Source organism: Haemophilus haemolyticus, assembly GCF_001679045.1.
Lineage (GTDB): Bacteria > Pseudomonadota > Gammaproteobacteria > Enterobacterales > Pasteurellaceae > Haemophilus > Haemophilus haemolyticus.
Genome location: NZ_LYCK01000013.1, coordinates 115344 through 173014 on the forward strand (window position 1 = coordinate 115344; position 57671 = coordinate 173014).

Here is a 57671-nt window from a genome sequence, read left to right on the forward strand (position 1 = left end):
CCCATTCCCCACGAACCGCACGATTTTGGAAAAGATAACGGTAAAGCTTGTCATTGTCTTGAGTATAGTCTTGCTGATTGGTCATTGATCATTCCTAATTGAAATAAAAGTGCGGTAGTTTTTCTCGCACTTTTTGTTTTTATCATCTTATTTAAGTGTCGCTACTCATAATTGGGACTATTCACTGGATTGCAAGGGAGTCTTGTGAAATCCAATTGTGATATGCGTGTTAAAATATGATTAAGCAAATCTTGTTTTGGCTTCAGCAATCGCTTCGGCAACACGCAATGGCGATACGCCACCTTTTGCACAACGTTTGTCTAAACAAGAGTGGAGGGAAAGAATCTCGTAAACATCATCTCCTACTACTTCACTAAATTGGCGGAATTCAGGGATAGTAAGATCTTCTAATCCCTTGCCTTTCTTGATTGCATAAACAACCGTTTCACCCACGATATGATGAGAATCTCGGAAAGGTACGCCCTTAGAGACTAAATAATCCGCTAATTCAGTTGCGTTTGAATAGCCTTTTAAAGCAGCTTCACGAGTACGTTCAACATTTACTTTCAATTCATCTAATACGAACGTTGCCATATCTACACAGTTTTGCCAAGTATCTAATGCATCAAAAATACCTTCTTTGTCTTCTTGCATATCTTTATTATACGCAAGTGGCAAGCCTTTTAAGGTGATTAACATGCCTGTTAATGAGCCTATCACCCTGCCTGCTTTGCCTCGGATTAACTCACATGCATCAGGATTTTTCTTTTGCGGCATTAATGATGAGCCCGAAGTCACGCGATCGGATAGTTCTACGAAATTTGCCTCTCCGCTGTTAAAGATAATCATATCTTCAGCAAAGCGGGAAAGATGCGCCATACTGAGGGAGGCGATAGAAAGCAACTCTACGATATGATCGCGATCAGAGACGCTATCTAAGCTATTTCTAGTTGCGAAAGCAAAACCAAGATCGTGCGCAAGTGAATCACGATCTACTGCATAGGCCGTACCAGCCAGCGCACCACTACCAAGTGGACAGGTATTCATTCGATTATACGCGTCTGTTAAACGTGAATAGTCGCGGTCGAACATTTCCACATATGCCATACACCAATGCGCAAACGTTATTGGTTGAGCTCGTTGTAAATGGGTATAGCCAGGCATTACTGCTTGTTGTGTGTTTTCTGCGGTTTGAACTAAGTGGCGTTGCAAATTACGTACTGATTCTTGTAATTCAACCACACGTTGTTTGCACCATAGTTTTATATCTACTGCCACTTGATCGTTACGACTACGGCCAGTATGTAATTTTTTACCAAGGTTGCCTACTTTATCAATTAGCTTACTTTCAACCCAACTATGAATATCTTCAGCATCATCTTGTAAAATTGCTTGCGGATTTGACCGCACTTCAACAAGTAATTCATTTAGTGCTTGTTCAAGTTGATGCTGTTCTTCGATCGTTAATACATTCACTTTCACTAAGGCTTTGGACCAACCAATTGAGCCTTGAATATCCTGTTCTGCCAAACGATAATCAAAACGTAACGAGTCATTAAAATCTTTAAAACGTTTATCCGCTGCCTGCGTAAAACGCCCACCCCAAAGTGCCATAATCTTTCCTTTTTATTTTAATTAATTATTCTATTATTGTGCATGTTTATGCATAAAGCAATGTTCTATATTAATAATAAAACAAAAATGGACAAAATCTTTCATTTTGTCCATTTTATCTGTATTAGAGCTATTTATAGCGTTTTTGCTAAATTCTTGATAAAGGTTTTGAATTCTTTACCTAATTTTTCGTGACGAATACCGTATTCTACAAAAGCTTCCATATAGCCAATTTTATCACCACAGTCGAATGTTTCACCTGTCATATGGAATGCTTCAACAGTTTCTTTTTCAATGAGCATATCAATAGCATCGGTTAATTGGATTTCATCTCCTACACCTACTGGAGTTTTTTCCAATAAATCCCAGATTCCAGCAGAGAATACATAACGACCAACTACAGCAAGGTTCGATGGCGCCTCTTCAACGGCTGGTTTTTCAACAATGTTATTAATTTTTGCACTTTCACCACCATTAAGAACTACGCCGCCACAGTCTGCAACACCATAGCTACTCACATTTTCTTGTGGTACAGGTGCAACCATAATTTGACTTGCTCCAGTTTCATTAAAACGTTTAATCATTGCAGAAAGATTTTCTTTTTTCTGATCTGCACTGAAATCTGCTAACAATACGTCAGGTAATACAACAGCAAATGATTCATTGCCTACAAGTGGGCGACCGCACAGCACCGCGTGTCCAAGTCCTTTTGCATTACCTTGGCGAACATGCATGATAGTTACATCTTTTGGACAGATAGAACGCACTTCTTCTAGAAGTTGACGCTTAACACGTTTTTCTAGCATCGTTTCTAGTTCAAAAGAGGTATCAAAATGGTTTTCGATAGCATTTTTTGATGAATGCGTGACAAGCACAATTTCTTTTATGCCAGCTGCAACACATTCATTTACCACGTATTGAATCAATGGTTTATCAACCAAAGTAAGCATTTCCTTCGGAATTGCCTTCGTGGCAGGCAACATACGCGTCCCTAGCCCTGCTACAGGAATAATTGCTTTCATAATATAAAATCCATTATTTACGATTATGATGAACTGTCTAATTGTTCATCTTTCATCTGTTTAATTCGTTGGTAAATTTCTTCTCGGTGAACGGATACTTCTTTAGGCGCTTCTACACCGAGTTTAACTTGGTTTCCACGTACACTCAAAATCGTGATAGAAATATCATTTCCAATAAGTACACTTTCGCCAACTTTACGAGTCAAGATTAACATCTTTTATCTCCTTAGTTTGCATTTATTAGATATCCCTATCAATCAAGGAAGGGTTGGCATCCCACCAACCGGCTTGTACTACAGATTTTTGTTTAACCAGTCCTGTGCCACTTTAACTGCTTGTGCCACATTTTCTGGTTGGGAGCCTCCTGCCATTGCCATATCCGGACGACCACCGCCTTTACCCCCGACCTGTTGAGCCATTAAATTAACAAGCTCACCAGCTTTTACTTTGGTAGTTAAATCGTTTGTTACACCAACGACAAGGTTGACTTTTTCATCTAAGATCGATGCGAATGCGATTACGCCTGAGCCGAGTTGATTTTTTAAATCATCGACCATCACACGTAATGATTTTGTTTCTATACCGTCTAATTGTTGTGCGATAACAGAAACACCATTGATTTTTACCGCACTTTTTACAAAATCAGAACCCGCCTGCATTGCGGCTTTTTCTTTTAGACCTTGCAATTCTTTTTCCACTTTCTTCGCTTTGTCTTGAAGTTGCTGGATTTTTTCCGCTAAGGTATTTACGTCTGATTTTAATAAGTCTGCGCTTTGGGTCAGAATGCGTTGTTGATTATGTAACCACTCAATCGCATTTTCACCTGTTACAGCTTCAATACGACGAACGCCTGCCGCCACTGCGCTTTCAGTAATAATTTTAAATAGACCGATATCCCCAGTGCGTTTTGCGTGAATACCACCACAAAGCTCAATTGAGAAGTCACCCATGGTCAATACGCGAACATTATCACCATATTTCTCGCCAAAGAGTGCCATTGCCCCTTTAGCTTTTGCTGAATCAATATCCATAATATCCGTTTGCACAGGGAAGTTAGCACGGATTTTTTGGTTTACTAATGTTTCAATTTGAGTTAACTGTTCTTTTGTAATTGCTTCTGGTTGAGCAAAGTCAAAACGCAAGGCTTTATCTGAAACAAGTGAGCCTTTTTGTACAACATGTTGACCTAAAACTTGACGTAAGGCCGCATGCAATAAGTGTGTTGCTGAGTGATTGAGTGATGTGTTGTGGCGACGTTCTGCATCCACAACAGCATTCACTGATTGCCCAACTTTTAAACTTCCTTGCGTTAATTCTCCAATGTGTCCAAATACTTGCCCATATTTTTGGGTATCTTTAACATTAAAGGTCACGCCTTGTGCACTTAGATATCCGCTGTCACCAATTTGACCGCCTGATTCTGCATAAAACGGTGTATTTTCTAAAATAACGACCGCACTTTGACCTGCTTCGATACTTTCAACTGATTTACCATCATAGAAAAGTGCGGTGATTTTTGCTTGAGATTCGACTTCAGTATAGCCTTCAAATTTCGTTTCACCATCTACGCGAATAATGCTGTTGTAGTCCACACCAAACTGACTCGCTGCTTGAGCACGAGTACGTTGTGCTTCCATTTCACGGTCAAACGCTTGTTCATCAATAGTGATATTGCGTTCACGACATACATCAGCCGTTAAATCTAATGGGAAACCATAGGTATCATAAAGTTTGAATGCAACTTCACCTGAAAGAACGCCATCTTTCACTTGAGCTAGGGCTTCATCTAATAAGCTCAACCCACGTTCTAGAGTGCGAGCAAATTGTTCTTCTTCTAAACGTAATAGTTTTTCAACATTTACTTGTTTTGCTTTTACGTCTTTGCCCGCTTCTGCCATTACTTCAATTAGAGTTGGCACGAGTTTATAGAAAAAGGCTTCTTTGGCACCTAATAAATGGCCGTGACGAACTGCGCGACGAATAATGCGACGTAATACATAACCACGCCCTTCGTTTGATGGAATAACGCCATCAGCGATTAAATATGCACAAGAACGAATATGGTCAGCAATAACACGTAATGATTTATTACTTAAATCTGTTGTACCAACAACTTCAGCCGTTTTAGCGATTAATGTTTTGAAAATATCAATCTCGTAGTTTGAGTTCACATGTTGCAATACGGCAGAAATTCGCTCTAATCCCATACCTGTGTCAACTGATGGACGTGGTAATTTTTCCATTGTGCCATCGGCTAAACGATTGAATTGCATGAATACAACGTTCCAGATTTCGATATAACGGTCGCCATCTTCTTCTGGTGAGCCTGGAGGTCCGCCCCAAATATGATCACCGTGATCGTAGAAAATTTCAGTACAAGGACCGCAAGGACCGGTATCGCCCATTGCCCAGAAGTTGTCTGATGCGTAAGGTGCGCCTTTATTGTCACCAATGCGAATAATGCGTTCTGCAGGAACACCGACTTCTTTATTCCAGATATTGTAGGCTTCGTCATCGGTTTCATACACGGTTACCCATAGTTTTTCTTTAGGTAAACCAAGCCATTGTGGGGAAGTTAAATATTCCCAAGCAAAATTAATGGCATCGTGTTTAAAGTAATCACCAAAACTGAAGTTACCGAGCATTTCAAAGAAAGTATGATGACGCGCGGTATAACCAACGTTTTCTAAGTCGTTATGTTTACCACCAGCACGTACGCAACGTTGCGCGGTGGTGGCTCTAGAATAAGGGCGTTTATCCATTCCAAGGAATACATCCTTAAATTGGTTCATCCCAGCGTTCGTGAAAAGCAAAGTCGGATCATTTTCCGGCACAAGTGAGCTACTCTCAACTACTTGGTGGCCTTTGCTATGGAAAAAATCAAGGAATGATTGTCTTATTTCTGCTGTTGTTTTCATTAAAAAGAATCCTTGTTACCCATAATAAAAATAAAAACTAAATCGCTCTATTTTTGCATATTTTTGAAATTTATAAAAAGGCTTTTTGCCAAAACCCCAAAATAAAACCGCACTCCACGACGCTATTTGAGAAGTGCGGTTAAAATTTAAGTTATTTCAGATTATTCAAAAAACAATTTCTTGTTAATTATTCATCTCTAAGCGGAACAACCAACATATCAATTTTAATCGTATTCATCACTTGACGTGTTGAAGACATTAACTTACTCCAAAAATCTTGGTGATGTCCCGTCACTAATAAATCTACATCATATTGTTCGATGGCATCACTTAGAACTTGTCCTAAATCACCACTGCCACTCAATTTTTCTGAAATTGGATAATCCGCACTTTCAGCTAAATCTAACAAGGCTTTTTGTGTTTCCGTGGAAATTCTGTCTTGCATCGAAGACATATTCACATCAATCAATCCAGTGTAAAGATCCGAGAAATTCACATCAACGTGGATAATAGAAAGTTTTGCTTCGTGGCGTTTTGCAACCCCAACCGCTTTTTTAAGTAAAACTGGACTCTCTTCGGAAAGATCTACTGCCACTAATACGTGTTTGTACATAATCGACTCCTTAACTGATTGGTTCGGCTTTTTAACTGGTTCTAATGCTAACATTTTGAGCAATAAAAAAATGTGTACTAGATCACAATTTAAACATTTTTATTAAAAATTCATTAAATTTTCAATGTCTGCAATTTCTTTAGGGGCCGCTGCGGTTAGGATTTTACTACCATATTCAGTCATGAGTAAATTATCCTCAATTCGCACGCCGATGCCTTTGTATTGCTCTGGCACATCTGCATCTTCCGAAATGTATATACCAGGCTCAACGGTAATCACCATACCGATTTCGAGTATCCGTTGTTTATCTTGGCCATAGCTACCTACATCATGCACATCTAACCCTAGCCAGTGCCCTAATCCATGCATATAAAATTGGCGATAAGCTTGTTGTTCAATGAGTGTATCGACATCACCTTTTAAGATGCCTAAATCCACTAATCCTTGGGTTTTAATACGAATGACTTCATCATTGGCTTGCTTAATGGAATTGCCTGGTACAAGCAACTCAATCGCACGTTTTTGTGCTTTTAAAACTAACTCGTAAATTTCACGTTGTGGCTGGCTAAATTTTCCATTTACAGGAAAAGTGCGGGTAATATCGCCTGCATACATAGCAAATTCACAGCCAGCGTCAATGAGTACTAAATCCCCATCATTTAATGGGCGATCATTTTCTGTATAGTGCAAAATACAGGCGTTACTTCCCCCTGCAACAATGGAATTGTAAGAAGGAAATCTTGCGCAATGGCGATTAAATTCATGCAAAATATCGCTTTCAATTTCATATTCAAAGCGATTTGGACGTGTCGTTTGCATCGCTTTAATATGCCCGAGTGCCGTAATTTGTCCCGCTTGTTGCATTAATCGGATTTCATTAGGCGATTTTATAAGGCGCATTTCGCTGAGCATTGGTCGCCAATCTAAAATCTCGCTAAAACTCACCGCACTTTCTGTCACTAATTTATCACCCCAAGTATGAATTTCTGGCACATGGTAAAGTGCGGTCAAATTTTTCAGTATTTTGGGCAGTACGGTAGCGAACTCTTCAATAGAATAGGCTTCATTTACATTAAGTTGTTGTGGTGCACGCTCAACACCTAATCGGCGACCATTCCACGTTTCAAGTAAGGGATCGCATGGACGAAGAAAAATAATGGCTTTTTCTGCTTGTTCTGTTTTTAGTAATAACAGTGCTGCATTCGGCTCATTAAAGCCCGTTAAATACCAAAAATAGCTATCTTGACGGAAAGGATAGGTACAATCATTATTACGGCGTTTTTCGATTTCAGAAAAAAGCAATAATGCTGAATTAGGTTGCATCTGAGTGAATACTCGTGTGCGACGTTCCTCAAATTCTTCTTTAGGCAATTCAGCCATATAAGCCAATTTCATTCAAGATCTCCTTAATGTAATACAGGTTTGCTTTCTATTTCTCCTTCGTTGAAATGAGAATAGAACAACATAGCAATGGTGCGAACATACTCAACGATTTCTTCTAGTGCTTCCGCAAGCTCTTCTTCGTTATCGTCTTCATCATAACCAAGTTGGCAAATATCTTGTAAATCATCTACGGCTTCACCAATTTCGCCTTTTTCTTTTGCTAATTCAGGTTGTGCTAAGCCAAGACCGAGTAAGAATTGGTTTGCCCAATCGGATAAGCTATCTGCTTGTGCAAAGACATTTTCATCTTCAGTTAAACCAAGTTCAAAGGTAAATCCTTCAACATCTGATAAGGTTTGACTAATTTGTTCATAAAGTTCTGTAACGGGTTGAATTAATGCTGTTGGGTAAGCGTAATTATCATTGCTGAATTGATATAAGAGCGGTAGCCAACTTTGATCTTTTAATCCACCACAAAGTAAACCGCTTAAAAAACCGTGTAGTTCTGTTGTATTAAAGCCGATTCTAGCAGATTTAAGTTGTTGGTTAAGGTCAGAATGAGAAATGAGCATAATAGATTTCCTGAGTAAATTTGAAATTAGTGTAAACCTTTGTAAATAAAAAAGCGATCGCTTTTCCTTGTGGAAAAACGACCGCACTTTTTATCTGATGATGAGCGAATTACATCATTCCGCCCATTCCACCCATACCGCCCATGCCTGCGCCTAGGTCAGCTTTTTCATCTTTTGGAAGCTCGGTTACCATACATTCAGTGGTAATCATTAAGCCTGCTACAGACGCTGCGAATTGTAACGCAGAACGAGTTACTTTAGTTGGATCTAAGATACCCATTTCGATCATATCGCCATATTGTTCTGTACCTGCGTTATAACCAAAGTTTCCTTCGCCATTTTTAACCGCACTTGCCACAACGGAAGCTTCTTCACCTGCGTTAGTGACGATTTGACGTAAAGGTGCTTCCATTGCACGTAATGCAAGTTTGATACCCACATTTTGTTCTTCGTTGTCACCTTTTAGGCTTGCTGCTACTTTCGCGGCTGCGCGAACTAATGCAACACCACCACCAGCAACGATACCTTCTTCAACCGCGGCACGAGTTGCATGTAATGCGTCATCTACACGATCTTTTTTCTCTTTCATTTCAACTTCAGTTGCTGCGCCTACTTTGATTACTGCCACGCCGCCTGCTAATTTAGCCACGCGTTCTTGAAATTTTTCTTTATCGTAGTCAGAAGTTGATTCTTCAATTTGTTGGCGAATTTGAGCTACACGACCTTTGATTTGAGATTCATCTCCGATACCATCAATAATGGTTGTGTTATCTTTATTGATAACAACACGTTTTGCTTGACCAAGATCTTCAAGTGTCGCTTTTTCAAGCTCCATACCGATTTCTTCAGAAATCACAGTACCCGCAGTTAAGATCGCAATATCTTGTAACATCGCTTTACGACGATCACCAAAACCAGGCGCTTTCACTGCTGCAACTTTCACGATACCGCGCATAGTGTTCACCACTAAGGTTGCAAGCGCTTCACCTTCCACATCTTCAGCGATGATTAATAACGGTTTACCTGCTTTCGCAACACCTTCTAACACTGGAAGTAATTCACGAATGTTAGAGATTTTTTTATCTACAAGAAGAAGATATGGATTATCTAATTCAACCGTTGCAGTTTCTGGTTTGTTGATGAAATATGGAGAAAGGTAACCACGATCGAATTGCATCCCTTCAACCACATCTAATTCATCTTCAAGACCAGTACCATCTTCAACAGTAATCACCCCTTCTTTGCCCACTTTTTCCATCGCTTGTGAGATTAATTGACCCACAATGCTGTCAGAGTTTGCAGAAATGGTACCTACTTGTTCAATTTCTTTTGCTGTTTCACAAGGTTTAGATAAATTTTTAAGTTCAGAAACAACCGCACTTACTGCTTTATCGATACCACGTTTTAAATCCATTGGGTTCATGCCTGCCGCGACTGCTTTCAAGCCTTCATTTACAATAGCTTGCGCAAGTACAGTTGCAGTGGTTGTGCCATCACCTGCCGCATCATTTGCTTTAGATGCCACTTCTTTCACCATTTGAGCACCCATGTTTTCGAATTTATCTTCTAATTCGATTTCACGAGCAACAGACACACCGTCTTTCGTGATAGTTGGTGCGCCAAATGATTTATCTAAAATTACATTGCGACCTTTCGGGCCAAGGGTTACTTTTACTGCATCGGCTAATACATTCACGCCTTTAAGCATTTTTACGCGTGCGTCATTACCAAATTTTACGTCTTTTGCTGCCATTTTCTTTTCCCTTATCTAATTATTCTACAATTGCTAAGATGTCATTTTCAGAAATGATTAATACTTCTTCACCATCGATTTTTTCGCTTTTCACGCCGTAACCGTCGTTGAAAATTACGGTATCGCCAACTTTCACATCTAAAGGTTGAACGGTACCATTTTCTAAAATACGACCTTTACCCACTGCTAATACTTTCGCACGGGTTGATTTGGTCGCTGCTGAACCAGTTAATACGATACCGCCAGCTGAACGGGTTTCGACTTCTTCACGTTTAATAATTACACGATCGTGTAAAGGACGAATATTCATGATTAATTTCCTTCTTAAGAATTTGTAAGTGCGCTTTTTATATAAGGAGGATTTTTTCGCTTTCAAGGGCTATGAATAAAAAATTCTGACAAAATGTTTTTCCTATTTGGATTTTTTACGTAAAATTCGCCGCTCTTTGTGCGATAAATAAATGAAGGAATGAAGATATGCACTTAACATCAAGAGAACAAGAGAAACTCATGCTCTTTTTGGCCGGTGAACTGGCATCAAAACGTAAAGCGAGAGGCGTTAAATTAAATTATCCAGAAACCATTGCTTATATTGCTAGCCATTTACAAGAGGCAGCAAGAGACGGAATGAGTGTGGCTGAAGTGATGCAATATGGCTCAACACTTTTAACCGTTGATGATGTCATGGAAGGTGTGGCAGAAATGGTTCATGAAGTTCAGATTGAAGCCACTTTCCCAGATGGTACAAAACTTGTTACCGTGCATAATCCGATTAGATAAAAAGTAGAAGGATTTAAATAAAATGATCCCAGGTGAATACCAATTAGCTGAAGGCGATATTATTGCCAATGTCGGCAGAAAAACCGTAAAAATCGAAGTAACCAATTCAGGCGACCGTCCAATTCAAGTTGGCTCTCACTACCATTTTTTTGAAACTAATAATTCCCTTAAATTTGACCGCACTTTGGCGCGAGGGATGCGTTTAAACGTGCCATCAGGCAATGCGGTGCGTTTTGAACCAGGTGAAGTGAAATCAGTGGAATTAGTTGCTTTTGGTGGTAACCAAATCATTTATGGTTTCCATAATCAAATTGATGGCAAATTATAAGGTAGGGCAAGATGGCATTAACAATTTCAAGAGCTCAATACGTAGCAACTTATGGTCCAACCGTTGGCGATAAAGTCCGTTTAGGCGATACCAATTTATGGGCAACCATTGAACAAGACTTATTAACCAAAGGTGATGAGTGTAAATTTGGTGGCGGTAAAAGTGTGCGTGATGGCATGGCACAAAGCGGCACTGCAACTCGCGACAATCCAAATGTATTGGATTTTGTGATTACCAACGTGATGATCATTGATGCCAAATTAGGCATTATCAAAGCAGATATTGGTATTCGCGATGGGCGTATTGTGGGTATCGGTCAGGCTGGTAACCCTGACACTATGGATAACGTCACGCCCAATATGATTATCGGTGCTAGCACAGAAGTGCATAATGGTGCACATTTAATTGCGACCGCTGGCGGTATTGATACCCACATTCACTTTATTTGTCCTCAACAGGCACAACATGCGATTGAAAGTGGCGTTACCACATTAATTGGTGGCGGAACAGGCCCTGCTGATGGTACACACGCAACCACTTGTACGCCCGGTGCGTGGTATATGGAACGTATGTTCCAAGCCGCTGAAGTTTTACCAGTCAACGTGGGCTTTTTCGGTAAAGGAAATTGTTCAACTTTAGATCCGCTACGTGAACAAATTGAAGCAGGCGCATTAGGTTTAAAAATCCACGAAGACTGGGGGGCAACGCCTGCAGTAATTGGTTCTGCATTAAAAGTGGCAGATGAAATGGATATTCAAGTAGCAATTCACACCGACACGCTAAATGAAAGTGGCTTCTTAGAAGATACCATGGAAGCGATTGATGGACGTGTGATTCACACCTTCCACACGGAAGGTGCTGGTGGCGGACATGCGCCAGATATCATTAAAGCAGCGATGTATCCAAACGTATTGCCCGCTTCAACTAACCCGACTCGTCCGTTTACAAAAAACACCATTGATGAACATTTGGATATGTTGATGGTTTGCCATCACTTAGATAAACGCGTACCGGAAGATGTAGCTTTTGCCGATAGCCGTATCCGTCCTGAAACTATTGCAGCAGAAGATATTTTGCACGATATGGGCGTCTTCTCCATTATGAGTTCAGACTCTCAAGCAATGGGACGTATTGGCGAAGTGGTAATTCGTACATGGCAAACCGCAGATAAAATGAAAATGCAACGTGGTGAGCTAGGTAATGAAGGAAACGATAACTTCCGCATTAAACGCTATATCGCGAAATACACCATCAACCCAGCGATTGCACACGGTATTGCAGATCATATTGGTTCATTAGAAGTGGGTAAAATTGCGGATATCGTGTTATGGAAACCGATGTTCTTTGGCGTAAAACCTGAAGTCGTAATTAAAAAAGGCTTTATTAGTTACGCGAAAATGGGCGACCCAAATGCCTCTATTCCAACACCGCAACCAGTGTTCTACCGTCCAATGTACGGTGCACAAGGCTTAGCAACCGCACAAACAGCAGTATTCTTTGTTTCACAAGCCGCTGAAAAAGCCGATATTCGTGCGAAATTCGGTTTACACAAAGAAACCATTGCCGTGAAAGGCTGCCGCAACGTAGGTAAAAAAGATCTCGTTCACAACAATGCAACACCTGAAATTACGGTGGATCCAGAGCGCTATGAAGTACGTGTAGATGGAGAACTCATTACCTGCGAACCCGTGGATACGGTGCCATTAGGACAACGGTATTTTATGTTCTAAGCAGAAAAGAGCGGTCAAATTTTAAGGAGAATTTACAATGAAACTTTGGTACTCCACTACCAGCCCGTATGCCCGTAAAGTGCTGGTAACGTTGACATATCAACAACTCTTAGACAAAACAGAACTGATTAAAATTGGTTCATCATTTGATGCAAGCTCTCCGCATAATCAAGCCAACCCATTGGGTCGTGTGCCAGCGTTAGAACGTAATTGTGGCAACTGGCTTTATGGCAGTTTGCTCATTTGCGAATATCTCGACCAAAAAGGCAAGGTTGAACCTAAACTTATTCCAGAAAGTGGCAAGCCACGTTGGGCAGCGTTAGCGTTGCATAATTTAGCCGATGGCATTATGGAAAACACCGTGCCGATGATGGCTGAAAAAATGCTTCGCCCTGAAAGTGAATGGTGGGCAGCTCGCCATCAACAACTAACCGAACGTAATCGTCAAAGTTTTGCAAGACTTGAGCAAGATTTAAAACCGTTTGGCACGGAATTAAACATTGGTACGTTAACAGCGGTTGCAGTCATTGATTGGTTCTTGTTTAGAGCAGAAAAAATTGGATTAGATCTTGCAAAAGAATTTCCAAATTTAACCGCTTGGGCAGCAGAGATGAATGAAAAATATGAGGTTTTAAGAGAAACAGAGCCAACTTTGTAACCATTTTGGGGCGTTACGAAATTGGTCTAAATAACCTAATTTCTCTGTTTTTTCTTCTGCCAAATCTCCCCTACCCCTCTTTGCTAAAGAGGGGGAAAACTAGCGAGATTTTATATCATTGTTCTACTTTGATATGGCAAATATAAATTAGTCAGATGACAGCAAATTTATAAGGAAAATCCCCTCTTTAGCAAAGAGGGGGAGGGGAGATTTGGCAGTCTTAATTAGTGAAGAAAATAAGTAATATAAAAATGAAAATCCTCAACCCCATTCTGCCTATTATGGATACCATTTTAGGCGACTTAACTAGCCTTCAAGCTGAAGGCAAAATTACACATCAAACTATTGAACGCGTGGCATTGCAGTGGTATGAAAGTGAGCGCAATATTTTACGCAAAACCACAAATACGGGGCGCGAAGTTGCCTTTCGTTTGCTAAAAGAAGGACAACGTTTAAAACACGATGATGTGGTGTTTATCAGCGATGAATTAGTGATTGCGATTGAAATTTTACCGAGTGAAGTAATTGTGCTTTCGCCGAAAACCTTGCCAGAAATGGCTCGCGCTTGTTATGAAATTGGCAATAAACATTCGCCACTCTTTTTAGATGGCGATGAAGTAACATTACCTTACGATAAGCCGATGTTCGAATGGTTACAAGCAGCGGGATTTCATCCGCAAAAAGCTGAACGACGTTTAAGCCAAGCGTTAAGAGCAAATTCCGCGCAGGGGCACGGGCATTCGCATAGTCATTCGCACGATCATCATGGCTATCACCACCATGGAGACGGCAATTGGCACCAACATTAAACCGAAGTCTGGCAGATTTAGGCGCATTGTTGCACTTGGTTGACCCGACTTTGCCAATCGGGGGGTTTAACCATTCAAACGGTTTAGAGACTTTTGTTCAACAAGGTGCTGTTTCAACGAAACCAAGCCTAGAAGAATATGTGCAAACCCAGCTTTTGCACAACTGGGTGTATAACGATGGCGCTTATCTTTCGCTTGCATTTGACTCCATAGCTGCCAATGATTTTGACCGTTTATGTGAATTAGACCATTCGCTATCTGCGACCAAAATTGCGCGAGAAAGTCGCGAAGGCAGTTTTAAACTCGGTGTGCGGTTATTAAAAATTTTTATCCGCTATGAACAACACCCAATGTTGAGCCAATTTCAGCAAGCGATTCAAAATAAAACCGTACAAGGCTATTTTCCGATTGTGTTTGCGATGGTGGCGCAAGCAATGGGGCTCAGCAAAGCGGATACCCTTTATGCGTTTTACTACAATGCGGCAGTTGGTACCATTACCAACGGCGTGAAACTCATTCCGCTTAGCCAAATGGATGGGCAAGATATTCTGTTTGATTTGCGTGGTGCGCTCTTGCAAGCTGTCGAATTAAGCCTTGAGCCCAATCTTGATTGGCTGGGGGCAGCAACTCTCGCAAATGACATCCGCTCCATGCAGCACGAAGTGCTTTATACTCGACTTTACATGTCGTAAGAGCGGTCATTTTTTATTAAATTTTTACATATCGCAGAGGTGATGAGAATGAGCCTCTACGGTAATCAACAAAAGGAACATTATGCGTAACTACATTAAAATTGGCGTGGCAGGCCCCGTTGGCGCGGGCAAAACGGCGTTAATTGAAAAACTGACTCGTGAAATAGCAAGCCGTTATAGCGTGGCGGTAATCACTAACGATATTTATACCCAAGAAGATGCGGAGTTTTTAACGAAGAATAGCCTACTTCCGCCTGAGCGAATTATGGGGGTTGAAACAGGCGGTTGCCCGCATACGGCAATTCGTGAAGATGCCTCAATGAATTTAGAAGCTGTCGATGAAATGGTAGCTCGCTTCCCCGATGTAGAAATCGTCTTTATTGAATCGGGCGGCGATAACCTTTCGGCAACTTTTAGCCCCGATTTAGCCGATGTGACTATTTTCGTGATTGACGTCGCACAAGGCGAAAAAATCCCGCGTAAAGGTGGGCCGGGTATCACTCGTTCAGATTTGCTAGTGATTAACAAAACAGACCTAGCACCATTTGTTGGCGCGGATTTGAGCATTATGGAACACGATGCGCGTCGTATGCGTAATGGTCAGCCCTTTGTTTTTACCAATTTAATGAAAAAAGAAAATCTCGATGGCGTGATTGGTTGGATTGAAAAATATGCGTTATTGAAGAACGTAGAAGAACCTAAGGCATTAGTGAGATAAAGAATCCTCCCCTCTCCTTTAAAGAGGGGAGTTTTTTACAAATTGAAAAGATTATGAATAGTACCCTCAAACTTTCCACCAAACTTTCCTCAAACGGCAAAACTCAACTTGATGAATACTTTGTGACGCCACCTTTTAAAGTAATGACGTTATCTGCTTATGCCGATTCTTGGGAAAATGGACTTAGCGCAATGCAAATGTCTTCTTCACCAGGGTTATTAGCGGGGGATCGTGTTGATATTCAAATAATGCTCGAAAAATCTACCGCACTTTCTTTAAATACGCAGGCATTTACTCGAGTTCAGGCAATGAATGAGGGAGATTTTGCCGAGCAAAATACATTGATTCAACTTGCTGAGAAAAGTCGTTTATTTTACTTACCTCATCCGTTGGTTTTGCATAAGAATTCTGCTCTTAAGCAAAACACGTTAATCAGCATGCAACCTGAGAGTACGCTAATTTATGGTGAAATTGTGGCTATTGGCCGCGTAGCAAATAATGAACGTTTTGAATTTCGTCAATTTTCTTCTCACCTGAAAGTTCAGCTTTTACAAAATAATGGGCAAAATAAACCGCTTGTTTTGGATTGTATTCGATGGCAACCAGCACAAATGAAATTGACCGCATTAAGCCAAATGGAAGGGTTCTCACATCAAGGATCGTTGGTTTATCTCAATTTGCAGAAAACACCAACTGAAGTTAAACAAATCGTCCAAACACTTCAACAACAGGAAAGTGAAAAATCTCTACTTATTGGCGTTTCCCAATTAAATGAAGGTGGACTTATTGTACGAGTGCTTGGTCATCGTGCCGAACTCATTCAGAAACTGTTTGAGAAAATAGGTGAACAGCTAAAATCAGCATAAAATTAATATAGCAGAATTAATTTCCCCTAAAAAAACTTATGCGAGAAATGAAAATATCTCTTATACGTCTTATTTGAAATGTGATCCATGTCAAATTTATTTTCTATGTAAATTCCTATAATTACCTCAAATTAATTAACAACCAAAAAAGGTGATTAAAATGACTCAATACAGAAAAGAAGTGGATTTATTAGGTGAACGTGATGTGCCAGCAGATGCATACTGGGGTATCCATACCTTAAGAGCGGTAGAAAATTTCAATATTTCTAACGTAACCATTTCTGACGTACCAGAGTTTGTACGTGGCATGGTAATGGTGAAAAAAGCAACGGCTTTAGCCAATGGTGAATTAGGTGCAATTCCAAGTGATATTGCAAAAGCGATTGTGGCTGCTTGTGATGAAATCCTTACTACTGGAAAATGCTTAGATCAATTCCCATCAGACGTATATCAAGGTGGCGCAGGTACGTCTGTCAATATGAATACCAATGAAGTAGTTGCTAACCTTGCCCTTGAAAAAATTGGCCATAAAAAAGGCGAATATAACGTGATTAACCCAATGGATCACGTTAACGCAAGCCAATCAACCAACGATGCGTATCCTACCGGTTTCCGTATTGCAGTGTATAACAGCATCTTAAAATTAATCGATAAAATTCAATATTTACACGACGGTTTTGATAATAAAGCAAAAGAGTTTGCGAACATCTTAAAAATGGGTCGAACCCAATTACAAGATGCGGTGCCAATGACTGTTGGTCAAGAATTCAAAGCTTTCGCGGTATTGCTTGAAGAAGAAGTACGTAACTTAAAACGTACAGCAGATTTACTCCTTGAAGTAAACCTTGGTGCAACAGCTATCGGTACAGGTTTAAATACCCCGCAAGGCTATACTAAATTAGTTGTAAAACACCTTGCAGAAGTAACTGGATTAGCTTGCGTACCAGCAGAAAACTTAATTGAAGCAACATCTGACTGTGGCGCTTATGTCATGGTTCATGGTGCATTAAAACGTACTGCAGTAAAACTTTCTAAAGTATGTAATGACTTACGTTTACTTTCTTCTGGTCCACGTGCTGGTATTAAAGAAATTAACTTACCTGAATTACAAGCGGGCTCTTCTATCATGCCTGCAAAAGTAAACCCAGTTGTTCCTGAAGTGGTGAACCAAGTATGCTTTAAAGTAATTGGTAACGATACCACTGTGACTTTTGCATCTGAAGCAGGTCAATTACAATTAAACGTAATGGAACCCGTGATTGGTCAAGCAATGTTCGAATCTATTGATATCTTAACGAACGCTTGTGTGAACTTACGCGATAAATGTGTGGATGGCATCACTGTAAACAAAGAAATTTGTGAAAACTACGTGTTTAATTCAATCGGTATTGTGACTTACTTAAATCCATTTATTGGCCATCACAACGGCGACTTAGTGGGTAAAATCTGTGCTCAAACCGGTAAAGGTGTACGTGAAGTTGTGTTAGAAAAAGGTTTATTAACAGAAGAACAATTAGATGACATTCTTTCTGTAGAAAACTTAATGAACCCAACTTACAAAGCGAAATTAAACAAATAGGTCTGAATTATTCAGTCCTTGAATAGAAATAACCGCACTTTGATTACTCAAAAGTGCGGTTATTTTTTATATTGAATTATGGATTAAAGTTTTGCTGAAAGCATGGTTTCCAATTTTTCTTGGTCAACAGCAAACTTACGAATACCATCTGCTAATTTTTCAACAGCCATAGCATCGCTGTTATGTTGCCAGTAGAACTCAGCTTCTGTTAATGGTTGTGGTTTTGCTTTTACTTCGCCTTTGTATTCTAGTTTGCGTACAAGTGCGGTTGAATTTTCTTGCAATTCTTTCAGTAATGCCGGTGCAATGGTTAAACGATCGCAACCTGCAAGTTCAGTAATTTCACCTACATTACGGAAGCTCGCGCCCATCACAACGGTGTTGTAGCCATATTCTTTGTAGTAATTATAGATTTTGGTAACAGAAATAACGCCTGGGTCTTCTGCTGGCGCATATTCTTTTTTGTCGGAGTTTGCTTTGTACCAGTCTAAAATACGACCTACAAATGGCGAAATTAAGTAAACGCCTGCTTCTGCACAAGCACGAGCTTGCGCTTCAGAGAATAATAAGGTTAAGTTACAGTTAATGCCTTCTTTTTCAAGGATTTCTGCAGCTCGGATACCTTGCCATGTTGAAGCAATTTTAATCAAAATACGGTCGTTTGAAATGCCTGCTGCATTATAAAGTGCGATTAATTTACGCGCTTTTTCAACCGTTGCTTGTGTGTTGTAAGAAAGACGAGCATCCACTTCAGTAGAAATACGTCCCGGAACGATTTTTAAAATTTCTAAACCAATGTTTACCGCTAATTTATCTTCTGCATCAATAAGTTGTTGTGCTTTATCATTGCTTTGAGCTTTTGCATAAGCTACCGCTTCATCAATTAATGGCGCATATTGTGGAAGTGCAGATGCGCTTAGAATTAATGATGGGTTAGTAGTCGCATCTTGTGGTTGATATTTTTTAATCGCGTCGATATCGCCGGTGTCTGCGACCACAACGGTCATTTGACGAAGTGAATCTAATTGAGTTGTCATTTGTATCTCCTATTCGAGTGAAATGGAATGAATAATGTCGGCTACGATAGCATAAATTTAATCTTAAAAGGAAAAATTTTTCGATAGAAAAAATAGGCGCAGGCGTTGAACTGCGCCATTGTTTTAAAGATTGAGAGCGTCTTTTATAGCGAGGGTTATTTCATCTAACATGGCATAGCGTTTACGATACATGGAACGTTTTTTACTTGGAATATCATCCAAATTTTTATCCATTTCTAAAGGCAATTCCCAGTAATCTTTTAATTCTCCACCCGATTCGCCAAAAATTGCATCATAGTCCACCGTATATTGTTTGCTTTGGATGAAGCGAGATTTATTTTGGTATTTTTGCGGAATGCCAAGCAATTTATCGTAGCCTAGAATTTTTGTGAGCGATTTCATGGTTTCAACCATTAAATAGGCGGGGCGCAAGCCGTGGCATGATTTGGTTAGTTGTTTCACCATTTCCTTTGAGCCTTCAAAATTTGGCCCTTGTACAACAGCAATGAGTAGAGCATCGCCTAATTTGGCAAAAGTAAGTAAATAGACTAATTCATTTCTTGGTTTATGCCATAGCTCCAATACCCAATATCCCTCCATTGGTTGATGGGTTGTCATGCTTAATGTCATTTTAAAATCAGGAATGACCTCGCCAAAACTTAATGGTTTTTCCCATAACGGCGTAGAAAGTGCGGTAAGTTTTTTGGGTAAAAATAAAAGGTTATCACAAACAGCATCAAAACGTTGTGAAGCGTTTATCCAGAAAACGACAAGCAACGGGATAACTATAATCCAAGTGCGTATTAAAAATATCGACGAGAAAAGGATGTTGATTGATAAATTTCTCAAAGCGACGAATTGAACCACGATTTAAAAAGCTACGTAAGTTATAACGCCAATGTTTTGGTGCATCAAAACGCCCTGGTCGATATGGATAAATATCCTTAGATTGAGGCCATTGGTAAGTTGTTTTTGTTGTCATCTGAATTGCCATGAATTGGTTATAATTTTGGCGCAAATTTTGACATAATTTCAGGAAATTTTCCATTTATGCTATTCTAAGCGCAATTTTAAAAGGAATCCTTATGTCTGAAATTAAACTTAATTACCATAAAACTCACTTTTTAACGAGTGCGCCGAATATTCGTTCCATTCCTGAAGATACCGGCATTGAAATTGCATTTGCGGGGCGTTCAAATGCAGGAAAATCAACCGCACTTAATGCATTAACTAATCAAAAAAGCTTAGCTCGCACCTCAAAAACGCCGGGTCGCACACAATTAATCAACTTATTTGAAGTGGAACCAAATTGTAAATTGGTAGATTTACCGGGCTATGGTTATGCTGCCGTGCCAGAGCAAATGAAAATCCAATGGCAAAAATCCTTAGGTGAATATTTGCAGAAACGCGAATGTTTGGCGGGATTGGTTGTATTGATGGATATTCGCCATCCACTTAAAGATCTTGACCAACAAATGATTGAATGGGCGGTTTCTGCAGATTTACCAGTACTTTTGTTGCTTACTAAAGCCGATAAATTGAGTCAAAGCGCACGTAGTAAACAAGTAAAAATGGTGCGCGAAGCGATTCTTCCATTCCAAGGCGATATTCAAGTAGAAGCCTTTTCTGCACAAAATAAAATTGGTATTGATAAACTTGCAGCGAAATTAGATTTTTGGTTTTCGCCACTTTTTTCGGAATAAAATGTAAATTTTGCGATCTAGATCGCAAGAAAAGCACATGATGAATGATTTCATTATGTGCTTTTTTTATAGTGCAAAAACTGTCTTCATTTTTACCGCACTTTAAGGATTATCATGTCCCTTGCTATTGTTTACAGCCGTGCTTCTATGGGTGTGCAAGCACCGCTTGTCACTATTGAGGTTCATTTAAGCAACGGAAAACCAGGATTTACACTTGTTGGTTTGCCCGAAAAAACAGTGAAAGAGGCGCAAGATCGGGTGCGTAGTGCATTGATGAATGCACAATTTAAATACCCAGCCAAGCGTATCACAGTGAATCTCGCACCTGCAGATTTACCGAAAGAAGGCGGAAGATTTGATTTGCCTATTGCCATCGGAATTTTAGCCGCATCGGAGCAGCTTGATGCGAGCCGTTTAAAGCAATTTGAATTTGTGGCTGAGCTTGCGCTTACAGGCCAATTGCGTGGCGTACATGGTGTAATCCCCGCTATTCTTGCAGCGCAAAAGTCAAAGCGAGAGTTAATTATCGCGAAGCAAAATGCGAATGAAGCTTCTCTCGTTTCTGATCAAAATACTTATTTTGCGCAAACGCTTTTAGATGTGGTGCAATTTCTCAATGGTCAGGAAAAATTACCCCTTGCCACTGAAATTGTGAAAGAAAGTGCGGTAAATTTTTCGGGTAAAAATACATTAGATTTAACGGATATTATCGGACAACAACACGCCAAACGAGCATTGACCATTGCCGCAGCTGGGCAGCATAATTTGCTCTTTCTTGGTCCACCGGGTACCGGGAAAACCATGTTAGCTAGCCGATTGACAGGACTTTTACCTGAAATGACCGATCTAGAAGCGATTGAAACTGCATCTGTAACGAGTTTAGTTCAAAACGAGTTAAATTTTCATAATTGGAAACAACGTCCTTTTCGCGCACCACATCATAGTGCATCAATGCCGGCTTTAGTGGGAGGCGGAACGATCCCTAAACCTGGTGAAATATCCTTAGCAACAAATGGCGTACTTTTTCTTGATGAACTTCCAGAGTTTGAACGAAAAGTATTGGATGCGCTACGTCAGCCTCTGGAAAGTGGTGAGATTATTATTTCTCGTGCCAATGCCAAAATCCAATTTCCAGCTCGTTTTCAATTAGTGGCAGCGATGAATCCAAGCCCGACAGGCCATTATACTGGAACACATAACCGTACTTCGCCACAGCAAATTATGCGTTATTTGAATCGACTTTCAGGGCCATTTTTAGATCGTTTTGACTTGTCTATTGAAGTGCCTTTATTGCCACAAGGTAGCTTGCAAAATACGGGCGATCGTGGCGAAACCAGCGCGCAAGTTCGTGAAAAAGTGTTAAAAGTGCGTGAGATTCAAATGGAAAGAGCGGGAAAAATTAACGCTTATTTGAATAGTAAAGAGATTGAGCGTGATTGCAAGTTAAGTGATAAAGATGCCTTTTTCCTTGAAAATGCGCTGAATAAACTGGGGCTTTCTGTACGGGCTTACCATCGTATTTTGAAAGTTTCTCGAACCATTGCCGATCTACAAGGAGAACAACAAATTTCTCAACCGCACTTAGCGGAAGCTTTGGGTTATCGAGCAATGGATCGTTTGTTGCAGAAATTGTCGAATATGTAAAAACGCGTGGTGAGAATACCACGCATGAAAGGATTAGTAAGTGCTTTGGGTATCTTGCGTACCGCTAATAATTGCAATGCCAGCGCTTGCACCAATGCGAGTCGCACCCGCCTTAATCATCGCAAGTGCGGTTTCAGTATCGCGTACACCGCCTGATGCTTTAACACCAATATTGCCGACCGTTTGTTTCATCAATGCAACATCTTCTACAGTTGCGCCGCCTTTATTGAAGCCTGATGATGTTTTAACAAAAGCCACACCGATTTCTTTACAAATTTCACAGGCTTTCACTATTTCATCTTTAGTGAGTAAACAAGTTTCTAAAATCACTTTTAATGGTGTGCCATTACAAGCATTAAACACCGCTTGAATATCTTGTTTTACTGTATCCCATTTTTGCGATTTTATCCAACCTACATTAATCACCATATCAATCTCATTTGCCCCCGCTTTAATAGATTCTTGTGTTTCAAATGCTTTGGCTGAGGTTAAATTGGCACCCAAAGGGAAGCCAACTACGGTACAAATTTTTACATTTGAGCCAGCAAGTTTTTCTTTAGCAAGTGGAATATAACCAGAATTGATACATACAGAATAAAATCCGTGTTCAATCGCTTCATTACAGAGTGTCAAAATATCTTGTTCATTTTTTTCTGCGGTAAGTGTGGTGTGATCGATATATTGAGCAAGTTGATTCGGTGTCATTATTTTCCTCCTTTATTTATGTTTTACCTATTGTAGCAAAAATCCCTTGTTTTTGACTGTGCTTTTATGCTTGATTACAATCATCTCAATGAGATAAGGAATAAAGAAAATGAAGATTAAAAAACTACTTAAGAATGGATTATCCCTCTTTTTAACTTTTATTGTGATGAGTAGCATACTGGATTTTGTTCGTCGTCCTGTGGTACCAGAGGAAATAAATAAAATCACGTTACAAGATCTTCAAGGGAATACGTTCTCTCTTGAAAGTCTTGACCAAAATAAAGCGACGCTGCTTTATTTTTGGGGAACTTGGTGTGGTTATTGTCGCTATACTTCTCCAGCAATTAATTCTTTAGCGAAAGAAGGCTATCAAGTTGTATCGGTGGCATTACGTTCAGGCAATGAGGCGGACGTAAATGATTATTTAAGTAAGCATGACTACCACTTCACTACGGTTAATGATCCTAAAGGAGAATTTGCAGAACGGTGGAAAATTAATGTGACGCCCACAATTGTGCTATTGAGTAAAGGCAAAATGGATCTTGTTACGACAGGCCTCACGAGTTATTGGGGATTAAAAGTGCGGTTGTTTTTCGCAGAGTTTTTTGGCTAAGCGATAGAAAATCTATTACAATACGCAGACTTATTTTAAAGAGGACAGAATTATGATTATCGTAACAGGTGGTGCAGGTTTTATTGGCAGCAATATTGTCAAAGCGTTAAATGATTTAGGGCGCAAAGATATTTTAGTGGTAGATAACTTAAAAGATGGCACAAAATTCGCAAATTTAGTTGATTTAGACATTGCAGATTATTGCGATAAAGAAGATTTCATTGCTTCTATTATCGCGGGCGACGAATTTGGTGATATTGATGCGGTATTCCACGAGGGGGCATGTTCTGCGACTACGGAATGGGATGGCAAATACATTATGCACAACAACTACGAATATTCTAAAGAGTTGTTACATTATTGCCTTGACCGCGAAATTCCTTTTTTCTATGCCTCAAGCGCAGCAACTTATGGTGATACCAAAGTATTCCGTGAAGAACGTGAATTTGAAGGCCCGTTAAATGTTTATGGCTATTCTAAATTTTTGTTCGACCAATATGTGCGCAACATTTTGCCTGAAGCAAAATCGCCAGTATGTGGTTTCCGTTATTTCAATGTTTACGGGCCGCGTGAAAATCATAAAGGTTCTATGGCGAGTGTAGCATTCCACTTGAATAACCAAATCTTAAAAGGCGAAAATCCAAAATTATTTGCAGGCAGCGAACACTTCCGCCGTGATTTCGTTTATGTGGGTGATGTGGCACAAGTGAACATTTGGTGCTGGCAAAATGGCATTTCAGGTATCTTCAACTGTGGTACTGGTAATGCTGAATCTTTCGCTGAAGTGGCGAAAGCGGTGATTAAATTCCACGGTAAAGGCGCAGTGGAAACCATTCCATTCCCAGAGCATTTGAAATCTCGCTATCAAGAATATACGCAAGCAGATTTAACGAAACTTCGCGCAACTGGCTACGACAAACCATTTAAAACTGTCTCGGAAGGTGTGGCTGAATACATGGCGTGGTTAAATAAATAAAAATATTGAACAAATAATGTCGTTCAATACTAGAAAATGAATAAAGTGCGGTTAAAATTAGTCTTATTTTTAGCCGCACTTTTGTTATAAGGTCAAGCATGAATATTTTAATTATCGGCCCATCTTGGGTCGGCGATATGATGATGTCGCACAGTTTGTATCAACAACTCAAACAGCAATATCCAAATTGCCAAATTGATGTGATGGCACCCAATTGGTGCAAACCGCTTTTAGCCCGTATGCCAGAAGTGCGTCATGCTATTGAAATGCCGCTTGGACACGGCAAGTTTGCCTTGTGTGAACGTTATCGTTTAGGTAAGGCATTGCGCAATCAATATGATATGGCGATTGTGTTACCAAACTCCTTGAAGTCTGCGTTCATTCCCGCTTTTGCAAAAATTGCTGTGCGTCGTGGCTGGAAAGGGGAGAGCCGTTATTTCTTGCTTAACGATTTACGCAATAACAAACGTGATTATCCTATGATGGTGCAACGTTATGTCGCGTTAGCTTTTGAGCAAAATGCGGTACCGAAAGCGGCTGATATTCCTGTTCTAAAACCTTATTTAACCGTTGCTCCCACTCAGCAAGCGGAAACCTTAAAAAACTTTGAAAAACAAACCGCACTTTTAGGCGAGCGTCCAATTATTGGTTTTTGTCCTGGAGCTGAATTTGGTCCGGCTAAACGTTGGCCGCATTATCATTATGCTAAGTTAGCAGAAATGCTGATTGAAAAAGGCTACGCAGTAGAATTATTTGGTTCACCAAAAGATGTGGAAGCAGGAGAGCAAATCCGCAATGTATTACCAGCCGAGCTACAATCATTTTGTTTAAATTTAGCGGGGCAAACTAACCTGAATCAAGCTGTGGATTTAATTGCTAACTGCACAGGAGTGGTGAGTAATGACAGCGGCTTAATGCATATTGCCGCTGCGACAGACCGTCCATTGGTTGCACTTTATGGCCCAACTAGCCCAACTTATACGCCACCATTATCAGATAACGCCGTGATTATTCGCTTAATTGAAGGCGATTTAATTAAGGTGCGTAAAAGTACAGATAGCTCGGAAGGGTATCATCAAAGTTTGATTGATATTACGCCGGAAATGGCATTAGAAAAATTAGAGGCATTATTAGCAAAATGAACCCTCTACGCATACATTTACAATTAATTGGAATGGTGATTTTATGGGGAGCCTCTTGGCCTTGGGGACGAGTGGTTGCCCAAGCTATGCCGACATTTATTGCTTCAAGCGTGCGCTTTTTTTTCGCCATTATTCCACTCATTATTTGGCTATATGCGGCGAATCGTTTCAAATATGCTAAACAACTGCGACCTAATCAATGGGTGGGGTTGTTGTTAACGGCTTTGCTTGGGATCTTTGGTTATTCGACTTTCTTTATTTGGGGTTTGAAATATGTTCCAGCAGGGCAAGGAACGATGGTCGTTGCCTCTAATCCTGTCTTTACGATGTTTTTTGCTATTTTATTATTTAAAGAAAAATGGAATCGCTGGGTTGTATTAGGGATGATTATTGCCATTAGCGGTTCTTTGTTAGCCATGACAAAAGGGAATCCAACTAATCTCTTACAAAATTTTGGATTCGGTCAAATGTTATTGCTTTGTGCTTTAGTTTGCTGGGTTGCTTATACTTTATTGGCTCGTAAAGTATTAATCGGAATTGATTCTCTCACCGCTACCACGATTTCTTCTACTTTTGGTTTTTTCATGCTGACGTTGGCAGCATTATGGACGGAAAGTGCGGAAGATTGGGCAACCGTATTTCAATTAAATGGATCGCAATGGTTTAGTTTACTTGGTCTTGCATTTGGTGCAACGGTATTGGCTTATGCATGGTATTTTGATGGTGTGAAACACTTAGGGGCAGGCAATGCCTCGGGTTACATTATTCTTGTGCCAATTTTAGGCATTTTATTTTCAGCCGTTTGGTTGAATGAACAGGTGGATTCCTCCTTAATTATTGGGGGCATTTTAGCCGTATCTGGGCTTGGGATTATGCACTGGGGAAGAAGTTTAATTAAATGAAAGTATGCGTGATTAAGACTTCCTCTATGGGGGATGTTATCCACACTTTGCCCGCCTTGACTGATGCACAAAAGGCGATCCCTAGTTTAAGCATTGATTGGGTGGTGGAAGAAAACTTTGCAGAAATTCCACGTTGGCACTCCGCCGTAAATCGCGTGATTCCTATTGCTTTGCGCCGTTGGCGTAAATCGCCTTTTTCCATTCAAACAAGAAATGAGTGGAAAAATTACCGCACTTTGTTGCAGGCCGAAAACTATGATGCGGTAATTGATGCACAAGGGCTCATTAAAAGTGCTTTATTTGCAACTCATTTCGCTCAAGGTATGAAACATGGCTATGATCGTCAAAGTATTCGAGAGCCGTTAGCGTCTTTTTTCTACGATAAAAAATATGCCATTTCTTATCAACAGCATGCGGTGGAACGAATTCGTCAGCTTTTTGCCCAGAGTTTAGGTTATGAATTACCTCAGGTTCAGGGCGATTATGGTATTGCTCGCCATTTTCTTCATCAAACTTCAGAACAAAACTATGTGGTATTCATTCATTCTACAACTCGGGCAGATAAGCATTGGGAAGAATTAGAGTGGCAAAAATTGATTGAAAAAATTACCGCACTTTCTGATTACGAAATTCGCTTACCTTGGGGAAATGAACAAGAAAAAGCGCGAGCAGAGCGTTTGGCCCAAGCTCATTCTAATGTACTCGTGTTGCCGAAGTTAACTTTAACGGAACTTGCAAAACAGCTTGCGAATGCAAAAGCTGTCGTATCAGTGGATACAGGTTTGGCGCATTTAACTGCCGCTTTGGATAAGCCCAATATTACGCTTTATGGCGCAACGGATCCTAAATTGATTGGCTGTTATGGTAAAAATCAGCATTATTTATCGGCAAGTTCAATGAAAGAGATTTCAGCTGAACAAGTATCCTCAAAATTACTTCCTTTTATTTCATAAAAAATGCTCGCACTTGGCGAGCATTTTTATCTTTTATATTTTCTTAGTCTAAGGCTTTACCTTTTAATTCAGGGATTAAGAAAATTGTCGCTAACATATCAATTACGTAGATAATCGCAAGTAGGGCGATGGCCGTTTGGAAAGAGTAGGCGAGTACGACGGCTCCCACAACTACAGGTCCAAATCCCCCTACGGCACGACCAATATTGAAAAGTACGTTTTGTGCTGTTGCTCGAGCTTCTGTTGGGTAGGCTTCCGCCATCAATGCACCGTAACCGCCCATCATTCCGTTCACAAACATACCTAAAAATGCCCCAGCAAGAAGCATGATGTCAGGATCGGTAAGTTGTGAGTAAACCACGATACTTATCACTGCGCCTAATTGGAAAAGTAAGAAACTTGGTTTGCGTCCGATGCGGTCAGCGAGTTGTCCGAAAATCCAAATGCCAGCCATCATGCCGCAGACGGTAACGGCTGTCCAAAGCCCAGATTTAGTTAAACTGAATCCAAGTTGTTTTGATAAGAAATTAGGTAACCAAATCATAATGCCGTAATAACCGAAGTTTTGTACAGAGGTGAGTACGACGATACCAAGGCTAATTTTGCTCGTGGCTTTATCTTTAATAAGAAGCTGGAATGAACGTAATTTATCAGTAAAACTGGATTGCGTTGAAAGTGCGGTTTGTTTTTGAGTGAAAATTTCGGGTTCGTGCAGATGAGAACGTAAGAACCAAGCGACAAATGCAGGGAAGATGCCTACCAAGAACATTCCTCGCCAGCCAATATGCGGGAGCAATAATGGTGTAAGTAATGCGGCACCTAATACACCAGCTTGCCAACCTAATGCAACATAAGACGCTGCTTTAGCTCGGTGACGTGCGGGCCATGCTTCTGCTGCAAGAGCCATTCCAATTCCAAATTCACCACCTAAGCCAATGCCAGCAATTGTGCGATAAATCAGTAAGTCCCAATAACCTTGTGCAATCGCACATAAACCAGTAAACACCGCAAAGAGAAGAATGGTCCAAGTCAGTACGCGTACACGACCGTATTTATCGCTTAATGCACCAAATAAAATGCCGCCAAATACGGCACCAATCAGAGTCCAAGTTACGAGAGATCCACCTTGTGCGGGTGTTAGATTTAAGTCAGAAGAAATTGCACTAAGCATGAAACCTAAAATGAGAAGATCGAAACCGTCCATTGCATAGCCGACGGCAGAGCCAATTAAGGCTTTCCAGCCATAACTGTTTACTTTGTTTGTCATGATGTGTCCTTTTGTTACTCGCGGGTAACATTTAAAGTGAAAAGAAAGGTGATTAAAAATCGGTGGCTAGTTTACTGCATTGATGAAAAAATTCAATGAGCGTAATAACAAAAATAATTAGAATAAAAAACTGAATTTGAAGAAGAAAGAAAAGGGGAATGATTAGGGAATAAAATTAGGATGGCGGTGAGAAAGGGATTCGAACCCTTGATGCAGTTTCCCACATACACGCTTTCCAGGCGTGCTCCTTCAACCACTCGGACATCTCACCGTAAAAGGTGCGCAAACTATAAAGATTTGCTCCAGTTTAGTCAAGTTTTTTGCGCTAGAACATAAAAAACTTTTAAAAGTTTCGCTAGAATAACCGCACTTTATTTATCGTTTGTAGTTTTTTTATGCATATTAAAGCGTTATTTTCTAAAAATGTTTTTTTAGCTGTAAAACCTTTTAGCGCGCTGAAAGATTCTTTTCGTTTAGGTTATTCGAAAAAATCGCTGCTTCGCGACATTATTTCAGGGTTGACCGTTGGGGTGATTGCGATTCCGCTTTCCATGGCTTTGGCGATTGCGAGTGGTGTACCGCCACAACATGGTCTTTATACGGCAATTATTGCGGGTATCGTTATCGCGCTGACGGGTGGTTCTCGCTTTAATATATCTGGGCCTACTGCCGCTTTTGTTGTGATTCTTTACCCTGTTACCCAGCAATTTGGGCTAAGCGGTCTTTTGATGGCAACGTTGCTTTCGGGGCTCATTTTAGTGTTGATGGCGTTATTTCGTCTAGGGCGTTTAATTGAATATATTCCTTTGCCCGTCACCTTAGGTTTTACTTGTGGGATTGGGATTACTATTGGTACTTTGCAGATTAAGGATTTTTTGGGGCTTTCCATAGAAAAAATGCCTGCGCATTATCTTGAAAAAATTCAAACAATTTTTACCGCACTTCCTACGATAAATTGGGCGAATGCAGCGGTTGGAGTGGTAACACTATTAGTCCTGACTCAATGGCATAAATTGCGTTTGGCAGTGCCAGGGCATTTACCTGCAGTGATTATTGGCACGATTTTAGCTCTAGCATTACAGCATGTTGGTTTTGAGGTGGCGACGATTGGCTCTGCATTTCAATATACTTTGCCTGATGGTTCCATTGGTCATGGGATTCCTAATGTATTGCCAGATTTTTCTCTGCCGTGGAATATTCCTGATGCGCAAGGTCAATTAATTCATTGGGATTTTAATAGCTTACAAGCTTTGTTACCTGCTGCTTTTTCAATGGCGGTATTGGGCGCAATCGAATCACTTCTTTGTGCAGTGATTTTAGATAATATGACAGATACTAAACATCACTCTAATAACGAGTTATTAGCGCAAGGCTTAGGGAATATCATTTCTCCGTTTTTTGGCGGGATTACGGCAACAGCTGCGATTGCTCGTTCTGCAGCTAATGTGAAATCAGGGGCGGTATCGCCAATATCAAGTGTTGTGCACGCAATACTTGTTTTGTTCGCTTTACTTTTGTTTTCGCAAGCCCTTTCTTATTTGCCTTTGTCATCGATGGCTGCTTTGTTGTTGGTGGTGGCGTGGAATATGGCGAGTGTGCACGATATTATTCACCTTGCTCGCCGTTCAGGCAAAAATGAAATGGCGATGTTGCTGACTTGTCTTATTTTGACCGTATTGTTTGATATGGTGATTGCGATTAGTGTCGGAGTGTTGCTTGCAAGCCTCTTGTTTATTCGGACGATTGCTGAGATGACAAAAGCCATTGAACACAATGCGCCTGAAGATTTAGATGACGTTTTGGTTTACCGAATTAGCGGTCCGCTTTTCTTTGCTGCTGCGGATAAATTATTTGCGGATTTGCATGATAGAACGGTTCATACCGATCACGAAATCCGACATGTTGTGCTGCAATGTGATGCAGTGACCGTGCTTGATGCTGGTGGAATTCATGCGCTTACTCGATTTGTTCAACATATGTTGCCCCATCAGCAACTTTACTTGTGCAATATGCAATTCCAACCGTTGAGAATGTTAGTTAAATATAATTCTTCGCCAGATATTCAAAAAATTAATTTTGCGGCAGATTTAAACGAAACTTTTCATAAAATTCGTGACTTTGAAAAAACTACCCAATAATGAAAACTAAAGCGTGCTAGAATAGTGCGCTTTTTTATTACATCGTTCTAAACCATATCAAGGAATAATTATGCGTCCAAATAATCGAGAAAATAATCAACCCCGCCAAATTAAAATTACCCGTAACTACACCAAGCATGCTGAAGGTTCTGTGCTTGTTGAATTTGGTGATACCAAAGTGCTTTGTACTGCAACAGTGGAAGATGCTGTACCACGTTTCTTAAAAGGACAAGGGCAAGGTTGGGTCACGGCTGAATATGGAATGTTGCCACGTTCAACACATAGTCGTATGCAACGTGAAGCGGCTAAAGGTAAACAAGGTGGACGTACAATGGAAATTCAACGCTTAATTGCCCGCTCTTTGCGCGCAATGGTGGATCTTAAAGCACTTGGCGAACGTGCGATTACTTTAGATTGCGATGTTATTCAAGCAGATGGCGGCACACGAACTGCATCCATTACTGGTGCTGCAGTCGCATTATGTGATGCGATCAATGGTTTAATTGAGAATGGCACGTTAAAAACTAACCCAATTAAAGGGCTAGTTTCGGCAATTTCTGTAGGGATTGTTGATGGTCAAGCTGTTTGTGATTTGGAATACGTGGAAGATTCTGCCGCGGAAACCGATATGAATGTTGTGGTGATGGAAGATGGTCGCATGATTGAGGTGCAAGGCACCGCAGAAGGTGAGCCATTTAGCCATGAAGAATTATTAACATTATTAGATTTAGCGAAACAAGGTTGTCATCAAATTTTCACCGCTCAACGCGAAGCGCTAGGCTTATAAACACAGTTTATAGGGGTTAAAAAATGGAACAATATAAACGCGATTTTATCGAATTTGCTTTAAGCCGAAATGTATTGAAATTCGGAGAGTTTACTTTGAAATCGGGGCGTAAAAGTCCGTATTTCTTCAATGCGGGTTTGTTCAATACGGGGGCAGATTTAGCGCGTTTAGGCGAGTTCTATGCTGCGGCAATTCAGGCAAGTGCGGTAGATTTTGATGTTGTTTTTGGCCCTGCTTACAAAGGTATTCCAATTGGCACTTCAGTTTCGGTGGCGTTATTTAATCGTTATGGTATTGATAAACCCGTGTGTTTTAATCGCAAAGAAGTGAAAGATCACGGAGAGGGCGGCAATTTAATTGGTAGCCCATTGCAAGGAAAAATTTTGCTTGTGGATGACGTGATTACGGCTGGTACTGCGATCCGTGAATCTATGGAATTAATCAGTGCAAATAAGGCAGAGCTTGCGGCAGTATTGATCGCTCTAAACCGTAAAGAACGAGGAAAAGGCGAGCTTTCAGCAATTCAAGAAGTTGAACGTGATTATCAATGCCAAGTGTTATCTATCATTGATTTAGATGATTTGATGCAATTTATCGAACAAGATCCTCGATACAGTAGCCATTTGCCAGAAATGCGTGCTTATCGTGCCGAATTTGGCGTATAAAACTTGAGAAATAAATTTTTGTCATCATTATAAAAATAACCGCACTTTGACTTAACAGGGGAAAGAATGGGATTTATTGGAAAAATTATAGGCGTATTTTTAGGTTGGAAAGTTGGTGGATTTTTTGGTGCGATAGCTGGACTTATTTTAGGTTCCATCGCAGATAAAAAATTGTATGAACTTGGTTCAGTAAGTTCTAGTTTCTTTAAAAAGAAAACAACGCGTCAAGACTTGTTTATGCAAACCACCTTTGCGGTGTTAGGGCATTTAAGCAAATCGAAAGGGCGTGTAACAGAAGAAGATATCCAATTAGCTAATCAATTAATGATTCAGCTTAAACTGGATGATGCGGGGCGTAAATTAGCGCAAGATGCGTTTCGTCGTGGTAAAGAGCCTGATTTCCCAATTCGTCAAGTTATACGTGAATTTCGCATTGGCTGTGGGCAACGTGCTGATTTATTGCGAATGTTCTTACAAGTGCAAGTTCAAGCGGCTTTTGCCGATTCAGAACTTCACGAAAATGAGAAAGAAGTGCTTTATGTGATCGCTGAAGAACTTGGTCTTTCTCGTATGCAATTTGAACAAATGATTGCGATGGAAATGGCTGCTAGAGCTTTTACTCAAGGCGGTTTTTATCAGCAATATCAACAAGGTGCCTATCAAGGTGGCTACCAATATCACCAACAAAATAGTGGTGGTTACCAACATGCTTCTGGCCCAACGTTAAATGATGCCTATAAAGTATTGGGTGTGACTGAGTCCGACGAGCAAAACACGGTTAAGCGTGCTTATCGTCGTTTAATGAATGAACACCATCCAGATAAACTCGTGGCGAAAGGTTTACCGCCAGAAATGATGGAAATGGCAAAAGAAAAAACTCAACAGATTCAAGCTGCTTACGATTTAATTTGTAAAGCAAAAGGCTGGAAATAGTGCGTGTTATTCTTGCGCCTATGCAAGGGGTTTTAGATCCCTTTGTACGCCAACTTCTCACCGAAGTGAATGACTACGATTTATGTATAACAGAATTTGTTCGCGTAGTTGATCAACTTCTTCCTGAAAAAGTATTTTATCGTTTATGCCCTGAATTAAAAAATCAGGGCTTTACTTCTTCTGGCACGCCTGTGCGAGTACAGTTGCTAGGGCAGCATCCAGAATGCCTTGCTGAAAATGCTATTCGTGCGATCGATCTTGGTTCTCATGGCGTTGATTTAAATTGTGGTTGCCCCTCTAAAACTGTGAATGGCAGCAATGGCGGTGCGGCATTATTGAAACAGCCTGAATTGATTTATCGTGCAACTCAAGCCTTACACCAAGCCGTGCCAAGTGAATTCCCCGTTAGTGTAAAAGTGCGGTTAGGTTGGGATGATATTTCTCAAGCTTTTGAAATCGCTGATGCGGTAGAGCAGGGCGGTGCAACAGAAATTACAGTTCATGGCCGCACAAAAGCCGATGGTTATCGTGCTGATCGAATTAATTGGAAAAAAATTGGCGAAGTCCGAGAGCGTTTATCCATTCCTGTTATTGCTAACGGAGAAATTTGGCATTGGCAAGATGGGCAAGATTGCTTATCCCAAACAGGTTCTCAGGATTTAATGGTAGGACGAGGCGCGTTAAATATTCCGAATTTAAGCCATGTTCTGAAATCCAATGCAGAAAAAATGCCTTGGTACGATATTCAAAAAATCTTGCAAAAATATGCTAATGTCGAAAATGAATATGACAGCGGTTTTTACCATGTGGCACGAATTAAACAGTGGTTACGTTATTTGAATAAGGAATATGATGAAGCGAACCAAGTGTTTGATAAGATTAAAACTTGCCAAACTGCTGAAGATTTGAAATTACGTTTAAATGATAAATAAAAACCTGCTAATTAGCAGGTTTTCTTTTTCCAAATTATTTAAAAACTCACCGCACTTTTTAATTTTTTCAGTGCATTGGTTTCTAATTGACGGATACGTTCCGCAGAGACATTATATTTTGCCGCTAAGTCGTGTAATGTTGCTTTGTTATCATCTAGCCAACGAGCTTTGATAATATCCTGACTACGCGCATCTAGACTTTGTAGCGCTGCACCTAATTGCTCGGTTGCTTGGCTTTCAAAGTTTTCATTTTCCAGCTCTGCAGCGAAATTAGAACTTTTATCTTCCAAATAAAGGGCTGGAGAATAGGTCTCTGTTTCTGCATCATCAGTAGGTAAATCAAAACCTACATCGGCACCGCTCATACGCGATTCCATTTCGATCACATCTTCTTTGGAAACACCCAATTCATTTGCCACGATATCAACTTCATTTTCATTAAACCAGCCTAAACGTTGTTTAGTTTTGCGTAGGTTGAAAAATAATTTACGTTGAGCCTTCGTGGTTGCGACTTTTACGATACGCCAGTTACGAAGAACATATTCGTGGATCTCTGCTTTAATCCAATGCACAGCAAATGACACCAAACGTACACCAACTTCAGGGTTAAAACGTTTAACAGCTTTCATTAAGCCGATATTGCCTTCTTGGATTAAGTCAGCTTGTGGCAAACCATAGCCAGAATAGCCACGCGCAACATGGATCACGAAACGCAGATGCGACAAAATGAGTTTTTTCGCGGCATCTAAATCCTCGTGATAATACAAACGTTCAGCCAATTCCTTTTCTTCCTCTGCGGTCAGCATCGGATATTCATTTGCCGCACGAATATAACCTTCGATACTGCCTTGAGGAACTAACATCATTTGTGTTTCTTTATCCATCGTTTCCCTTCTTTATTTTGGCTTTTGCCAATCAATGTACTTAGTTATAGCACAATAAGCTATCTTATTGAACCAATTTGTTAATAAGACAGGTTTTACCAATCAGAAGTTCAATTATTCTAAATAATTCTGATTAATTAGCAACGTGGAATCAGGGTTAAATTAAGATTTTCATCAATCACTTTAAATAGTAAATCAATGTTTGGGTGCTTGCCTGGATTCGCTTTTGCATCTTCGACGTGTTCAGCAAACCATTCAACACCTTGTTGTGCGGAAGTGTAGTTTAATTTCCCGTTAAATTTTTCAGCCAATGCATTATAAAGGCGAAGCGAACCTAATTTACCGGGTATGGCTGGAATGTTGTGGATAACCGTTTCACCATCTATCACATTTAAACCGGTTAAATGATCGATTGTGGGTAAGATTTCTAAAATTTCTTTAAAGCTCATGGTTGATTTCCTTAATCTATATAAATTATGCGATAGTTTTCTCGCTATTTACTTCGCCAGTTGAACCAATAAAGCGGACTTCAGGTTGTAAATATACACCGAATTTTTCTGCAACAGTTTGGCGAACATGATTGGCGAGTTTGACCACGTCTTGCCCTGTTGCCCCGCTTTTGTTAATTAATACTAATGCTTGTTTTTCATGAACGGCTGCGCCGCCAATTTGAAAACCTTTAAGATTGCATTGATCAATCAGCCAGCCCGCCGCTAATTTCACTGAGCCATCAGCCTGTGGAAAGTGCGGTAAATTTTCGTGATGTTTTTTGATTTCCTCAAAATGTTCCGAACTGACCACCGGATTTTTAAAGAAACTTCCCGCATTACCAAATTCATTTGGATTAGGTAATTTACTTTGACGGATATGACAGACTTCATCAAAAATTTGTTTAGCGGTGACAGTTTTTGGATCGAATTCTACAAGCGAACCATATTTTAGAATAGGCAGCCAATTTTTTGTGAGCTTTAATCCAACAGCTGTAATCACATAACCTTGTTGATAACGATGTTTGAAAATACTTTCACGATAACCAAATTCGCATTGTTTTGTGTCGAGTCGGAAAGTTTCATTCGTGTTTAAATTAAGTACATCCACATAATCGCATACATCTTTAAATTCCACACCGTATGCACCGATATTTTGAATTGGTGCAGAGCCTGCACAGCCAGGAATCAGCGCCAGATTTTCTAATCCATAAATACCATTGTTAATAGACCATTCCACCAATTCATGCCAATTTTCACCGCCATTCACATGCAGGTAGTGAAAATCAGAATCCTGTTGGTGAGTAATGCCCATTAAACGATTTAAAATCACCACACCATTAAAATCATCTAGAAATAGCATATTACTGCCTTGACCTAGAAAAAGTGCGGGTAAATTTTCCGCTTTTGAATGAGCCCATGCTTGTTGTAGTTGTTCAATACTATGCGCTTCGATAATTTCACGAGCATTAGCATGAATATGGAAAGTGTTAAAAGGTTGTAAATTTTGCATTTAAAATACCATTGTCAGGTGCATAAAAAATTTATCTTTTATACCAGTTGCTATGAATAATTATATCCACCGTAATCAACATAACGCGTGTGGAAGCGTGATTTTTACCTGTGTACCGCCTTGTTCGCGACGGACGATGTTAAATTCTGCGTTAAGTTGGCGACTACGTTCAGTCATAATATTTAACCCATAATGACCTTCAGGCTCTTCAAGGTCCTGAATACCGATACCATTATCTTCAACTAAAATTTCGTATTCGCCTTCTGCATTAATTTTGGCGCTAATTTCAATTGCTGTGCCTTGAGAATGTTTGATCGCATTGGTGGTGGCTTCGCGTACAATTTGTAGCACATGAACCAGTTGTTGCGGATTCAAACTTTGTGATGGCAATTGGCTATTAACGTTCATTTGCATCGTTGTTTGTGAACGTAATGAGTCAATCACTTGTTCTAGCGCAAGCTGTAAATTAGCTTCTTGTATAGTTAAACGGAAAGTGGCTAAAAGCTCGCGTAATTGTGCATATCCACTCGAAAGAGCCTGTTCAAAATCACGAATAATGACCAAACTTTGTTCTTTGGATGAATCGCCTTCTTTCTTCAAGTTATGTTTAAGTAATGTAAGTTGGATCTGTAAAAACGATAGCACTTGAGCCAACGAGTCATGCAATTCTCGCGCGATAATTGACCGCTCTTCCATCAATAAGAGCTGTTCTTGTTGGCGTAAACTTTTTTGGAAATAAAGGGCTCGCCCAAGCATTTGAGCAAGGTTTTGCATCATTCTCGGATCGGGACAAGGCAATCCTGCTTGCCAAGAGAGTGCGCCGAATTCTTCGTTATCGACAGAAAGTGTCTGTGTTTGCAAAGAGCAGTCTAAATCTTGAGTACCAAAAGCAATATCCCAATGCTCAGCACCCATAACTTCAACTTTAATATATTTCAAATTTTCGCTGACTAGAATGTGATCGAGCACTTGGCTTAATACTTTATCGTTGATCGTGTTTGCATTAAGAATTTGAGAACTTTGATAAAGGGTCGTCAAAGAGCGGTTGGTTTGGCGTAACTTTTGTGTTTTTTCGTTTACCGTTTCTTCCAAACGTGAATAAAGTTGCCCAAGCTCCGTGGACATTTGTGTGAAGATGCGAGCCAATGTACCGAGTTCATTTTGTTTCGTTGTATCAAGCGGAATGTGATTGAATTGACGCATTTGCACTTGCATACTGGCTTTCGTCATTAAGTGCAGTGGTTTTACGACTTCCCGCTGTGTGTACCAAATTACATAAGACACCATGAGTAAAATTAACCACATCGCGAAAAAAAGTACCGATACGCCCAAAATCCATTTTTGTTCACTGAAACGTTGTAGCTCAAACACAAAATAATCAACATCTGCCACATAGTCAGTGAGCTGATTACTATAGTTTTTTACATCGTGTTGGCGGGCATATTTTTCCATGTTCGTCCAACGTTGCAAAATGTTTTGATAGGAATGTTTTAATACATTCGGTGTGAAAAATTGATTTTGGACTTCCAATAAAGCAGATGAATGAAGGCTTATATGATAACGACGCAAGTTTGTTTCCACACTTTCTGGTTGTTCTTGCATTTCATAGAGCAGTCGATAACTTTGCATCCGCAAAGAACCTGAAATATTAATGGCTTCTGCGTCATATTTATTACTGCTCATAATTGCCAAACTTAGCGAGCTAATTACGCCAGCAACGATGAGAATGATGAATAAATATTTAGCAATACGAGTGGAAACTGAACGTTTAGTATGCACAGGAAACTCCAGTGGAAATTTAGAAAAGTGTGGTGAATTTTTTATTTCTTTTTAAATTTAGCCCAAACTTTATCTTCTTGACCGCGCCATAAACGTTGAACGTTATCGTGATGACGATAAATTAATAGACAACAGACCAATGCAACGGGAAAAGTAAATTCAGGTTTGAACCACCACACATAAAAAGGCACAAGTAACGCAGAAATAACCGCACTTAATGAAGAATAACCGCTGATAAGAAAAACGAAGACCCAAGTACCTAATGTAGAACCCGCTACAGCCCAAGAAATTGGAGCAATCGCACCGAAAGCTGTTGCGACGCCTTTGCCGCCTTTGAATTGGAAGAATATTGGGAATATGTGCCCCAAGCAAGCACCTAGTGCGACCATACCTAATTCAAATTGTGTGAGCCCTAAATAGTAACCAACCCATACTGGCGTCATGCCTTTTAAAATATCAATAATTAGTACGGCGAGAGCAGACCAGCGGCCTCCGATACGAAGCACATTTGTCGCCCCTGGATTGTTTGAGCCATTTTGACGAGGATCTGGCAAGCCTGCAACGCAACAAATTAGAATAGCACTGGAAATAGAGCCTAAAAGATAGGCACAAAGCATATAAAAAAGGGCAAAAAGGCTCATTTTGTACTCCAGCAAGAAAAATTATTCGTTATTCTACCCAAAGTTGATAGCATACGCCTACAATAATTTTAGAGGAAATCTTATGGATCGTGTTTTTATTGAAGAATTGACTGTTTTTGCTCAAATTGGCGTATATGATTGGGAACAGCAAATTAAGCAAAAACTTGTGTTTGATTTGGAAATGGCGTGGGATTGTAAGCAAGCGGCAGATACGGATGATGTTGTATATTGTTTAAATTACGCTGAAGTGAGCCAAGTGATAATTGATTATGTGGAAAGTAAACCTTTCTTGTTGATTGAGCGAGTGGCTTATGAAGTGGCGGATTTGCTTGAGTCACGTTATCAACTTCAAGGATTAAAAATGAAACTGAGTAAACCGAAAGCTGTCGCGCAAGCTCGAAATGTTGGCGTATTGATTGTACGTGGATGTTTAAAATAATGTGAAATTTTCGTAAAAACTTGTCGGCTTTTTAAACGAAATTGACTAAAATAGTCATGAGTTTTTACTGCAATAAAGGAGATTGCAATGAATATGAAAACCTTATTAGCACTAGCGGTTAGTGCGGTATGTTCAGTTGGTGTTGCGCAAGCACATGAGCATAATCATGATCACAATATGGCACCAAAAGGTGCTTCTATTGAAGTGAAAGTGCAACAACTTGATCCAGTAAACGGTAACAAAGATGTGGGTACAGTGACTATTACTGAATCTAACTATGGTCTTGTGTTTACTCCTAATTTACAAGGATTAAGCGAAGGCTTACATGGTTTCCACATCCATGAAAATCCAAGCTGTGATCCAAAAGAAAAAGACGGTAAATTAACAGCAGGTTTAGCGGCTGGCGGTCACTGGGATCCTAAAGGTGCAAAACAACACGGTTATCCATGGCAAGATGATGCTCACTTAGGTGACTTACCGGCTTTAACTGTATTACATGATGGTACAGCAACTAACCCTGTTTTAGCTCCACGTCTTAAAAAATTAGATGAAGTTCGCGGTCACTCTATTATGATTCACGCGGGTGGTGACAACCACTCCGATCATCCAGCTCCACTTGGCGGTGGCGGCCCACGTATGGCATGTGGCGTGATTAAATAATTCGATTGTTCAAAACAAAAAGTGCGGTGAATTTTCACCGCACTTTTTTTGCTAGGTATTTAGCGTTTAATTCACGACTTCAGCAGTATATTTCAGCTTGTGAATCGCATCGAATAATTGCTGGTTTGTGACTTTTGGATCTTCCACAACTGTCACTAAACCATCTTTAATGGATGGTTTTGTTGAAATAACGCCATCAATATTACGCAGTTCTTTATTGACTAAGTAAGCGCAAAGCTGGCAATTCATTTCTTTTACTTTTAGCACAATTTGTTTGGTTTCATTCGCATGAGCGAAAGAAATTGCAAACAACGAAAGCAAAAGTGCGGTACATAATTTCTTCATTTTTATTCCTAATTAGCTAATTCTAAAATCCAAGGCAAAATTGTTGGGTAGGTTAAGAAAAAAATCATCACGATAAATACAATCCAATATAAAACGATGAGCTTTTTACGGGAAATATATTTGCTACAAATGATTTTTTTTGAAAACATCAACAGCCAAAATCCATAGGCAAAGGCGCATAATGAAATAATAAGCATAGGAATACGCAAATAATCATATTCGCCTAAGCCAATCAACCAAGTGGACGACACGCCAAATACTAAATAGATTAATGGCGCAATACAGCACAACGTTGATGCCACCGCGGCACTAAGTGCGGTGGCTATGGCAACCCAAAAGGATTTATTAGAGCTTTTTAGAGACGTAGTCATATTTAAATTCTTTTGGATCAAAGGAATTTAACGGATCTCCACCTACTTCTGCATATGGATAGCCGAAGTTATTGATCGGAGCTAGTTCTGGTTGTGGATATAAATTGAAATCACGGGCATGATTAAATCCGACCCAGTTTGCTTCCCAGTTACCAAACAAATATTTTGCTACGGCTTGTGTATCTTTATCTTCAACAGATTTTTTCTCTGCTAAACGCATTTTGGCAACGTCTGCGGAATCAACTGGTACCCATCCAAATCCTGCAAGGTAGAATTCAGCACGGCAGTGTTGGCCACCACTTACGTTTGCAATGCCTTGTTCATTTGCACTCCCAAAAGCACCTTTGGAATATTTGCCCATTTTCTCTGCCGCACCTAAGCGAATACCAAAAATTTCACGAGCTGGGATGCCTGCCGCACGAGCAAGTGCCACAAATACAGAATTAATATCGGTACATTTACCTTTTAATATGCCAGTGGTAAGAATTTTTTCTACATCGCCGTCGCCACAACCTAATACAGAATTATCACGTTCCATATTTTTTACGATCCAATGGTGAATAAGTTCTGCTTTTTTTAATGGATTAGTTTCTTTACCTACGATTTTGTCAGCAAATTCTTTCACTATACCATCAGTTTTAATATGTTGAGTCGCTTTTAAGTACTCTTGTACATCCACGGAATACTGAATATCTTTTGGCGGAGTATAATTCTCTAAAGCACCTTTCACCATCGGTTCACGGTCTTTTGTTTCAATGACCATCGTGACTTTTAAATCACGTTTTTGTGCATCTTTATCCCAAGTGGCAAATAAGGTTTTCGCACCGTATTTATTGTTTTCTGTTACATAGGCATTCATGTAATTACCTTCAAAGTGAATCGATTTCACTTGTTGGTATTCCCCATTAAATGGTAATGGAACCCATAAATTGGTTTGTCCTTGCGAGCCTTTTGGCACAACTAAATCGTAGGTTTGTGTGAATTCGTAAAGATGGGCGTCTGTATTGTAGTTTGGAATATTGGTGTTTGCATGAGCTAACGAGCCACATGCAGAAAGCACCGCAACTGCGATAAGTTTCTTCATGAAGAGATCCTCTAGTTAATAATAGTTAAACTTAACATATTAGATAAACTAATACGCCACTATGCTAACGGATTTTTGAGCAATAATTCAACCGTTTTACGTAAACTTTTTATTTTTCCTATATAAAAAATACTTTATTTCCTACCGCGCTTTCCTTCTAACATTTGACACCTCTAGCCCTTACACCTATTATTCCGTAGTTATTTATTTAAGATTTACGGAACAAAATAATTATGGTGAATAAAACCGCTCAACTTAAACAAGCTCTAGAAAATCGCATTCTCATTTTAGATGGTGCAATGGGGACGATGATCCAAAAATATAAACTGACAGAAGCCGATTTTAGAGGTGAGAAGTTTAAGAAAAGTGCGGTCGATTTACGCGGTAATAATGATTTACTGACATTGACTCAACCACTGCTAATTTCCGCTATTCATGAGAAATATTTAGCAGCGGGTGCCGATATTATTGAAACCAATACTTTTAGTTCAACTACGATTGCCCAAGCGGATTATGATTTGCAATCTATCGCTTATGAGCTTAATTTTGTTGGTGCAAAATTAGCTCGTTTGGCTGCAGATAAATATAGCACGCCAGAAAAAACTCGCTTTGTCGCGGGCGTGCTAGGGCCAACAAACCGTACAGCCTCTATTTCTCCTGATGTAAATGATCCAGGCTTCCGCAATGTTACTTTTATGGAGTTAGTGGAGGCTTATGCCCAAGCAACAAAAGGATTAATTGAAGGCGGTGCGGATTTAATTATGATCGAAACCATTTTCGACACTCTTAACGCTAAAGCGGCAGTTTTCGCCATTGAAAGTGTATTCGAAGAATTAGGCGTAGAATTGCCAATCATGATTTCCGGCACTATTACTGATGCTTCAGGGCGAACTCTTTCCGGGCAGACCACCGAGGCTTTCTATAACTCTCTCCGTCACGCAAAACCGCTCACTTTCGGTTTGAACTGTGCGTTAGGTCCAAAAGAATTACGCCAATATGTAGAACAGCTTTCAAAAATCAGTGAAACCTATGTTTCTGTGCATCCGAATGCGGGCTTGCCAAATGCTTTTGGTGGTTATGATTTAGGGGCAGAAGAGATGGCTGCTCACTTAAAAGAGTGGGCTGAAAGCGGCTTTGTGAACATTATCGGCGGTTGTTGCGGCACCACACCAGAACACATTAAAGCCTTTGCTGAAGCGGTAGAAAACATCCCACCACGCAAATTGCCACAAATCAAAACCGCGATGCGTTTATCCGGCTTAGAACCACTCAATATTGATGATGAAAGCCTGTTCGTGAACGTGGGCGAGCGTAATAACGTGACGGGTTCTGCAAAATTTAAACGTTTAATTAAAGAAGATAAATTTGCTGAAGCCATTGAAATTGCTATCGATCAAGTGGAAAACGGCGCACAAGTGATTGATGTGAACATGGACGAAGCCTTGCTCGACGGCAAAAAATGCATGACCCGTTTCCTCAACATTATGGCGACGGAACCCGATGCAGCCAAAGTGCCGGTGATGATTGACTCATCTAAATGGGAAGTAATTGAGGCAGGTTTACAGTCGGTGCAAGGTAAACCGATTGTGAACTCTATCTCGTTGAAAGAGGGCGAGGAAAAATTTATTCATCAGGCTAAATTGGTGCGTAAATACGGCGCTGCTGTGGTGGTGATGGCATTTGATGAAGTGGGGCAAGCTGATACCGAAGAGCGAAAAGTGGAAATCTGTACCCGTGCCTATAACATCTTAGTCGAGCAAGTTGGCTTCCCGCCGGAAGATATTATTTTCGACCCGAATATTTTCGCCATCGGCACAGGGATTGAAGAACACAATAACTACGGCGTGGATTTCATTAATGCGACGGGTCGCATTAAACGCTCGTTACCACACGCGAAAATTTCGGGCGGGGTGTCAAACGTGTCCTTCTCTTTCCGTGGAAATAACGTCATGCGTGAGGCTATTCACGCGGTATTCCTCTATCATGCCATCAAACAAGGCATGGACATGGGGATCGTGAACGCAGGACAGCTCGCGATTTACGATGATCTTGATCCTGAATTACGCAATGTGATTGAAGACGCTGTCTTAAACCGCACGCCTGATGGCACAGAGCGTTTATTGGATATTGCGGAAAAATATCGCAACCAAGGCAACGATGAAAGTGCGGTGGATTCTGTGGCCGAATGGCGCACGTGGCCAGTGGAAGAGCGATTGAAACACGCCCTTGTGAAAGGCATTACTACGCACATCATCGAAGACACCGAAGAGGCTCGCCAGAAATTGCCAACGCCGTTAGAGGTAATCGAAGGTCCACTCATGGCAGGCATGGACGTGGTGGGCGATTTGTTCGGCGACGGCAAAATGTTCCTACCGCAAGTGGTGAAATCCGCACGCGTGATGAAACAATCCGTGGCGTATTTAGAGCCATTTATCAATGCCACCAAACAAAAAGGCTCAAGCAACGGTAAAGTGGTTATCGCTACCGTGAAAGGCGACGTGCATGACATCGGCAAAAATATTGTGAGCGTGGTGTTGCAATGTAATAACTTTGAAGTGATTGACTTAGGCGTGATGGTGCCGGCGGACAAAATTATCCAAACGGCGATTGATGAAAAAGCGGATCTTATCGGCTTGAGCGGTTTGATTACGCCATCCCTAGACGAAATGGAATACTTCCTCGGTGAAATGACTCGTTTGGGTTTGAACTTGCCTGTTTTAATCGGCGGTGCAACCACCTCCAAAGAACATACCGCCATTAAACTGTATCCAAAATATAAACAACACGGCGTGTTCTATACCTCAAACGCTTCCCGTGCGGTAACAGTATGTGCCACGTTGATGAACCCGGAAGGGCGTGCGGCATTGTGGGAACAATTCAAGAAAGATTACGAGAAAATCCAACAATCCTTCGCCAACCGCAAACCACTGCGTAAACAGCTGAGTATTGAAGAAGCGCGCGCCAATCGTTTCGATGGCTTTAGCGGTGAATGGGCAGATTATGTGCCACCAACGCCAAAACAAACGGGCATTGTAGAATTTAAAAACGTACCGATTGCCGAACTACGCAAATTTATCGACTGGTCGCCATTCTTCCGCATTTGGGGCTTGATGGGTGGCTACCCTGATGCCTTTGATTATCCGGAGGGCGGCGAAGAAGCACGTAAAGTGTGGAATGATGCGCAAGTTGTATTAGATGAATTAGAGCAAAATCATAAACTCAACCCAAGCGGTATTTTAGGTATCTTCCCTGCAGAAAGTGTAGGCGATGATGTCGTGCTTTTCGCTGATGAAGAACGTACGCAAACCATTGGTACAGCTTACGGCTTACGCCAACAAACGGAACGTGGCAAAAACAGCAAAAGCCCGTTTAACTTCTGCTTAAGCGACTTTATCGCCGATCGCGAAAGCGGTAAAAAAGATTGGTTTGGGATGTTCGCCGTCTGTGCGGGTATTGAAGAAATGGAATTAGTGGAAGGCTATAAAGCGGCAGGCGACGACTATAACGCTATCTTGCTACAAGCCGTAGGCGACCGCCTCGCCGAAGCCATGGCAGAATACCTGCACTTTGAGCTACGCACCCGCATTTGGGGCTACACGCAAGAAGAATTCGACAACCAAGGTTTAATCAATGAAAACTATGTCGGCATCCGCCCTGCTCCGGGTTATCCAAGCTGCCCAGAACACACGGAAAAAGCCTTGATTTGGGATTTATTAGAAGTGGAACAACGCATCGGCATGAAACTCACCGAAAGCTATGCCATGTGGCCGGCGGCTTCCGTCTGCGGTTGGTACTTCACCCACCCAGCAAGCAACTATTTCACCTTAGGTCGCATTGATGAAGACCAAGCTCAAGATTATGCCAAACGTAAAGGTTGGGATGAGAGAGAGATGATGAAATGGTTGGGTGTGGTGATGAAGTGATAGGTATAAAAAATTGAGGAGATAAAAATGAAGATAGATACTATAGAAATAGAAAATGTTGGTGGTATCACATCTATTAGATTAGATAATTTAGATCCTAATTTAAATATCATTTGTGGTGAAAATGGTATTGGTAAAACTCATATTATTGAGTCTATAGCAGCTTGTTTTACAAGTTATTGTGATAATTATCTAAAGAAAAAAGCTAATTCTGACAATGGTCTAATTCAACTAGAAATAATAGATATAGAAGATAAATTCAAAAAAATACAGTACCAAGTTGAGGATTTTTCTCCTAGAGACAATAGAGGAGGTAATTATCATCTTACTGATTTTTGGAATAATTATTCAGAAAACTTAATGTATTTTAAAGTTGATAGATTTTTCTCATACCAATGGGTTAATTCATTAAAAATATATGACAATAAAGAAAATCATATTAAGAAAAATTTAGATGGAATTTCTAAGGAAAATTTAAAGGATTGGTTTATTAGAAGCGAAATACTTTCTGATAAGGATTATACTCCAGAAGTAGATAGAAGAAATATAGAATTTGCAAAGGAGGTCATTACAAAACTAAATTGTCAATATAGTTTTTCTGCAATCTTAAAAGATATGGAAATATACATAAATACTCCAACAGGAGATATACCTTATGAATACTTATCATCAGGATTTAAGAGCTGTATATTTATCATATGGGGCATTATAAGAGAAGTACAAATTCGTTTTCCAGATATTGAATCAAAAACTTTTAACGGCATAATTATAATTGACGAAATAGAATTACATTTACACCCTGAATGGCAAAATAAAATTTGTGATGTTCTAAAAGAAGCCTTCCCGAATACACAATTTATTATTACAACTCATAGCCCTCATGTAATTCAAACTGCTGAACATAATCAGGTAGTAGCCTTGGAAGGTAGTAATGGTATTCTGCATAAGAAAAATTTAGAAAGTGCACGTAATGGCTTTAGTGGATGGAGTATAGAAGAAATTCTTACAGATGTTATGGGAATGAGTGATTTAAGAACAGAGTGGTTCAAATCGACTTTATCTAAGTTTAATTCAGCATTAGATGAGGAAAACTTTAAAAATGCTAAAATTATTTTTGAAGAGTTAGAACGTAAATTACATCCTCAAAGTACTGAGCTTGCATTATTTAGATTTCAGTTAAAAGCATTAACTGGAGAATAAAATGATACCATTACAACAGCCACCTAAACCTGATTATTTAACAGATGAAAAAGTACAAGAGCTTACAAATAAGTATCAATTAGACACTAAAAAGACAGTATGGAATAAAGCAGAAATAAAAGAACCTTTATTAAAATCCTCAAACAAAAAATGTGCTTATTGTGAATGTATACTTCAAGAAACAGATTCCTATAGCCAAATAGAGCATTTTCATCCTAAATCACTTTACCCACTGGAAGTCGTTGTTTGGGAAAATTTATTGCCAGCCTGTGCGCGTTGTAACACGCATAAAGGTAATCATGATACTGTAAACATCCCTATAATTAATCCTTATAATGATCTTCCTAAAGAGCATCTTTCAACTCAAGGTTTGCGTCTTTATCCAAAAACTGAGATGGGAAAAATAACAATTAAGCGGCTAAACTTGAATGACAACGATAGACTTTGCATACCAAGGTTTAAATTATGCAATGAGGTTCATGAAAAGTTAGGGTATATAAAGGATACTACTGATTTATTAGATCAAAGAAATCGATTACATTCTCTATTGACTGCTTGTAGTAAAAGTGGAGAGTTTTCTGCATTTTGTTCTCATGCGCTACATTCAAATATAGATTATACCAATATAAAGAATTTGTTATCAGAAAACGAGTATTGGGATGATGAATTAGCAAAATTAGATGAGGAAACTAAATCGATTGCCTTAGAATCTAGATAGTAAATATCCTCCCTTGATGGCGCAAGCGTCCTCGCTTGTGCCTCTCATCTAAAAGTGCGGTCAGAAAATCCAAAGAATTTTGGACATTAGTTCTGCCAACGGCTTATGGGTAAAATTCGCAATGTTTTTATTAAACAGCACCTGCGTGGACGCTGGCGCTATCTTTCTTTATTTGCACCTATCTGTTGGTGCACGCTTCCTAGCGTGTGCCTAATCTCACTAAAAACACTTCAAAAACTGACCGCACTTTATTTACTTTCTACGGCTCGCGTTAGGAAACGCGTACTGTCATAAGCGTTAAACACAAAAAGTGCGGTAAAAATTTTCAACGTTTTTATATTTACTGTAACAACCAATCCACGACATAAATTACCTCAATTCCATCAATCTCTGTTTGTTCGTAATATTTTCCCGTAATTAAGATCTTTTTATAGTTATCTTTAATATGCAAAAGATTATCTGTTTCGTGGGTATTTTCAGGGATCTCAAAGGCGACTTGTACATATAAAATCTCATCAGCTTTTTGGGCGATAAAATCAATTTCTTTGCTGTCAAGTTTACCGACATCTACGGTATAACCTCGTCTAAGCAATTCAATAAAAACGATATTTTCTAAGCGATTGGCATAATTCGCTCCTTTTTTACCGATAGCGTGTCGTCTTAAACCGTTATCCACAATAAAATATTTGGCATTGGTTTTTAAATAGCCTTTTCCGCGAATATCATATTGTTTTGCTTTATAAAAAAGAAAGGCATTTTCTAACAGTTCAAGATATTTGCTGATGGTGTGGTTTGAAGTGGGGACACGTTCGGACGTGAGCGTGTTGCTAATTTTGCTCGGATTCACCAACTGCTCGACGTTATCCGCCAGAAAGAGAATCACTCTTTTAAGAATATGCGTGTCTTTCACGCCGGCTCGATGCGCAATGTCATTCAGCACGATGGAATCAAAAATACCCGATAAAATTGTTTCTTTTAAAGTTTCATCAGCAATAGCAACACTAGGGAAACCACCGTATTTTTCATATTCCGAATAGAGTTTATCCACCAACCTTGACTGACTATCCACATTTTTGGAACGTAAAAATTCTTTAAAAGAAAGCGGGTAAATTTTGATTTCTACATACCGACCGCTTAACAGCGTCGCAAGCTCACCGGAAAGCAAGTTGGCATTGGAACCTGTAATCACGATATCGGTGTTAAAACTCACGCGAAGCGCATTGACGATTTTTTGCCAACCTTCTACAAACTGAATTTCATCAATCAGAAAGTAGGTTTTAGCTGGAGAAGACGGCATTTTTTCTTGAATAAGCTGTTGGAAGTCTTGAGTGTCAATTGGAAGTCAATTTCTATATTTGTTTTTTTAGCCTGTATTTGGAATTACATTTCCAGTTTTTGTTTCTTTTTTTAGTCTCATTCCAATCCCTTGCACAATCCCCAATTTCCGCTATCATACGCGCTTTCTTATTTTTCGGAATTTTGTATTTATGAATAAATTAAAGATGGCGTTGTTTGTGGGTGTTCTTGTGAGTTTATTTGCTTGTACTACAACACATCAGCCGAAGAAGGCGGTTAAATCTCGATTTTTAAAGAATAATATTAGCCAAGCAGAGTTAAATAATTCTGTTAATTATAAGCCATATCATTATCGTTGTAATAATAAAGAAACTGGGGGAATTTCTCATTTGACGACTTATTTCCCTCTGTCGCGTGAAAGCCGTATGAAAGACAACTTTGGGTTTTATTTCCAGCTAGATCATGGCAAGGCGGTGCCTTTTGATCATTCATACACACTGACACTGAATGCGCGCGGTACAAAATTTGAAGTGGTTTATCGTTCGTATGATCCGATTCAAGGAAGTTATGTGGATTTAATCGCGCGATCTCAAAATTCAATTTACTACAAGAATCAACAAGGCAAGCAAGTTCCTTGGTTGATTTGTAAGGGCGGTTGATTTTTATCGAAAATAATTTTTTACTTTCAGTAAAATGAGAAATTGGAATTAGGTTTCCAATTTCTCTATTCCATAAATCTCTCTTCTTTCTACATCAAATTTCACGCTTATATCAAAGGCTTGTGCAAGATTCGCTGAATTTAGCACCGCTTGTGTTTTGCCAGTCGCAATGATTTTGCCTTTATCAAGCAAAATCACTTCATCACAGTATTTGTATGCAAGGGATAAATGATGGATCGCTACAACACAAGTATGCTGTGGCGTGAGTGATTTTAATTGTTCCATCATATCTATTTGATAATAGGGATCGAGTGGTGCGATAGGCTCATCGGCAAGCAATAGTGGCGCATTTTTGATGCAACAACGAGCGAGTTGCACTCGTGCTTTTTCTCCGCCTGATAGTTTCTGAACGGATTTATTAAGCAAATGTTCTATCGAAAATTTTTGTGAAATCTCCGTAATTTTTGACCGCTCTTTTACTGAGGATAATGGTGAATTTAAGCCAAGGGCAATGACATCATAAACCGATAAATCCCAATGGATATTGGTATCTTGCGCAAGATAAGCGAGTTGCTGGCTTTTTGCAGCTGTACTCATTTTGCTTAACGGGCTGTTTCCAAAATAAATTTCACCTTTTGCAATAGGTAAAATTCCTGCAATCGTTTTGAGCAAAGTTGATTTGCCCGCACCGTTTGCGCCCATAATGCCGATCAGTTTTCCTTTAGGAAGCGTACAGCTGATGTTATTTAAGCCATAAGGCTGAGAAAGGTTTTCGATTCTAATCATTATCTTGCCAACTTGCGTTGCTCCGTAATTAAAATCCAAATTAAGCAAGGTGCACCAATGATTGCGATGAGTGTGCCAATATAAATATGTGAGAAGATTGGAATATATTGCACGCAAAGATCCGCAATAAGTAGCAATAATGCGCCAAGTAATGCACTGATGATGTAAAGCTGTGAAGGGCGTTTTTTTAGCAGAAGGCGAGCAAAGTGCGGTGCGATTAAGCCAACAAAACCGATAGTGCCTGTTTGCGGAATAGTTGCACCAACTAATAATGCTACGCCAAAGGTCGTGATGAAAAAGCTACGCTTAGGATTCACTCCCATGGTGCTCGCGGTTTCTTCACCAAAGGTGAGCAAGTCAATATAGCGGCGTTCACGATATAAACAGAGCAATCCCAATAATATGATTGGAAATGAAATGAGTAGTGTGTCAAGTTTTGCCCATACAAGAGAACCTTGTAGCCAACGGTAGAGTTCAGCTAATGCCCATGGGCTTTCTGCGTTCGAAAGTAGCAATGCAACGGAAGCAGAGAGCAACATATTGACGGCTAAACCACTTAAAATCATCGCCGTTGTGCCATGATTTTTGGCGATTAAATAAACCAATAAAAAACTAGATAATGCACCAGTTATACCGCCAATAAGCAACAGACTTAAGGGTACGGAAGAATAGTAAAGCAAAAAGACACTGGTGGTGGTTGCACCGGCACTACTTCCCAATAATCCAGGGCTTGCTAGTGGATTTTGAAATATCCCCTGCATTGCATTGCCCGCTAAAGCAAGGCTTGCGCCAGTTAAAATGGCTAATCCAAGGCGTGGTAGGCGAATATCAAGCAATACAAGAGAGCGCATATCCGTGAGCACACCATCGGCATTTTTGAGATGAGCAAAATCGCCGAGCTGATGATAAATCGCAAACCCGCTAATAAACAGCAATGCTAAGAAAAGTGCGGTATTTAATTTTAGTGTTTTGGTCAATGAACAATTTCCTATGTAATCCAAATATCATTTTAACTGTTGATAAATCTTCTCCGCCCCTTGCCACACGCCGTGATCAAAGCAATAAGTATATTTCATTGGAATACGAAAGTGCGGTCGATTTTTAAAAAGATTTTGCAAAAGCGGATGTTTAAGCAATTCCGCTTGTTCGTTATAACTTTGCTGGTCGCTGATTTCAATCAATACGTTTGGCTCTGCTCGTAACACTTTTTCAAGAGAAAAATTTTGTGCCGTAAGCGGTGTTTTTAGCGGGGTTAAGCCTAATAAATTAAGTAAAGTGGGATACTGTGGCGTATAAGTTTCTACAATGCCTGTATCTGAAAGTATTAATGTGTCAGTGAGTGATAGATTGAGGCGAGAATCTTGTAATTTAAGTTTTTCAACCAAAGATTCTGCCTGCATTTCGTTACCTGTGAGTTTACCCAAGTGCAATATTAGCCCAAATAATTCTTCTGCCGTTTGTGGCGTGTCATTAATTGGCTCAATTTTTGCCCCAAGTTTTTTCAAATCTGCCACAAGTTGTGGATAAAAGGTTTCATTGATAAGAAACGTTTTATCGAGATAGGGCAATAATGCGGTGAGTTGTGGCTCAAGTGTTGGCTTATCCATATTGAGTTTATCCAACATCATCAAGGGATTTTTAGAATAAGGAGATTGTGCGGCAATTTGCTTTGGACGCGCAATTTCCGATAAAAGACGATCACTACAAAGCGTAAGCGAGACAAATTGCTCCGACGCATGCGAAGTCAAGGGCAAGAAAAGTGCGGTTAAAATTAAACGAGTTTTTTGCATATAGATAATAATACGCTACGCCATCAAGAATGTAAAAAGGCGTGCTTAGCACGCCCTTATATGTGGATAATAATTAGAACGATCCTTTCAACCCAACGTAAACGTTGCGACCGTCTTGGCCGTAGCCAAGTACGTTTTCGTATTTTTTGTTGAATACGTTGTTTAAGTTCGCATAAATCGTCAAGTTATCTACCACTTTGTAGTTCAAGCCTAAGTTTGCCAAGGTGTAAGATGGCAATTTCACTTTATGTGCACTGTTAGTTTTTGAATAGTAGATATCCATGCGTTTGCCTGTGTAAGATACATTTACATCTGTACCTAATTTTTCAGTGATTTGGTATGCTAAGCCAGCGTTGGCTGTGTGCATTGGGCGACGTAAGTAGTTTGCTCCATATTGCTTATCACTGTGAATATTGGTGTAAGTGTAGTTTGCATAAGCTGTTAATGTATCGGTGAATTTGCCGTTATAAACGATTTCAACGCCTTTAATACGTGTTTTATCATCGCGATTGTAAGCTTGATTAACTACGCCATATTTAGTATCAATATAGTCTTTTACGTTACGAGCAAAGTAAGTGACATCTAAGCTATGAGCTTTATTCGTCGTTTCCATCAATAAACCGATTTCACCACCGATGCTTTTCGCTGGTTTAAGAGCCGGATTGCCGATGTTTTTGCTATTCCAACCAAAATAATCGGTAAGACTTGGATTTTGAATTGCCGAACCAATTCCCGCGTGCGTTTTGAAGTTCGAAGATAAACGATACGCACCTGCTACACGTCCTGTCCATGCATTTTTGTATTGCGAATTGTCTGTGAAACGACCACTCAACGATAAGCTATGATCAGATTCAGTGAATAAACGATATTCTGCCGCAACACTTTTCTCCGTTAAGCGTTTTTCTACACCATTATAATTTTTTGAAGTAAAGCTAGTACGCTGGTAATCTGTTAATAAACTTACCGCTTGAGTCACGCTACCTTCACGGTCAAAATTTACATCAAGTTGATAATTGGCATTCAGTTTTTTCCAATCTTTATTGGTTGCATTTAAACCAAAAGTATCACTATCTCCCTTCAAGTGGCTCACGCTAGCTTTATGTTTAAATAGTTCCTCATCACTCCCTAGGTATCCTCCTAATTTAAACAAGGTTTCACGAGTACGAATATAAGTAGGCGTTAAATTTTCAAATGCAGTGTAGCCTTGGGTATCCTGTCCTGAAATAATGCCATCGTTATGAAACGTTTGTGAGGAATGAGATGCTAAGAAATCAATCCCTTTTTGGTTATCATCATAACCAAAACGAATTGAGGCACTATCGCGATGGAATTTATCTTTTTCAACAGCACCACCAGTACGAATTTCATCACCTTGAGTTGAGGTATAACGGAAAGTGTTTTTGCTTGCAACAGAAATGCCGTTTGTGCGGTGACTATCGCCATGAAGAGCATAGTAGAAATTGTTTTGTTGCCCTGAAGCGGTGATTGAGCCATCACGGGTGCGATGCGAACCAGTACCGAAATCAAAATCTACATTGAAAGGTTTATCTTTATATAGTCCACTTTTAGTTGTGATATAAACCACACCACCCATTGCATCAGCACCCCAAAGTGCTGATTGTTCGCCGCGTAAAACTTCAATGCGTTCGATGTTACTTAGGGATAAACCTCCAAAGCTAAAATTGGTGTCTGCAGGATTCATTTTCACACCATCAATAATAATTGCTGTTTGGTTTGAATTTGCACCACGTAAGAATAAACTAGTTACAGCACCACGCCCCCCATTAGCTCCCATCGCCACACCTGGCACAGTCTTCAACACATCACTCACATAAGTCGCATTACGTTCTGCAAAATCTTTTTCTGTTAATACGGTGACTGATGATGCAGTTTGATCTTGGTTTACAGGCGTTGCGTAAGCTGAATACACATTGATCGGTTCAAGCTCGGTTTTGGTTTCAGCTTGTACAAAAGCTGACGCACTCAATAAAAGTGCGGTAGTAATTAAGTTAGTTTTCATCATGTTGGTTCCTCTTTTAAAAAAAAGTGCGCTATTTTGGCATAATAGAAATTCATTTCCTAGTTGAGAATTTTCATTTCCTTTACAAATTCTGTTCATTTTGTAAAAAAATTCGTTTTTTAACCGCACTTTTTCGCCTTTATCCGCCTTACGCTTTCAAGTATAATGCGAGCATTTTTAATCACATTAGATCAACGATTATGAGCACAAAATTTAACGTAAAAACATTCCAAGGTATGATTTTAGCCCTGCAAGAATATTGGGCAAACCAAGGCTGCACCATTGTGCAACCTTTTGATATGGAAGTGGGCGCAGGTACTTCTCACCCAATGACCGCATTGCGCGCATTAGGCCCAGAGCCAATGGCATTTGCTTATGTGCAACCTTCACGTCGCCCGACCGATGGTCGTTATGGCGAAAACCCAAACCGTTTACAGCATTACTACCAATTCCAAGTGGTGATTAAACCGTCTCCAGATAATATTCAAGAACTTTATTTAGGCTCGCTTGAAATGCTCGGTTTCGACCCGACCAAAAACGATATTCGTTTCGTAGAAGATAACTGGGAAAACCCAACCTTGGGTGCATGGGGCTTGGGCTGGGAAGTATGGCTAAACGGTATGGAAGTGACCCAATTTACCTATTTCCAACAAGTGGGCGGCTTAGAATGTAAACCTGTAACGGGCGAAGTGACTTACGGTTTAGAGCGTTTAGCCATGTACATTCAAGGCGTAGATTCTGTGTATGACTTAGTTTGGTCTGACGGTCCGCTTGGTAAAACTACTTATGGCGATGTTTTCCATCAAAATGAAGTTGAGCAATCAACCTATAACTTTGAACACGCAAACACCGATTTCTTATTCTACTGCTTCGATCAATATGAAAAAGAAGCACAAGAGTTATTGGCCTTAGAAAAACCATTACCATTGCCAGCTTATGAACGTATTTTGAAAGCAGCACACAGCTTCAACTTGTTAGATGCACGTAAAGCAATTTCAGTGACCGAACGCCAACGCTATATTTTACGTATTCGTGCCTTAACCAAAGGCGTAGCTGAAGCTTATTATGCAAGCCGTGAAGCCTTAGGTTTCCCTGGTTGTAAAAAATAACGCTTAAAGATAATTCACAAAAGTGCGGTGAAATTTGACCGTACTTTAGGAGAGCAAAATGAGCAAACCCATTCTTTATTATGCGGCAGATTGCCCTGATACTGCGCCATTTGTGGCTGAGTTAAAACGCTTGGGCGTGGATTATGAGTCAGTGGAAGTACTATCTTCCATCCCGAATTTGAAACAATGGTTACGCTTGCGTGATCGTCACGCCGCATTTGATGATGCAAAAGCACAAGGCTATGCGGGCTTTCCGGCGTTATTGTTAGATGACGACCGTGTTATTTTGGATGAATCCAAATTAAAAGAGATTTTTTAAAGTAATGAAGAAAGTCGGGTTTTGGCAATTTTTATTTAAAATTGGCGATGATTATTTAATGTTTTTACGTAACTTAACGCCAGCAGTGTTATTTTTATCACTGGCATTATTTATGTTTTCTGAGCTGGATTGGCGGCATTGGGAGTGGGGTAATCTGCTTGTGCTATTTTTATGCCTCGCTTCCGGATTTATTGCACTTAGTGTAATGGCAATTAATACCGTCTTTTTTGTACGTAAGATGCTGAAAACCTTAAGAACACTGAGTGGAGAGAGCGAACTTGATGAAAATATTGGTACGCTCGCATTATTTAAAATGCTCTGGCTGGAAAGCAACAGTAAACAGTTAATCTTTTTTGCGGTAGTCAATATTGTTGCGGTATTTATGGTGTTAGTTTACGGCACCAAATATACATTGAATTTTTATAGCTCAATTCAGCATTAAATGATTAAGTCTCGAATATGAAAAAAATAACCCTAAAATTCACCACACTTTTGCTTGGCTCTGCTTTAGCAACTAGTGTGTTAGCAACAGAAAATAGCTCAAATTCCTCAAGTTCTGATTATGAATTAGAGAAAGTATTGATTTTCAGCCGACACGGATTGCGTTCACCAGTGGAAAAAGATCCGCAAGAAATGGCGAAATATTCTCCGTATGAATGGGCAAAATGGAATGTACCATCAGGTTATCTCACGGCAAAAGGGACGGTACTAGAAACCTATTTCGGACAGTATTTAGGTCAGTGGCTTTCGGATAAAGGGTTATTAACAACAGAACGTTGTGCATCAGGCGAAGGCATTTTCGCTTATGCGAATGGAGTGCAACGGACTATTGCAACAGGGCAGGCGATTGTTTCTGGCGCATTTGCGGGCTGTAATGTTCAACTGCAACATCACGGTAAAATTGGTTCAGAAAAAGATCCGATTTTTAATACACAAGCACATAATCCAAGTAAAGCCTTGATTGAATCTGCAAAAAATAACGTTGATTTAACCGCTTTACAGCAAAAATTAGCGCCAAATTATGCGCTATTGAGTGAAATCATCGATTACAAAAACTCACCAAACTGCTTGCAAAAAGGCGAGTGTGATTTAGGTGGAAAAGTCGGTGAATACAGTATTAAAGACGGTAAGTCGGTCAAAATTACGGGTTCTATCAGCACAGGAAAGAAAATTGTCAGTGCATTATTGCTCGCGCATTATGTGGGTAAGCCTGATTCAGAAATCGCAAACGGCCGCGTGGATAGCCAAGAAAAATGGCGTGCAATTAACGAAATAAAAAACGAATATTACCGCACTTTATTTAAAAACAACGAAGCGTTAGCACAAAATGCCTCATATCCGTTATTGGCATTTATTCAGCAACAGCTAAATAGCAAAAATAAAATTAATTTATTGGTTGGACACGATTCTAATATCGTCGCTCTGCTTGCAGCACTAGGTGTTGAGCCTTATGAATTGAATGATTCATTGGAAAATATCCCAATCGGAGGCAAGTTGCTATTTGAAGTATGGAAGCACAAACCAAGTGGGAAGCTTAAATTTAAGTTGGATTATGTTTATCAAACCACTGAACAACTAATTAACATCACACCATTAAGTTTAACGACACCACCAAACCAAACAGCGTTAACGCTCAAAGGTTGTGAAAAAGATGAAAAGGGCTTTTGTGATTACGAGCGTTTTCAACAGGTGTTGAGTGAGGGTATTGAAAACGGC

56 protein-coding genes, 1 tRNA gene and 2 pseudogenes (2 of these 59 cut by a window edge) are annotated in these 57671 nt (G+C 39.9%); 31 read left to right on the plus strand and 28 right to left on the minus strand.

The window, feature by feature from the left end:
• The 10 genes from hslO to A8M50_RS06260 all read right to left on the minus strand — a co-directional run.
• A protein-coding gene (hslO, locus tag A8M50_RS06215; protein ID WP_005644371.1) for an Hsp33 family molecular chaperone HslO crosses the window boundary here: on the minus strand, positions 1–85 show its 5' portion. The gene continues 797 nt to the left of window position 1, outside the view; 85 of the gene's 882 nt are visible here — the first part of the coding sequence; its start codon is at positions 83–85; the stop codon falls past the left edge of the window.
• Between the two features lie 155 nt (positions 86–240).
• Positions 241–1614 carry an argininosuccinate lyase gene (argH, locus tag A8M50_RS06220; RefSeq protein WP_005644324.1) on the minus strand — a complete coding sequence of 458 codons (1374 nt, stop codon included), beginning with the start codon at positions 1612–1614 and terminating at the stop codon, positions 241–243.
• Between the two features lie 134 nt (positions 1615–1748).
• Entirely contained in the window at positions 1749–2636 is an 888-nt protein-coding gene (gene galU / locus A8M50_RS06225) for a UTP--glucose-1-phosphate uridylyltransferase GalU (protein ID WP_005644374.1), read from the minus strand.
• Between the two features lie 23 nt (positions 2637–2659).
• Entirely contained in the window at positions 2660–2851 is a 192-nt protein-coding gene (gene csrA / locus A8M50_RS06230) for a carbon storage regulator CsrA (protein WP_005625841.1), read from the minus strand.
• 78 nt (positions 2852–2929) lie between these two features.
• Positions 2930–5554, minus strand: a complete 2625-nt coding sequence (gene alaS / locus A8M50_RS06235) for an alanine--tRNA ligase (RefSeq protein WP_005644623.1) — start codon at positions 5552–5554, stop codon at positions 2930–2932.
• A 187-nt stretch (positions 5555–5741) separates the two neighbouring features.
• Positions 5742–6167, minus strand: a complete 426-nt coding sequence (gene uspA / locus A8M50_RS06240; RefSeq protein WP_005629483.1) for a universal stress protein UspA — start codon at positions 6165–6167, stop codon at positions 5742–5744.
• Positions 6168–6269: 102 nt separating this feature from the next.
• On the minus strand, positions 6270–7562 hold the full coding sequence (gene pepP / locus A8M50_RS06245; RefSeq protein WP_005644561.1) for a Xaa-Pro aminopeptidase: 1293 nt from the start codon (positions 7560–7562) through the stop codon (positions 6270–6272).
• Between the two features lie 11 nt (positions 7563–7573).
• Entirely contained in the window at positions 7574–8122 is a 549-nt protein-coding gene (locus A8M50_RS06250; RefSeq protein WP_005644599.1) for a YecA/YgfB family protein, read from the minus strand.
• Positions 8123–8231: 109 nt separating this feature from the next.
• Positions 8232–9875: a chaperonin GroEL gene (gene groL / locus A8M50_RS06255; protein WP_005644409.1), complete on the minus strand. Its 1644-nt coding sequence runs from the start codon at positions 9873–9875 to the stop codon at positions 8232–8234.
• Positions 9876–9894: 19 nt separating this feature from the next.
• On the minus strand, positions 9895–10185 hold the full coding sequence (locus A8M50_RS06260) for a co-chaperone GroES (protein WP_005629492.1): 291 nt from the start codon (positions 10183–10185) through the stop codon (positions 9895–9897).
• Positions 10186–10352: 167 nt separating this feature from the next.
• On the opposite strand from A8M50_RS06260, the gene ureA reads away from it, so the two are divergent.
• From ureA to aspA, 9 genes are all read left to right on the plus strand, one after another.
• Complete coding sequence (gene ureA, locus A8M50_RS06265; RefSeq protein ID WP_005644400.1) at positions 10353–10655, plus strand: urease subunit gamma; 303 nt, start codon at positions 10353–10355, stop codon at positions 10653–10655.
• A 22-nt stretch (positions 10656–10677) separates the two neighbouring features.
• Positions 10678–10983, plus strand: a complete 306-nt coding sequence (gene ureB / locus A8M50_RS06270) for an urease subunit beta (protein WP_005644339.1) — start codon at positions 10678–10680, stop codon at positions 10981–10983.
• A gap of 11 nt (positions 10984–10994) precedes the next feature.
• Positions 10995–12713 (plus strand): urease subunit alpha, encoded by a 1719-nt coding sequence (ureC, locus tag A8M50_RS06275; RefSeq protein WP_005644404.1) that lies wholly within the window; start codon positions 10995–10997, stop codon positions 12711–12713.
• A 37-nt stretch (positions 12714–12750) separates the two neighbouring features.
• The gene (locus A8M50_RS06280; RefSeq protein WP_005644610.1) at positions 12751–13371 is read left to right on the plus strand and encodes a glutathione S-transferase; all 621 of its coding nucleotides are present in this window, start codon (positions 12751–12753) and stop codon (positions 13369–13371) included.
• Positions 13372–13622: 251 nt separating this feature from the next.
• Positions 13623–14180, plus strand: a complete 558-nt coding sequence (gene ureE / locus A8M50_RS06285) for an urease accessory protein UreE (protein ID WP_032826473.1) — start codon at positions 13623–13625, stop codon at positions 14178–14180.
• Complete coding sequence (locus A8M50_RS06290; RefSeq protein WP_005644621.1) at positions 14165–14872, plus strand: urease accessory protein UreF; 708 nt, start codon at positions 14165–14167, stop codon at positions 14870–14872. The genes ureE and A8M50_RS06290 overlap by 16 nt, the downstream gene beginning before the upstream one ends.
• Before the next feature lie 82 nt (positions 14873–14954).
• Positions 14955–15590, plus strand: a complete 636-nt coding sequence (gene ureG, locus A8M50_RS06295) for an urease accessory protein UreG (RefSeq protein WP_005644394.1) — start codon at positions 14955–14957, stop codon at positions 15588–15590.
• 53 nt (positions 15591–15643) lie between these two features.
• Positions 15644–16456 (plus strand): urease accessory protein UreD, encoded by an 813-nt coding sequence (locus tag A8M50_RS06300; protein ID WP_005644469.1) that lies wholly within the window; start codon positions 15644–15646, stop codon positions 16454–16456.
• Positions 16457–16616: 160 nt separating this feature from the next.
• Entirely contained in the window at positions 16617–18035 is a 1419-nt protein-coding gene (aspA, locus tag A8M50_RS06305) for an aspartate ammonia-lyase (RefSeq protein WP_005644377.1), read from the plus strand.
• A gap of 83 nt (positions 18036–18118) precedes the next feature.
• On the opposite strand, the gene tal is transcribed toward aspA, so the two are convergent.
• Together tal and A8M50_RS06315 are read right to left on the minus strand one after the other, a co-directional pair.
• On the minus strand, positions 18119–19072 hold the full coding sequence (gene tal, locus A8M50_RS06310; RefSeq protein WP_005626807.1) for a transaldolase: 954 nt from the start codon (positions 19070–19072) through the stop codon (positions 18119–18121).
• 123 nt (positions 19073–19195) lie between these two features.
• A pseudogene (locus A8M50_RS06315) lies at positions 19196–20054 on the minus strand (VirK/YbjX family protein).
• 103 nt (positions 20055–20157) lie between these two features.
• Between A8M50_RS06315 and yihA the strand changes: the two are divergent.
• On the plus strand, positions 20158–20775 hold the full coding sequence (gene yihA, locus A8M50_RS06320; protein ID WP_005644534.1) for a ribosome biogenesis GTP-binding protein YihA/YsxC: 618 nt from the start codon (positions 20158–20160) through the stop codon (positions 20773–20775).
• Between the two features lie 114 nt (positions 20776–20889).
• Positions 20890–22419: a YifB family Mg chelatase-like AAA ATPase gene (locus A8M50_RS06325; RefSeq protein WP_005644313.1), complete on the plus strand. Its 1530-nt coding sequence runs from the start codon at positions 20890–20892 to the stop codon at positions 22417–22419.
• Between the two features lie 33 nt (positions 22420–22452).
• Here the strand turns inward: A8M50_RS06325 and deoC are convergent, their stop codons facing one another.
• Complete coding sequence (gene deoC / locus A8M50_RS06330) at positions 22453–23124, minus strand: deoxyribose-phosphate aldolase (RefSeq protein WP_005644576.1); 672 nt, start codon at positions 23122–23124, stop codon at positions 22453–22455.
• A gap of 109 nt (positions 23125–23233) precedes the next feature.
• Between deoC and A8M50_RS06335 the strand changes: the two genes are divergently transcribed.
• The 5 genes from A8M50_RS06335 to rfaC all read left to right on the plus strand — a co-directional run bounded on the left by A8M50_RS06335 (position 23234) and on the right by rfaC (position 27710).
• Positions 23234–23737: a protein disulfide oxidoreductase gene (locus A8M50_RS06335; RefSeq protein WP_005644364.1), complete on the plus strand. Its 504-nt coding sequence runs from the start codon at positions 23234–23236 to the stop codon at positions 23735–23737.
• Positions 23738–23789: 52 nt separating this feature from the next.
• Complete coding sequence (gene rfaD, locus A8M50_RS06340) at positions 23790–24713, plus strand: ADP-glyceromanno-heptose 6-epimerase (protein ID WP_005644527.1); 924 nt, start codon at positions 23790–23792, stop codon at positions 24711–24713.
• A 98-nt stretch (positions 24714–24811) separates the two neighbouring features.
• Entirely contained in the window at positions 24812–25855 is a 1044-nt protein-coding gene (gene waaF, locus A8M50_RS06345; protein WP_005644357.1) for a lipopolysaccharide heptosyltransferase II, read from the plus strand.
• A complete protein-coding gene (locus A8M50_RS06350; protein WP_005644509.1) occupies positions 25852–26757 on the plus strand; it encodes a DMT family transporter in 906 nt (301 codons plus the stop codon). Before waaF ends, A8M50_RS06350 begins: the two co-directional genes overlap by 4 nt.
• Complete coding sequence (gene rfaC / locus A8M50_RS06355) at positions 26754–27710, plus strand: lipopolysaccharide heptosyltransferase RfaC (protein WP_032826471.1); 957 nt, start codon at positions 26754–26756, stop codon at positions 27708–27710. Before A8M50_RS06350 ends, rfaC begins: the two co-directional genes overlap by 4 nt.
• 43 nt (positions 27711–27753) lie before the next feature.
• Here the strand turns inward: rfaC and A8M50_RS06360 are convergent, their stop codons facing one another.
• The gene (locus tag A8M50_RS06360) at positions 27754–28977 is read right to left on the minus strand and encodes an MFS transporter (protein WP_005644518.1); all 1224 of its coding nucleotides are present in this window, start codon (positions 28975–28977) and stop codon (positions 27754–27756) included.
• A gap of 181 nt (positions 28978–29158) precedes the next feature.
• A tRNA-Ser gene (locus A8M50_RS06365) sits at positions 29159–29248 on the minus strand.
• Between the two features lie 124 nt (positions 29249–29372).
• On the opposite strand from A8M50_RS06365, the gene dauA reads away from it, so the two are divergent.
• The 5 genes from dauA (at position 29373) to dusC (ending at position 34432) form a co-directional block, all read left to right on the plus strand.
• Entirely contained in the window at positions 29373–31115 is a 1743-nt protein-coding gene (dauA, locus tag A8M50_RS06370; protein WP_005644372.1) for a C4-dicarboxylic acid transporter DauA, read from the plus strand.
• 70 nt (positions 31116–31185) lie between these two features.
• Entirely contained in the window at positions 31186–31902 is a 717-nt protein-coding gene (gene rph, locus A8M50_RS06375) for a ribonuclease PH (protein WP_005644547.1), read from the plus strand.
• Positions 31903–31925: 23 nt separating this feature from the next.
• The gene (gene pyrE / locus A8M50_RS06380) at positions 31926–32567 is read left to right on the plus strand and encodes an orotate phosphoribosyltransferase (RefSeq protein WP_005644452.1); all 642 of its coding nucleotides are present in this window, start codon (positions 31926–31928) and stop codon (positions 32565–32567) included.
• 66 nt (positions 32568–32633) lie between these two features.
• The gene (gene djlA / locus A8M50_RS06385; RefSeq protein ID WP_005644605.1) at positions 32634–33500 is read left to right on the plus strand and encodes a co-chaperone DjlA; all 867 of its coding nucleotides are present in this window, start codon (positions 32634–32636) and stop codon (positions 33498–33500) included.
• Complete coding sequence (gene dusC / locus A8M50_RS06390) at positions 33500–34432, plus strand: tRNA dihydrouridine(16) synthase DusC (RefSeq protein ID WP_005644390.1); 933 nt, start codon at positions 33500–33502, stop codon at positions 34430–34432. The genes djlA and dusC overlap by 1 nt, the downstream gene beginning before the upstream one ends.
• 38 nt (positions 34433–34470) lie before the next feature.
• Here the strand turns inward: dusC and rpoH are convergent, their stop codons facing one another.
• From rpoH to plsY, 5 genes are all read right to left on the minus strand, one after another.
• Positions 34471–35316: an RNA polymerase sigma factor RpoH gene (gene rpoH / locus A8M50_RS06395; protein WP_005626842.1), complete on the minus strand. Its 846-nt coding sequence runs from the start codon at positions 35314–35316 to the stop codon at positions 34471–34473.
• A 137-nt stretch (positions 35317–35453) separates the two neighbouring features.
• Positions 35454–35765, minus strand: coding sequence for a DUF2322 family protein (locus A8M50_RS06400; protein WP_005644351.1), 312 nt, complete (start codon positions 35763–35765; stop codon positions 35454–35456).
• 25 nt (positions 35766–35790) lie between these two features.
• Positions 35791–36816, minus strand: coding sequence for a UDP-N-acetylmuramate dehydrogenase (gene murB, locus A8M50_RS06405; protein WP_005644450.1), 1026 nt, complete (start codon positions 36814–36816; stop codon positions 35791–35793).
• Positions 36817–36891: 75 nt separating this feature from the next.
• On the minus strand, positions 36892–38595 hold the full coding sequence (gene narQ, locus A8M50_RS06410) for a nitrate/nitrite two-component system sensor histidine kinase NarQ (RefSeq protein ID WP_005644332.1): 1704 nt from the start codon (positions 38593–38595) through the stop codon (positions 36892–36894).
• A gap of 41 nt (positions 38596–38636) precedes the next feature.
• Positions 38637–39236 carry a glycerol-3-phosphate 1-O-acyltransferase PlsY gene (gene plsY, locus A8M50_RS06415; protein WP_005644597.1) on the minus strand — a complete coding sequence of 200 codons (600 nt, stop codon included), beginning with the start codon at positions 39234–39236 and terminating at the stop codon, positions 38637–38639.
• An 82-nt stretch (positions 39237–39318) separates the two neighbouring features.
• On the opposite strand from plsY, the gene folB reads away from it, so the two are divergent.
• Positions 39319–39675, plus strand: a complete 357-nt coding sequence (folB, locus tag A8M50_RS06420) for a dihydroneopterin aldolase (protein WP_005644586.1) — start codon at positions 39319–39321, stop codon at positions 39673–39675.
• Positions 39676–39762: 87 nt separating this feature from the next.
• Positions 39763–40335, plus strand: coding sequence for a superoxide dismutase family protein (sodC, locus tag A8M50_RS06425; RefSeq protein WP_005644430.1), 573 nt, complete (start codon positions 39763–39765; stop codon positions 40333–40335).
• A 66-nt stretch (positions 40336–40401) separates the two neighbouring features.
• Here sodC and A8M50_RS06430 read toward each other — a convergent pair whose 3' ends face one another.
• Genes A8M50_RS06430 through A8M50_RS06440 form a run of 3 tightly spaced genes read right to left on the minus strand, consistent with a single transcriptional unit; the run spans position 40402 to position 42135 of the window.
• The gene (locus tag A8M50_RS06430) at positions 40402–40680 is read right to left on the minus strand and encodes a heavy-metal-associated domain-containing protein (RefSeq protein WP_005644593.1); all 279 of its coding nucleotides are present in this window, start codon (positions 40678–40680) and stop codon (positions 40402–40404) included.
• A gap of 8 nt (positions 40681–40688) precedes the next feature.
• Entirely contained in the window at positions 40689–41051 is a 363-nt protein-coding gene (locus tag A8M50_RS06435; RefSeq protein ID WP_005644437.1) for a mercuric transporter MerT family protein, read from the minus strand.
• Positions 41026–42135 (minus strand): transglutaminase-like domain-containing protein, encoded by a 1110-nt coding sequence (locus A8M50_RS06440; protein ID WP_005644529.1) that lies wholly within the window; start codon positions 42133–42135, stop codon positions 41026–41028. Before A8M50_RS06440 ends, A8M50_RS06435 begins: the two co-directional genes overlap by 26 nt.
• 233 nt (positions 42136–42368) lie before the next feature.
• On the opposite strand from A8M50_RS06440, the gene metH reads away from it, so the two are divergent.
• Genes metH through A8M50_RS06455 form a run of 3 tightly spaced genes read left to right on the plus strand, consistent with a single transcriptional unit; the run spans position 42369 to position 47976 of the window.
• Positions 42369–46058 (plus strand): methionine synthase, encoded by a 3690-nt coding sequence (metH, locus tag A8M50_RS06445; RefSeq protein ID WP_005644443.1) that lies wholly within the window; start codon positions 42369–42371, stop codon positions 46056–46058.
• A gap of 27 nt (positions 46059–46085) precedes the next feature.
• A complete protein-coding gene (locus A8M50_RS06450; RefSeq protein WP_005644454.1) occupies positions 46086–47258 on the plus strand; it encodes an AAA family ATPase in 1173 nt (390 codons plus the stop codon).
• 1 nt (position 47259) lies between these two features.
• Positions 47260–47976, plus strand: coding sequence for an HNH endonuclease family protein (locus A8M50_RS06455; RefSeq protein WP_005644337.1), 717 nt, complete (start codon positions 47260–47262; stop codon positions 47974–47976).
• A 340-nt stretch (positions 47977–48316) separates the two neighbouring features.
• Here A8M50_RS06455 and A8M50_RS06460 read toward each other — a convergent pair.
• Positions 48317–49309: pseudogene (locus A8M50_RS06460) on the minus strand (ATP-binding protein); the annotation flags it as partial.
• 154 nt (positions 49310–49463) lie between these two features.
• Here A8M50_RS06460 and A8M50_RS06465 point away from each other — a divergent pair.
• A complete protein-coding gene (locus A8M50_RS06465; protein WP_005644294.1) occupies positions 49464–49931 on the plus strand; it encodes a hypothetical protein in 468 nt (155 codons plus the stop codon).
• A 48-nt stretch (positions 49932–49979) separates the two neighbouring features.
• Here A8M50_RS06465 and A8M50_RS06470 read toward each other — a convergent pair whose 3' ends face one another.
• The 4 genes from A8M50_RS06470 to A8M50_RS06485 form a co-directional block, all read right to left on the minus strand.
• Positions 49980–50717 carry an ABC transporter ATP-binding protein gene (locus tag A8M50_RS06470; protein ID WP_005644435.1) on the minus strand — a complete coding sequence of 246 codons (738 nt, stop codon included), beginning with the start codon at positions 50715–50717 and terminating at the stop codon, positions 49980–49982.
• A complete protein-coding gene (locus A8M50_RS06475) occupies positions 50717–51694 on the minus strand; it encodes a FecCD family ABC transporter permease (protein WP_005644612.1) in 978 nt (325 codons plus the stop codon). The genes A8M50_RS06470 and A8M50_RS06475 overlap by 1 nt, the downstream gene beginning before the upstream one ends.
• 27 nt (positions 51695–51721) lie before the next feature.
• Entirely contained in the window at positions 51722–52507 is a 786-nt protein-coding gene (locus tag A8M50_RS06480) for a substrate-binding domain-containing protein (RefSeq protein ID WP_005644344.1), read from the minus strand.
• A gap of 73 nt (positions 52508–52580) precedes the next feature.
• A complete protein-coding gene (locus A8M50_RS06485) occupies positions 52581–54527 on the minus strand; it encodes a TonB-dependent receptor plug domain-containing protein (RefSeq protein WP_032826485.1) in 1947 nt (648 codons plus the stop codon).
• 200 nt (positions 54528–54727) lie between these two features.
• Here A8M50_RS06485 and glyQ point away from each other — a divergent pair, with 200 nt between their 5' ends.
• The 4 genes in view from glyQ to A8M50_RS06505 are tightly spaced (at most 58 nt apart) and all read left to right on the plus strand, a layout consistent with a single transcriptional unit that may run on beyond the window.
• Positions 54728–55636, plus strand: coding sequence for a glycine--tRNA ligase subunit alpha (glyQ, locus tag A8M50_RS06490; RefSeq protein WP_005628151.1), 909 nt, complete (start codon positions 54728–54730; stop codon positions 55634–55636).
• Positions 55637–55694: 58 nt separating this feature from the next.
• Positions 55695–55955 (plus strand): hypothetical protein, encoded by a 261-nt coding sequence (locus A8M50_RS06495; protein WP_005628150.1) that lies wholly within the window; start codon positions 55695–55697, stop codon positions 55953–55955.
• Between the two features lie 4 nt (positions 55956–55959).
• Positions 55960–56397, plus strand: a complete 438-nt coding sequence (locus A8M50_RS06500; RefSeq protein WP_005644563.1) for a hypothetical protein — start codon at positions 55960–55962, stop codon at positions 56395–56397.
• A 17-nt stretch (positions 56398–56414) separates the two neighbouring features.
• Positions 56415–57671: the 5' portion of a histidine-type phosphatase gene (locus tag A8M50_RS06505; RefSeq protein ID WP_005644370.1), read on the plus strand. The gene runs 9 nt beyond the window's last position; the window shows 1257 of its 1266 coding nt (coding positions 1–1257); the start codon lies at positions 56415–56417; the stop codon falls past the right edge of the window.

Excerpts from the sequence above, each read along its gene's own strand:
- aspA (WP_005644377.1), top strand. The coding sequence starts at position 16,617 with ATGACTCAATACAGAAAAGAAGTGGATTTATTAGGTGAACGTGATGTG.
- A8M50_RS06350 (WP_005644509.1), top strand. The coding sequence starts at position 25,852 with ATGAACCCTCTACGCATACATTTACAATTAATTGGAATGGTGATTTTA.
- galU (WP_005644374.1), bottom strand. The coding sequence starts at position 2,636 with ATGAAAGCAATTATTCCTGTAGCAGGGCTAGGGACGCGTATGTTGCCT.
- glyQ (WP_005628151.1), top strand. The coding sequence starts at position 54,728 with ATGAGCACAAAATTTAACGTAAAAACATTCCAAGGTATGATTTTAGCC.
- A8M50_RS06440 (WP_005644529.1), bottom strand. The coding sequence starts at position 42,135 with ATGAAGAAACTTATCGCAGTTGCGGTGCTTTCTGCATGTGGCTCGTTA.
- argH (WP_005644324.1), bottom strand. The coding sequence starts at position 1,614 with ATGGCACTTTGGGGTGGGCGTTTTACGCAGGCAGCGGATAAACGTTTT.
- alaS (WP_005644623.1), bottom strand. The coding sequence starts at position 5,554 with ATGAAAACAACAGCAGAAATAAGACAATCATTCCTTGATTTTTTCCAT.
- groL (WP_005644409.1), bottom strand. The coding sequence starts at position 9,875 with ATGGCAGCAAAAGACGTAAAATTTGGTAATGACGCACGCGTAAAAATG.
- A8M50_RS06325 (WP_005644313.1), top strand. The coding sequence starts at position 20,890 with ATGTCCCTTGCTATTGTTTACAGCCGTGCTTCTATGGGTGTGCAAGCA.
- tal (WP_005626807.1), bottom strand. The coding sequence starts at position 19,072 with ATGACAACTCAATTAGATTCACTTCGTCAAATGACCGTTGTGGTCGCA.
- A8M50_RS06260 (WP_005629492.1), bottom strand. The coding sequence starts at position 10,185 with ATGAATATTCGTCCTTTACACGATCGTGTAATTATTAAACGTGAAGAA.
- yihA (WP_005644534.1), top strand. The coding sequence starts at position 20,158 with ATGTCTGAAATTAAACTTAATTACCATAAAACTCACTTTTTAACGAGT.
- sodC (WP_005644430.1), top strand. The coding sequence starts at position 39,763 with ATGAATATGAAAACCTTATTAGCACTAGCGGTTAGTGCGGTATGTTCA.
- djlA (WP_005644605.1), top strand. The coding sequence starts at position 32,634 with ATGGGATTTATTGGAAAAATTATAGGCGTATTTTTAGGTTGGAAAGTT.
- plsY (WP_005644597.1), bottom strand. The coding sequence starts at position 39,236 with ATGAGCCTTTTTGCCCTTTTTTATATGCTTTGTGCCTATCTTTTAGGC.
- pepP (WP_005644561.1), bottom strand. The coding sequence starts at position 7,562 with ATGAAATTGGCTTATATGGCTGAATTGCCTAAAGAAGAATTTGAGGAA.
- A8M50_RS06430 (WP_005644593.1), bottom strand. The coding sequence starts at position 40,680 with ATGAAGAAATTATGTACCGCACTTTTGCTTTCGTTGTTTGCAATTTCT.
- A8M50_RS06360 (WP_005644518.1), bottom strand. The coding sequence starts at position 28,977 with ATGACAAACAAAGTAAACAGTTATGGCTGGAAAGCCTTAATTGGCTCT.
- csrA (WP_005625841.1), bottom strand. The coding sequence starts at position 2,851 with ATGTTAATCTTGACTCGTAAAGTTGGCGAAAGTGTACTTATTGGAAAT.
- rph (WP_005644547.1), top strand. The coding sequence starts at position 31,186 with ATGCGTCCAAATAATCGAGAAAATAATCAACCCCGCCAAATTAAAATT.
- A8M50_RS06500 (WP_005644563.1), top strand. The coding sequence starts at position 55,960 with ATGAAGAAAGTCGGGTTTTGGCAATTTTTATTTAAAATTGGCGATGAT.
- uspA (WP_005629483.1), bottom strand. The coding sequence starts at position 6,167 with ATGTACAAACACGTATTAGTGGCAGTAGATCTTTCCGAAGAGAGTCCA.
- dauA (WP_005644372.1), top strand. The coding sequence starts at position 29,373 with ATGCATATTAAAGCGTTATTTTCTAAAAATGTTTTTTTAGCTGTAAAA.
- A8M50_RS06465 (WP_005644294.1), top strand. The coding sequence starts at position 49,464 with ATGAATAAATTAAAGATGGCGTTGTTTGTGGGTGTTCTTGTGAGTTTA.
- ureA (WP_005644400.1), top strand. The coding sequence starts at position 10,353 with ATGCACTTAACATCAAGAGAACAAGAGAAACTCATGCTCTTTTTGGCC.
- rfaD (WP_005644527.1), top strand. The coding sequence starts at position 23,790 with ATGATTATCGTAACAGGTGGTGCAGGTTTTATTGGCAGCAATATTGTC.
- ureC (WP_005644404.1), top strand. The coding sequence starts at position 10,995 with ATGGCATTAACAATTTCAAGAGCTCAATACGTAGCAACTTATGGTCCA.
- A8M50_RS06400 (WP_005644351.1), bottom strand. The coding sequence starts at position 35,765 with ATGAGCTTTAAAGAAATTTTAGAAATCTTACCCACAATCGATCATTTA.
- ureE (WP_032826473.1), top strand. The coding sequence starts at position 13,623 with ATGAAAATCCTCAACCCCATTCTGCCTATTATGGATACCATTTTAGGC.
- A8M50_RS06485 (WP_032826485.1), bottom strand. The coding sequence starts at position 54,527 with ATGAAAACTAACTTAATTACTACCGCACTTTTATTGAGTGCGTCAGCT.
- A8M50_RS06250 (WP_005644599.1), bottom strand. The coding sequence starts at position 8,122 with ATGCTCATTTCTCATTCTGACCTTAACCAACAACTTAAATCTGCTAGA.
- pyrE (WP_005644452.1), top strand. The coding sequence starts at position 31,926 with ATGGAACAATATAAACGCGATTTTATCGAATTTGCTTTAAGCCGAAAT.
- A8M50_RS06335 (WP_005644364.1), top strand. The coding sequence starts at position 23,234 with ATGAAGATTAAAAAACTACTTAAGAATGGATTATCCCTCTTTTTAACT.
- ureB (WP_005644339.1), top strand. The coding sequence starts at position 10,678 with ATGATCCCAGGTGAATACCAATTAGCTGAAGGCGATATTATTGCCAAT.
- A8M50_RS06495 (WP_005628150.1), top strand. The coding sequence starts at position 55,695 with ATGAGCAAACCCATTCTTTATTATGCGGCAGATTGCCCTGATACTGCG.
- A8M50_RS06280 (WP_005644610.1), top strand. The coding sequence starts at position 12,751 with ATGAAACTTTGGTACTCCACTACCAGCCCGTATGCCCGTAAAGTGCTG.
- ureG (WP_005644394.1), top strand. The coding sequence starts at position 14,955 with ATGCGTAACTACATTAAAATTGGCGTGGCAGGCCCCGTTGGCGCGGGC.
- A8M50_RS06470 (WP_005644435.1), bottom strand. The coding sequence starts at position 50,717 with ATGATTAGAATCGAAAACCTTTCTCAGCCTTATGGCTTAAATAACATC.
- A8M50_RS06455 (WP_005644337.1), top strand. The coding sequence starts at position 47,260 with ATGATACCATTACAACAGCCACCTAAACCTGATTATTTAACAGATGAA.
- rpoH (WP_005626842.1), bottom strand. The coding sequence starts at position 35,316 with ATGGATAAAGAAACACAAATGATGTTAGTTCCTCAAGGCAGTATCGAA.
- A8M50_RS06480 (WP_005644344.1), bottom strand. The coding sequence starts at position 52,507 with ATGCAAAAAACTCGTTTAATTTTAACCGCACTTTTCTTGCCCTTGACT.
- A8M50_RS06450 (WP_005644454.1), top strand. The coding sequence starts at position 46,086 with ATGAAGATAGATACTATAGAAATAGAAAATGTTGGTGGTATCACATCT.
- A8M50_RS06435 (WP_005644437.1), bottom strand. The coding sequence starts at position 41,051 with ATGACTACGTCTCTAAAAAGCTCTAATAAATCCTTTTGGGTTGCCATA.
- folB (WP_005644586.1), top strand. The coding sequence starts at position 39,319 with ATGGATCGTGTTTTTATTGAAGAATTGACTGTTTTTGCTCAAATTGGC.
- murB (WP_005644450.1), bottom strand. The coding sequence starts at position 36,816 with ATGCAAAATTTACAACCTTTTAACACTTTCCATATTCATGCTAATGCT.
- metH (WP_005644443.1), top strand. The coding sequence starts at position 42,369 with ATGGTGAATAAAACCGCTCAACTTAAACAAGCTCTAGAAAATCGCATT.
- A8M50_RS06300 (WP_005644469.1), top strand. The coding sequence starts at position 15,644 with ATGAATAGTACCCTCAAACTTTCCACCAAACTTTCCTCAAACGGCAAA.
- deoC (WP_005644576.1), bottom strand. The coding sequence starts at position 23,124 with ATGACACCGAATCAACTTGCTCAATATATCGATCACACCACACTTACC.
- waaF (WP_005644357.1), top strand. The coding sequence starts at position 24,812 with ATGAATATTTTAATTATCGGCCCATCTTGGGTCGGCGATATGATGATG.
- rfaC (WP_032826471.1), top strand. The coding sequence starts at position 26,754 with ATGAAAGTATGCGTGATTAAGACTTCCTCTATGGGGGATGTTATCCAC.